This window comes from Marinomonas vulgaris (genome assembly GCF_018145875.1).
In the GTDB taxonomy this organism is placed as follows: domain Bacteria; phylum Pseudomonadota; class Gammaproteobacteria; order Pseudomonadales; family Marinomonadaceae; genus Marinomonas; species Marinomonas vulgaris.
On record NZ_JAGSSV010000014.1, the window covers coordinates 1 to 57,671 of the forward strand.

Genomic DNA, 57,671 nt, shown 5'->3' on the forward strand with positions numbered 1-57,671 from the left:
TAGCTCAGTTGGGAGAGCGTCGCCCTTACAAGGCGAATGTCGGGGGTTCGAACCCCTCCACACCCACCAACTTTTTGTCAGTATTTCAAGCAATTCATAAAGCCTCGAAACTCAGTAATACCAAGCCTTTCAGAGTTATCCAAATCTTTCTGTTACAATAAAACCTGTTTTCTAAAAGTCAATAGTCAGTCATTATCTAGTCTATTTTACTCAATGTGACCCCCATGTGACCAACTTGTGACCAAAGTGAAAATTTGCCCCCTAAAAAAACCTGTTATTGAGTACATTTTTTAGGGTGTTTTAGCTAAAAAATGAGCGTCGCCTGATTTTTTTATCAATTTTTCATGCAGGTTTTCAGGCGACTTACCTACTGGTGTCTAAAGGGGCTAGGGTGGTTATGCTAAATCGAAACCCAAAAAAGTCAGAAGAAGCAATAACACGTATTAAAAGCGAGTTTGGTGACCAATCTCTAGTGAGCTGTATGATTATTGATCTTGGCGATCTAGCCTCTGTATGAAAGGCTGAAAAACACATGCATGCAAATGATATCAAGAATTTAGAGCCATTTTTATTGTCGAGATTTCATTAATGACTGTGTGTCGAAAAGGCATTAAGCCATATGTTTTAATTTTTCAAGCGCCTGTGCTGTGAGTTGCTGACTGAAAAGTGTGTTTTTAGGATGAGTTGGCGACCAGCCCAGAATAAAACGATGGAAGTCAGCCCATGCAATGGTGAACAAGCATTGCCACTCTTCCACAACCGCATGTGCTAAGGCTTGAGACTCTCCTTGTGCCATTAACTCACTACTTAATTCTGCAAAATAATGAGATAGCAGATAGTCACTATGCTGAATCAGCTCTTTCTCTGAAAGAGCACTACCTAGAAAGTACACCAGGTCTTGTACGCCAACGCCGCCGCCAACATATTGAAAGTCAACGGCGGCTACTTTGTTGGTAAGAGGTGAAATACAAAAATTAGCGACTTTGGCATCACCGTGCACAAGAGTCTTGTAACGAGCATTATCAAGGAAATGGGTTAATTTTGACGCGTTTTTTTTAAGTTCGCCTTCGGCCATTGCGGCCCATTCATCTGGTCTTGTATCAAGATGCCAATAGGTTCCTTTTTTCCACAATCCTTGTGGCCAACTGGCATTAGGAGATAAGTGAATAAAGCCAGCATGGAAGTTAGCTAACCACTGAATGCAGGCAAGAATCTGGTCAATATTAAAACCTGTATATCGATCGGAATACCCAGCCGCGTCTAAGTCTTCAAGCAGTGTTAGCCTTTGTCCTGTGTGTTCATCGTGAAAACTCCCATAGCAGTGAGGAATACGCGCCAATGGGTTGCAACGGGACGACCAGTGTTGATACCAATTTTGTTCCACTTCGTATGAGCGGACTTTTCGAGCATGGCCGACGTTTGAATGCCAGCCTCTAGGGTGCTTAATGTCCGAAGGAAATGTGCAGTGTTTGGCAATGACAAAAGAGGGCGCATTAAGACCAGTCAGTGAATAGCGCGCGACTTCTCCGTACCCGCTCCATAATGACTGGATTAAAGACGCTCGTTGCACTGTCTTGGCTTTGCATTGTCGTTTTATAAAGATTTCTGGTGTCATGATTTAGACCCTGTTAAGGCTGGTTTTGCTAACCCATTATAAGAGATTACGTAGTGATGTTCTTAGGTCTCTAAAGACCTCAAGGCTGCTGTGTTTTTGATGTTGAAGCACGTCAATATTGGCCATCCACCCCATTTCTTTAAATTCAATAGGAAGTTTTATTAAGCTGCCTTTGTTTACTTCATCAAAAGCGACATGGCTGGGAAGCAAGCACCACCCATAACCTTGGATAGCCAATTCGAGTAACACAAAATAATTGTCTGAATACCAAATATCAGGGCTTATTTTAAATTGAAAGCTGCTTGTCTGAGTAGTTCGAGAGCGCAGCAGAAGCTGACGGTGCAAGCGTAGGTTGTCAATGTTTTTACAGACCTGATTGGCTAATGGGTGAGACTTGGCAATGTACAAATCAAATTTAATTGCCCCAAGACACTCATAATCAAGGTAACTGGGGATGTCTAATTCACTGAAAATAATACCCGTGATGGCACGTTCGTTTTTTAACATATCGATGATGTCTAGGCTTGATGCACTCAAAAACTCCAGGGATAAATTTGGGTACTTTGTTTCAAGGTTGGTAATCGCTTTTGCAATGGTTTTAAGTGGAATACCTTCGTCAAGCGCGATCGTAATGTCATCAGGTATAGGCTGATGCAAACCTAAAGCAGAATTGGTGAAGCGTTGATGTTGCTGTAGTAAGGCAATGGATTGCGGCAGCAAGGTTTTACCTTCTGCCGTTAGAGTAGGGTAGCGGCCAGTACGTTCAAATAAGGGGGTGTTACAGTCTATCTCCAAGTTAATGATATGTTGACTCACAACCGACTGGGCTTTGCCTAATTGCCTTGCTGCTGCTGAGAAAGACCCTGTCTCGACCGTGGTAACAAAGGCTTGTAACTGTTCAACACTAAACATATCGTTTTTCCAGATACTATCTGATTATTTAATACCTTAATAATGGATGAAAATACACGTCTAGTCACTAATATGCAGGTGTGAATCCAATATGAAAACAGTAGAAAGAGTTTTTCAGGCCATTCTTTTTGAGGTATTAGCGCTGATGCTGGCCATTCCCTTAATGGTAATAATAGGTGGCGTTGATGCGGCGAAAATGACAGTAGTGGGTATTGGTTTATCGCTTTTTGCAATGCTTTGGAACTACATCTACAACATAGTCTTCGACAAGGTTATAGGTTACAACCGTCTTGAAAGGGGCTTAGTGACTCGTATATTGCACGCCTTTGGCTTCGAATTTGGCATGTTGTTTGTCACCTTACCGTTCATGGCTTGGTATTTAGGCATCACTTGGTTAGCGGCCATTGCATTAGAAGCTGGTTTTTTGATTTTTATTTTTGTTTATACCATTGTGTTTAATTGGGCATACGATCGTTATCAACCCTATCAAAGGTGGTTCATAAGGGCAAAACTCAGCAGACATTGATGAAATGTGGTCAAAAGAAAACACCTGCTTTTGAGGTGTGCAAGTGTTTTCTCCAGTGAAGACTCGAATGGTGTTGTTAAATTAAACGTTTGCGAATGGCCACCACAACAATTTCAGCTAGGATGACAATGGCGAAAATGGCAAGAAGTGATATGGCAACACGATCCCATTGAAATAAATTCATAGAATCATCCAAGACAACCCCAATGCCACCAGCACCTACTAACCCTAATACGGCCGACTCACGGACATTAATGTCCCAACGAAAGAGAACAATACTAAAGAAGGCCGGTAATATTTGTGGCCAGTAGCCTTTGATCAGAATCGACATCCAAGAGGCGCCTGTCGCTTTTAGCGCTTCAATGGAGCCCATGTTGACCTCCTCGATAGCTTCTCCCAGCAATTTACCAACGAAGCCGATGGATCGAAAAGCAATGGCCAACACCCCTGCGATAACACCAGGTCCAAAGATAGACACAAAAAGTAACGCCCAAACCAGCGAGTTTACCGAACGCGAAGACACAAGAAAGAAGCGTGCGATCCAATGACTCCAAGCAGAACTAATGATGTTACTAGCATTCATTAAAGCCAGAGGAATGGCAAATATTAAGGTAATTAAGGTGCCTAATGTGGCAATGTTTAGCGTTTCTATCATGGCGTCATGCACGGCAACAGGGTAGTACGCGAAGTCAATCGGCCACATTCTTGAAAACATGTCCGCCATTTGTTCTGGCGCATCGAGTAAAAACTCGGGAATGACTTCTACAGATTGTATGGATTGAAAAAAAGCCACAACGAGCACGAGATAGACCGCATAGCGAGACAGTTTTTGTTTAAGGGTAAAGCGTTCCCAGTGATGATCAATAGTGTTCATAAAGTAGACTCCTAGGTCAGTCTAGCGAAAAATACTGCGCACAATATTGGAAAGGAATTCGCCAAACATGATTAAAGCAATAATCACGATAAGGATCGCGGCGACAAAATCGTAGTCAAATCGTTGAAAGGCTGAAAAGAGTGTTCCGCCTAAACCGCCGGCACCGACAATCCCAACCATGGTAGAGTTGCGTAAGTTTGAATCCAATTGATACGTTGAGAAACCAATAAAGCGAGCAAATACTTGTGGCATCACAGAAAACAAAATAATGCTGGTAAAACCTGCTCCTGTTGCACGAATCGCTTCGACTTGTTTTAAGGATATCTCTTCAATAGCCTCGGCAAACAGTTTGGCAATGAAGCCGATAGACGCGACGATCAGCGTTAAAATACCAGCGAGCGCACCAAAGCCGACACTTTTTACAAACAAAATAGCGATGATCACAGGATGGAAAGTACGGCACAGGGCAATTAAGGTTCTCACCGGCGTACTGATCCAGTTTGGCATCATGTTTCTGGCGGCAAATAACCCCATAAATAACGAAATAAAAATACCGCAAATACTGGCAATGATGGCTATTTCAAGACTTTCGATTAAGCCACTCAACAATAATGACCAGCGGCTAAAATTTGGCGGTACCATACGACCGAGCAAGTTACCGGCGTGGCCTAGGCCTTCATTGATACGCCCCCAGCTAAGGTCCATCGCATTAAACATGTAAACCACATAACACACGACGATGAGCCAGATGGCACTGGCAAGCCAATTGTGTTTAAACGGGTTTCCTCTGTGTTGGTTTGGGTTTATACCAGCCATGATTCACCTCCATAAATCTGTTTTAAATGCTCATCTGTAATACCTTCTGGTGGGCCGTCGTAGACAACAACCCCATTACTCATGCCTATCATACGTTTGGCAAAGCGGCTGGCGAGTTTGACATCGTGGATGTTAACCAAAGCCGGAATATTTTTTTCCTCGGCGAAGCGCTCTAATAACTCCATGATTTCCACCGCTGTTTTGGGGTCAAGAGAAGAAGTGGGTTCGTCTGCTAGTAAAATGCGAGGGTTTTGCATGACGGCACGAGCGATGCCCACTCGCTGACGTTGGCCACCGGATAAACTGTCGGCACGTTTGCTGGCGTGCTCGGTTAAACCAACTGCGTCTAATAAGTCGAAAGCCGTATTGATATCATCTTGGCTGAAGTTTCTGCGCCAGGCTTTCCAGGCAGACATATAACCAAGGCGTCCAGTTAACACGTTTTCAATCACCGTGAGGCGCTCGACAAGGTTGTATTCTTGAAACACCATACCGACTTGGCGACGAAGCATGCGAAGTTGTGCACCTTTGGCTGAACATAAGTCAGCACCATCAAATATAATCTCTCCGGCCGTCGGATCGATGAGTCGATTGATACAACGCAGTAGGGTACTTTTCCCGGTTCCGGATGGGCCTATAATGGCGACGATGCCCGGCTCGGTGATGCTAATATCGATCCCTTTTAAAATAGGGTTGCCAGCGGTGTATTCTTTTTTTAAATGTCTAATTTCTAGAAAATTAGCGCGTTCAGCGGTGTTTTGAGTAACAGGCATGGTGGTTTCCTACAGGCGAACAGATCCAACAACCTGATGGCTCAGGTTGTTGGTGTATGGGTTAAGGTAAAGTGCTTAGGCGTGTTGTACTAGGCGAATTGTACTAGGCGCGTTATTGGCTGTTGGATGCAGCTTCTTTTGCTCGCTTAGCCGCCGCTTTGGCTGCTTTCGCAGCATCGGCCTCAGCCAATTGTTTCAGTCCTGTTTTCGTGTAAGCCGTGCCAGACGAATGGGCAATGTCACGAATAACTTGCCAATCTTCTTTGTAAGTCACAGGAAAGAAACGGTCAGCGCCGCCAAATGTTTTCTGCATTTCAGCTGGGAAGCGGAAAGTGAAAAAAGCCTCTTTGATCTTAGCAACCAGCTCAGGGTTTAAGTCATGGGCATAGCCAAAAGAGGAGGTAGGAAATCGTGGACTGGTATAGATAATGCGGAAGTCTTCTTTGTCGATTCGTTCGGCGTCGACCATGCGTTTAAACACGTCGGATGCTACAGGTGCTGCATCGTAGTCACCAGACAATACGCCCATAACAGATTGGTCATGTTTGCCAGAATACTTTACTTCGTAATCCTGATCTGGGGTGATGCCTAAAGCAGGGAAAAGTGATCGAGGCGCAAGGTTGCCTGAGTTAGAGGAGGCTGATGTGTGGGCAACGACTTTTCCTTTCAGGTCAGTCATTTTGGTTATCTTGCTGTCATTGCGGACAACAGTGATCAGGTTATAACCTTGGAAAGATTCTTCTGTGCCTTTTACGGCGATGGGAACCAAGCCACCAAGATTAACCGCATAACCAGTTGGACCGGTTGAGAAACCGGCAATGTGGAGTCGGCCAGAACGAAGTGCTTCTACTTCGGCCGCGTTGGAGTGAACCGTGTAGTAAACCACTCTTTTTCCTGTAACGTCGCTCAGATACTTTTGGAAATCACTGAAGGCGTCTTTATACACCGCAGGGTCTTCTACTGGCGTGTAGGTAAAAACCAGCGTGCTTGGGTCGCGCCATTCGTTTGAGTCTTTCGGAAGGTCGGCCACAAGATCGTAATCTTCATCGCAGAACTTGTCATCTAATACGCCCCTATGAGAGCAGTCATTTGCGATGGCAGCGGTTGCACCCATTAGCAACGAGCTTGAGAGCATTAAACCTGTCAGTAATTTAATAGACATTATTGTTTCCTCATGATGTATTTTTTATTGTTATCACCGGTCGGGAGGTTCCGTTGTCGGAGATGAGTCTGCCCTGTATGTCTGAAGGACTGGTTTCTTATAGCAAAGCCAATGCCAAAAAATTAATACTAACTAAATCAACGGTTTACGTTAGAATTATTGAAGTTAAATACTGGTTTGGGTCGCTTTAGTCTCATCGAAAAACAACAAATGGGACATTAATGTCCTTGTTCATCCGTTGCTTTGAATTGCTGCTTATCAAGATGATGCTTTTTCATTTTTCGATATAAGGTTTTACGCGACATGTCTAACAATTCAGCCGCATCATTTAAAATACCATTTGTTGCCTTTAAGCCTTCCTCTAAAATATGACGTTCAAATTGATCCATACGCTCTTCGTAACTGCCATTGATGTCCTCTTCTTGCTTAATAGAAGCAAGAGACGTCTCACTGATGCCCAGCACAAAACGGTCTGCGGCGTTTTTTAATTCTCGAACATTACCAGGCCAAGGGTGTTGAATCAGGTAGTCCAAATAGGAAGCGGTAATACTGGGTAATTCTCGAGAAAAATGTTCACTGGCTTTGCGTGCGTAGTGATGAAACAGCGGTAAAATATCGTCAGGTCGATCTCTAAGGGGGGGAATAGTCAAACTTGCGACATTGAGGCGGTAAAATAAGTCTTTGCGAAAAGTACCCTGTTCGCCGAGCAAGGCAAGATTGTCTTTACTTGCTGCGATGACGGTTAGCTCTACAGGTATAGGGGTGGTACTTCCCACACGTTCAATGGTTCGTTCTTGTAAAACACGAAGCAGCTTTATTTGTACCGGAAGGGGCATGGTCTCGATTTCATCTAAAAAGAGTGTCCCACCGTTGGCGGCTTCAATTTTGCCAATATGTCGTTTATTGGCGCCAGTGAATGACCCCGCTTCGTGGCCAAACAGTTCACTTTCAATGAGACTTTCACTGATGCCACCGCAATTAATGGCGATAAAACGACCTTTGTTGCGCAAACTAAATTGATGCAATGCGCGTGCAACCACGTCTTTACCGCAGCCTGTTTCACCGTAAATAATGGTGTCTACGTTGGTCTGTGCCAATGACGCTATATGCTGGCGAATATTCTTGATAGCAGCCGATTCACCTATGATGGAGGAGGTCAGTTCAGATTGTTGCGCAATATTGTGTTTTAGGTTGCGGTTTTCCAATACCAGCCGTCTTTTTTCGACAGCGCGTTGTAATTTATTAATAAGCTGCTCTGGTTGTAGAGGCTTTTCCAGAAAATCATAGGCGCCTTCTTTCATGGCGTCGATGGCCATGGGAATATCACCATGGCCACTCATCAGCAAAACAGGAAGCTCATGGTCTAGTGCCTGTAGCTTGGCCAATAGGCTGAGCCCGTCCATTTTTGGCATCCTAACGTCACTCAGTACCACCGCTCTGCTGTGTGGGCTTAGTTGGGATAACGCCTTGTCTGGGAGACTGAACCCAGCGACTTGAAAGCCTTCCAATTCCAGCATTTCAGTCAACGCTTCGATAATGGTTGGATCGTCATCAACAATGATTATTTTTATTTTGTTCGCCATTTATTTTTCTGCCTTGTTTAATTCTAAGGTAAAGCGGCTGCCTTTATCTGGTGTTGAGAGCACCTTTATTTGACCACCAAAGTCTTGGACAATGTTGTAGCTAATGGATAAGCCGAGTCCTAGCCCTTGTCCTACCTCTTTTTGGGTCACAAAAGGATCAAAGATGTGTTCTAGGTTTTTTTCCTCAATGCCGATTCCAGTGTCTGTTACGTCGATTGTTACTAAGTTTTTTTGCTGATGTACTTCAATCGTTAAATGTTTTGTAGGAGCGCTCGACAGAGCGTCAATTGCGTTACTGATCAGGTTCACCATGACCTGTTCTAGTCGAATCGGCTCAGCCAGTACGAAAAGGGTAGGGTGATTCGCTTGATAATAAAGGATGCACCCCTGTTCGATGATCTGGTTCGACATCAATTCGATGGCCTCTTTGATCACTGTATCTAAGCACACGGGGGTGAGTTCTGTTCCTGCTACCCGGGCAAAGGCTTTTAAATGCTTGGTAATCCGGGAGATTTTAGTGACCAACAAACGCACCTTATCCAGACTGTTTTGGGCGTTTTCCAGGTGACCTTTTTCCATGTGCCTGCCGGCCGTGTGTAAATGGCTCGAAATGGCCGTAAGTGGCTGGTTTATTTCGTGAGTAATGCCCACGCCAAGCTGCCCTAAGGCGGCCAGTTTACCGGCTTGTATGAGTTCATTTTGGGCGGCTTTTAGCTGAGCTTCTGCTGCGATGCGTTCTTCTATCTATGAGGCAAGAACTTGATTTGTGCGTTCTACTTCCTTGGCGGTTTGTTGAAAATACTGCAGATCTCTTGCCATGCTGGTGACTTCATCGTGACCCACAATGCGTATGTTGGTATCAAGCTGTGAGCTGGCAATAGCACGCATGTTTTGTTGTAACTCTTTGATACGCTGCAGCACATTACGACGAACATAAAACCAAGAAATAGCGCAAGCAACACTTAAACTGACAAGGGAAAGTAACAGGGTATTAAGGATGCTACTCTTGATGGTTTTGATGGCATTATCCAAAGAGGCACGAATGCTGGTGTTAGTGTAATTGGTGTATTGATTGATTTGCGCAGCCAACTGTTGAATATGCCCTTGGCTGTTTTCAAGTAAAAAACTTTGTTGATAATGTAAATCAAGTTCTTCATTTTTTAGCTTGAACAAATCCCCTTGTCTAGAACTCATGGTCAATACATTATGCAATGCGTTTCGTGTTGGTGTGGGAACTTGAGGCAACAAGGTAAGGTATTGCGCAATGTCTTCTCCCAACTTTTCAAGACGCAAAAAAGTGTAATCTAATTCGTTAAAGGAGACATCGTTGCTGACTTTCTCAATCAAACCTGCAAAGTAATAAAGCCGACTTATGACTTGCTCAAGCTCTGCAGTACGCGGTAATTGATCCATCTGAAAAATAATTTGCTGAAATTGCGGGAAAATAACGGTGGACTGTTTTCTGAGTTCGCGTCTGATCACTTCGCGGCGTTCCACACTCTGATTTAACAGGGTTAAGCTGTTTTCGATCTGCGTAATAAGCTCCAAAAAGTAGCGATTATAGTCGGGGAGGTTGCGCATCAGAATATCCATCTCACCAATGGCAACGCTGAGTTCATTCATGGCTTTTTCTCTCGAAATAGCGGCATCACTGGTAACCAGAAGGGGAGCTGTTGCCACTATGAGTCGGCTTTTATCGTTAAGGCGTGCAGCGGCGTCTAGGCCTGGAATATCCTGACTCTTCAACAAGAGTAGTCTGTCACTTAATTTGAGATAGGTGTTTGTCGCTAATCCACTCGCCACTATAGTAATCGAAGATATCAACACGAAAGCTAGGAAAAGCCGGCCACCAATGCCGATATGGCGGAGCCAATAAAGGGCGGAAATGTTCATTTGGATCTATCCTGTAATTTTTATAATTAGATGCCCTAATGAAAAAACAATGCCAACTATGGGGATACGGTTTTATTAGGCTGAGCTCTATACTGAGGACAAAAATGTCCCATCACAAGAGTTAAGCCAACTAAGAGTTCAACTTTTTAAGCTGTGTTATGCAGATTTTTCCTTGTTGTATAGCTTGTACTTTTTAATATATGCTTTGCACATTAATTTTCTTAATTAGTCATCAACAAGAGTATATTCATGAAAAAATTATTGACCATCGCCGCCATCTCCATAGCGTCAACGGCGCCCGCCTTTGCTGATCCAATTCTGGACGATATTAAGAATACTGGAGAACTAAAGGTGTGTTTTGATTCTGGTTACATGCCTTTTGAAATGACGGCGAAGAATGGCCAGTACATAGGCTTTGATATCGATTTGGGTAAGCAAATGGCCCGCGCTATGGACGTAGACTTCGTTCCGGTAAACACCGCTTGGGATGGCATTATCCCAACGCTTCTAACCGGAAAATGTCACATCATTATGGGTGGCATGACGATTACCCCTCAGCGTAATACACAAGTTAACTTCGCTGATCCATATGTCATCATTGGTCAATCTATCCTGATGTCGCCAGAACTAAAAGGTAAAGTGACCAGCTACCGTGATTTGAATAGCGAAGAATACACAGTCGCGACAAAGCTTGGCACAACAGGTGAGCAAGCGACTAAACGTTACTTACCTAAAGCTAAAATTAACTTGTATGAGACACAGTCAGAAGCAGTGCTTGAAGTGGCAAATGGTAAGGTTGATGCCTTTATTTATGACTTACCTTACAACGCCATTTACAATGCGGAAAATAAAGGACAGTTGGCGCATCTTGCTGAACCCTTCACCTATGAGCCTCTAGGCTGGGCGGTGCCACAAGGTAACCATGACACACTGAATTTCTTAAACTCCTATTTACGTCAAATTAAAGGCGATGGAACTTACGATCGCATTTATGACAAGTGGTTCAATGATGATAAATGGCTTAAACAAATTCAGTAAATCTGACGATAGCCGTTTAATTTCACATACTCAAAATCAGCGTTGCACAATGTGACGCTGATTTTCTGATTATGTATCTGTAACTTATCCATTCTCAACTAGTGTCAAAGCTAGCTCTCAATAAAACCTTGGTACATCATGCAATTAAATCTTAAATCTCTGTTCTGGAACGGTATTTTTGTTCTGGTATTACTGTCAATCTGCTGGCTTATTTACGCATCTGGTAAGCGTATTGATTATAATTGGAATTGGGAACGTGTTGTTCCTTACATTGCCACCAATGCCGAATCATCGATCAATGCCCCCGAAGACGGTGAAATCGTCTTGGCGGCCAACAATCAACTAGTGCTCGAAAACCTCAGCGGCGATGTTATTGTTGAACTTGGTAACTACTCGTCTCTTAATGTTTACGAAGGCGATCTTATTTTTGAAGGTGATACCCTTGCCTCTATCGAAGAGTGGCGTATGGGCCCGATTCTTCATGGTGTCATTACAACGGTTAAAATCTCAGCCTGGTCATTGGTATTTGCCCTTGTTCTAGGTCTTTTCATTGGCTTGATGCGGATTTCAAGTAACCCTGCTTTAAAAAAGCTATCCATTGTCTATATTGAGCTGATTCGTGGTACGCCGCTCTTGGTGCAAATCTTTATCGTTTACTTCTTCATTGGTACGGTACTGGATTTAGAGCGCTTTACTGCTGGGGTTATTTCCCTCTCGGTATTTACCTCTGCGTACGTGGCCGAAATTGTTCGCTCTGGTATTCAATCCATTCCCAAAGGGCAAATGGAGGCCGCACGTTCCCTCGGCATGAATTACCCTAAGGCGATGATGTACGTCATTTTGCCGCAGGCTTTTAAACAAACTTTACCGCCATTAGCAGGGCAGTTTATCAACTTGATCAAAGACTCTTCGTTGGTGTCTGTTATCTCCATCACAGACCTTACTAAAGCAGGGCGTGAAGTGGTCAGTGGTAGCTTTGCACCCTTTGAAGTGTGGTTCACCGTTGCCGCGTTATACCTTATTCTGACCAGTGGTTTGTCTTGGGCTATTCAAGCTCTTGAGAAAAAACTGTCTGCAAGCGATTAATGAAAGAGTTCAAAATGAAAAATATCATTCGTGCCGAAAAAGTAAATAAAATCTATCCCAATGGCTGTCACGCACTGAAAGATGTGTCTGTGAATGTAGACAAAGGCGAAGTGATTGTTATCGTGGGGCCTTCTGGCTCTGGAAAGTCGACTTTTCTTCGTACCCTTAATCAACTTGAAACGATCAGTAGTGGTGCGATTGAAATTGATGGCATTGATATGTATGCCAGGTCTACTGACATTAACAAGTTACGCCAAGACGTGGGTATGGTGTTTCAGGGGTTTAACCTGTTTCCCCATAAAACGGCCTTGGGTAACGTCATGCTTGCGCCACTGAAAGTGGCCAATCGTCCACACAGCGAAGTAAAAAAAGACGCTGAAAACCTACTCAATAAAGTTGGGCTTGCCGACAGGCAAACTAACTACCCTAATCACTTGTCGGGTGGTCAGCAGCAACGTGTTGCGATTGCAAGAGCATTGGCAATGACGCCTAATATTATGTTGTTTGACGAACCAACCTCAGCACTGGACCCTGAAATGGTGGGGGAAGTATTAGATGTCATGAAAGATCTGGCAAAAGAGGGCATGACAATGGTGGTTGTTACCCACGAAATGGGCTTCGCTAAAGAGGTTGCTGATAGGGTGATGTTTATGGAAGACGGTGAACTTATTGTCTCGGACACACCTGAGAATTTCTTTGATGCGCCATCTAATCCTAGACTGCAAAAATTTCTATCGAAAGTACTTTAGCTGTGTTTGTTTGTAGTGGTATTGCTTAATACACGGGTAAAAAGCGTATTCTGGTGTACAAGCCATGGTTCCTATGTCTATTGTTTTAAAAGTGATCTTGTTTTAACCATAGGCATTAGGAACCGCTTTAATACTCTTTAAACGTTATAGGCTTCAAACTGCTCAAGGGCTTGGCAAAATAATAACCTTGAAAAATTTCAACGTTGAACGATTTCAAAGCATCCAGCTCTTCTGTTCTTTTCACATCCTCAGCGACGACTCTTAAATGGAAGTCAGCAAGTTGCAGTAAATAACTGGTGTTAACATCGTTGGATCTGAAAGCAATGCTCCCGATAAGGGAAATACCATAATCAATTTTTATGCTATATGGAAACTGTCAACAGCTGATGTTTAAAGGTGAGGGGAGTGAGATTTTGCCCGATGCAAGTTGTGTACTTGCGAGTATGTATTTGTCGCCTCTAAATCAGCATTAGCTTATGCGTAAAGGGTATTAAGCATATCTTGTAGTCACAGTCCGATACTCTAAAATTGCCGACTTTTCAGGCTCAATGCTGTAAAGCGCTTTTCTATTGGATGTAATGCATGAATGTTAAAGAATACATAAGCGGTTTTGTACTGCTCATTTTAGTGGTTTTATTCGGAAGCTTGGCGTTGGAGTCAGGTATTTTCTTTCGGTTGATGATTGGTCTTGGGCTTGGCTACGCACTAACACGTTCTGCGTTGGGTTTTGCTGGCAGTGTTAACCGCGCGGTTCGTTCAGGGTCAACACGTTTAATGCGCGCTCTGATGTTGATGTTTACCGCATCGGCAATCGCATCAACGGCGTTCTTGTACAATCAAAACCCATTAGACATGAATTTATGGGTGAACCCCATTAACGCCGGTTTGATTTTAGGCGGTCTGATGTTTGGTTTTGGTATGTCGTTCGCTAGCTGTTGTGCGTCTGGCGTTTTGACGTATTTTTCCAGCAGTTTGATGCGTCCAGCCTTGGTGTTATTGAGTTTTGGTTTGGGCGTATTTCTTGGCTTCCCGATGCAAGCGCAAGAGAGTTGGATTCGTGAAAGTGTTATCTCCTCGTCAACTTACGAAGGTAAAGGCGTTTACCTCCCAGATCTATTTGCTAACACACCAATGGATGGCTACCTCGGCGCCATTTTAATGACGGTGTTGTTTGCCGGTATCGTTAGTTGGTTGGCACACCGTTATGAGCGTAGTCGTCGCGTAAATGACACTTATATTGGTGCCGCGTCCGAAAAAGAACAGTTAGAAAATACCCCCTATGATTTTGCGGCGCACCCTTTCTTTAGTTTCAAAACCTATGAAGCTTTGTTTGTAAAACGTTGGTCTATGGGTATGGGGGTCGCGGTAATCGTGATTTTGTTTACTCTCTTGATGGGTGTGACAGGATCAGGTTGGGGGGCATCTACGCCGTTTGGGGCATGGATTGGTCGCATTCTTATTGCATTCGGTGTGGATCCAATGGCGATTGCGAATTTTACGCATCGTCCAGTAGGCCTTTTCACCATGCCATTTTTTGAGCATCCAGTGAATGTGCAGAACATTGGTATTATGCTTGGCTCCGTTGTGTCACTTCTGCTTGGTGGTCGATTTGTCAGCGGTATGTCTCGTTTGAGATTAAGTGGCCGTGAAGCGGGAATGCTGATTGTGGCCGGTTTGGCCATGGGCTTAGGTACTCGTTTTGCTAATGGTTGTAATGTAGGGGCCTTGTTCACACCAATCGCAAACTTCTCTCTGTCTGGCTGGATTTTTCTAGTGGTGATGGTAGTGGGTGGTGTTGGCGGAAATTGGTTAGGAAAACGTTTTAAATTGGCTTAAGCCGATATGAAAAAGCATCGCACCAGATTGTGGTTGCGATGCTTTTAATGAAACAGCGATTACTTTACTGTTTTGTACACCGCAGCGATGTCTTCATCGCCAAAGCCTGCTTTTAAGGCTTGTTTAAACGCTTCATTGGCAATGGCCGCTGTCGGCATCGGCTGATCAAGCTTGTCCCCTAATGCAACCGCAAGACGCATGTCTTTTTGCATGTGTTTGAGCGGAAAGCTGGTGGTGTAGTTTTCTTCTAAGAACATGGCCCCTTTGCCTTTAAACATAGGGTTGGCCATGGCGCCAGCATTCACCACGTCGAGAATTTGCTCACCCGTTAAGCCAGCTTTTAGTCCCAGTGATATGCCTTCACTGAAAATGCTAAGCATGCCGCCCATCATCATGTTGACGACTAGCTTCATGTTCGCGCCTTGACCGACTTCGCCAAGGTAAGGTGACATTTTGCCCATCACGTCAAACGCGGGCAGGGCATCTTGGTATAAAGATTCATCGCCTGCCGCTAAGATAATCAGGGTGCCATCCTCGGCGGGCTTTTTAGTGCCGGACACCGGCGCTTCTAAAAAGCGACCACCGGCTTGCGTGATGGCGTTTGAAATTAAACTGGAGGTGTCATCGTCTACTGTGGACATATCGATGTAACCACGACCTTCACCGATGCCAGCGACGACGCCTTCTGGGCCGTTGCATATGTCTAGGGCGGCGGCAGGATCTGACACCATCGCAATGGTAATGTCACAACGTTCAGCCACGCTTTTTGGTGATGTTCCTAGCTTGGCGCCAATGGCAACAAGATCCTCGCATTTGGCTGGGTTTCTGTTCCAAACCGTGACGTCGAATCCAGCGTTGACCAAATTGATCGCCATGGCTTTTCCCATGATGCCCAAACCTAAAAAACCAATAGTACTCATAATATTTTCTCTTCTCTTCCTAAGTATGAATAGATCACCAAAATCGTTTACTCTTTTGGTGGTGCGCACGATTTTCGCACAATGATTTCTATGCCTAAAGGGCTGGGCAGCAAGGTATCTTCTTTATTGAGTTTGGATACCAAGTATTTTGCTGCCAGCATGCCCATATCTTGTTGTGGGGTTCGCACCGTGGTTAATCCTGGGGTGATGTTTGAAGCGAGCCACATGTCGTCAAACCCTGTAATAGAAACGTCCCCGGGTATGTCTATGCCTAGGGCTTTTGCTTCGAAAATCGCCCCATAAGCGAAAGGCTCTGAACCACAAATAATAGCCGTTGGTCTGTCATTGCGAGACATGAGCAAGCGAAAGGCGTCGCGACCTGAATCGACACCAAACGGACGCTCGATAACGCAGTCGTCTGATAGGCTTAGGCCACGTTTTGCCAAGGCGGAGCGTACACCAGCGAGACGATTAGAAGCACGGTCGTTGTATTGAGTCGCACCGGAAATAACGGCGAACTTCTTGTGACCCAAGTCCATGAGGTAATCAGTGATGCTGGCCGCTGCATCGTGATTACTAAAGCCGATGCAGGGGTGGTCTTCTTTTGCGTCTACCGTCCAGGTCAAAATGTAAGGAATTTTCTTATCGTTTAATAACTGATAAACGCTTTCGTCTCTAGAGCTACCAATCAGCAGTAGAGCATCAACACCATGGGAAATCATTTGGTGAATATGCTCGCGCTCTTTATCGTGGTCATAATTATTGGAAGCAAGGATAAGGTTGTAGCCTGCGGTAGAAATATGGTTCTGAAAGACTTCTAATGCACGACCAAACAAGCTGCTGTCTAATGAAGGCACGATGCAGCCAATCATTCGAGACCGTTTGGAAGCAAGGGTTCGCGCTGCAGCATGAGGCACGTAATTTAACGCTTTAATCGCATCGCCGATTTTTTGTTTGCTGCGATCACTGACTAAGGAAGGATCGTTAAGGTAACGAGACACGGTGACCGGCGCAACGCCAGCGGCTTGCGCGACATCTCCCATAGTGGGACTTCCTGTTTTAATGCTGTTCAAGTTTCATACCTATTCATTCTAATTCGCTAATTAATAGCCATAAAAACATAGCCGGCGTGGCGAGGCAATCTTAATCCTGCTGTTCATTCTAACACGCTATTGCTGAGTGAGCGTGTGTCCTAAAGTATTCCGGTGCATGCTGATGGAGCTTGTCATTAAAATTTGCACTGTTAGTGCGCGACAATGCTTTGTGAATGGTTCTGAGTTATATAAAGCAGTGTGAAAAACGCACTTTCAAGATCTACTGTAATCTTTTTGACATTTTCTTATGAGTTTTTTGCAAGATTGGTGATGAGCGTCTACAGTGAATTAAGCGAGTATGGCATCAAGTGCAGCTCAAAACATGTAAGTGTTTGGTTTTTATAGTAATAAGTCGAAAATTAAGTGAAATAATAGTCATGCACGGCATGAAAGCGCTTCCATTTAAGTTCTGGTTTAGAACGAATTGACAGTCGATAGAGCCGAAGAGTATGAGGTTAAAATAGCGAAGAAAGATTTTTTATTCATTGTTTTCATCATTTTTCATAAATAGGCACAGTGATTGCTTAGTAGAAATAAAGGCAATAAAATCGAGTAAGAAGACAGTTTTTGATCTTTTAATGCGCTAAACACTCAAAATATGATGTTATGTTGATGGTTTATTGGTCAATACACAGCATTCTTGAGTAATGAGAAAAATCTCAGGGCGATTGAATTTTGTTCTTGTGAAAATGTATTTAATTGTGTACTTTTTAAAACACTAGATGGAAGCGCTTCCATTTTTACTTAAGATTTTCTTGCTAAGTAAAGAGTTATTGTTGAACTGGTTAACTGTGTTTGTTATCGCTTTATCGATTCTCATGGAGTGGCTGTAATAAGCACATTATTTTTATCGTATTATGAAAGCGCTTTCATGAAGCAATAACGAGCGTCAGTTCAAAAATTTATAGCCAACATTATTGTTGATAGTAATCAGGAGATGGAAATGAAGTCGCATTATAAAGTCGTTGTGATCGGCGGTGGTATCGGTGGTTGTAGTACTCTGTATCATCTTACAAAGGAAGGTTGGACAGATGTTGTTTTAATCGAACGTGATGAATTGACTTCGGGTACAACTTGGCATTCCGCCGCACAGGTGACTAACTTTGGTGCTGTACAAACCATGGTTGGTCTTAAAAGCCACAGTATTAAGCTTTATAAAGAGCTGTCAGAAGATCTAGAACACCCAATCAATTACCACCATGCTTCAGGTGGTATTCGTCTAGCCTCTACTCAAGATCACCTTGATGGTTACAACCACTTCATTTCTTTAGCAAAAGGCATGGGGGTTGATTTCGAATTGATCGATGCGGCCGAGTGTGCGAAACGTCACCCTCTTATCGAAACACACGAATTACTAGGCGGTCTTTGGGATCCACTTGATGGCGACATCGACCCTGCGCAATTGACTCAAGCTTTGGCTCGTGCCGCTCGTAAAGCGGGTGCAGAAATTTACCGTCATAACCCAGTTGAAAACGTTTACCAAAAGCCAAACGGCGAATGGGTTGTACAAACTAAGAACGGCGACATCACTTGTGAAAAAGTGGTAAACGCTGGTGGTTACCGAGTTAACGAAATCGGCGACATGATTGGCGTGAAATACCCGGTTATCTCAATGGAACACATGTACTTCTTAACAGATGCTATCCCTGAGATTGCAGACTTTGGCAAACGCGTACCTTTATTGCGTGACCCACTAGACGATTTCTACAGCCGTCAAGAAAAAGATGGTTTGTTGGTCGGTATTTACGAGCAGCGCTGTAAAACGTGGGGGATGGATGGTATCGATCCAAACTTCGTCAACGCACTTTGCCCAGACGATCTAGACCGTTGTTTAGACAACATGGAACGAGTCTTTAAACGTATGCCATGCCTTGAAAGAACTGGCATCCGTAGCATTATCAATGGGCCAATCACTTACTCTGCCGATGGCAATCCATTGGTCGGTAAAACTCCAGGTTTTGATAACCTTTACTCTATCATCGGTCTTCGTGCTGGTTTAGGCGAAGGTGGCGGTCACGGTAAGATCTTGGCTGAAATCATGGTTCACGGTGAGTCTGAATGGGATACCTGGGCACTTGATCCAGCACGTTTTACTCGTCATGCCAATACAGAATTTACGGCTCGTAAAGCCGTTGAAGATTACCAAAATGAATTCCGCTTCCATATGCCGCATGAGTTCCGTCCTGCTGGTCGTTTGGCGAAAACAACACCAATTTACCCAGTGCTTAAACAGCAAGATGCGGAATTTGGTGTGGTAAACGGTTGGGAACGTGCCTTGTTCTTCAAACCTTCTGCTGACTTCGACTTCAAACATAGCTTCCGTTTCACAGACACTGAAAAAGTCGTAGCGGCCGAAGTAAAAGCTGTGACTGAAGGTGTTGGCATGATGGAAGTAAGTGGTTTCAACCGCTACGAAATCAAAGGGCCAAAAGCTGCTGAATGGCTAGACAGCCTCATGTGTTCTAACGTGCCTAAGAAAGTAGGCCGTGTGGGCCTGTGTTATTTCTTGACCGATAAAGGCAATGTGGCGGGTGAAGCAACCTTGGCTAAATTGTCTGAAGATACCTTCTGGTACGGTTCTGCTGCGGCCTCTGAATACCACGACATGGATTGGTTACGTACGCGCCTACCTAAAGAGGGCGGTGTGGAAATCAAACCAATGACAAATTCCCATACTATCTTGGTGGTATCTGGACCTAAGTCTCGTGATTTGTTGGCAAGCCTTTCTCCACGTACTGATTGGTCAAATGCTGCCTTCCCTTGGTTGACATCTAAGCCTGTTTTCATCGGTCATGCCGAAGTCTTGGCAATGCGAGTGAGCTTCAGTGGTGAGCTAGGTTGGGAATTGCATGTTCCTAATGAGCAACTTTACTTAACACATTCGCTGTTAACCGAGGCGGGTAAAGACTTCGGGTTAGTGCCGTTCGGTCTGATGGCAACAGAATCTATGCGTCTTGAGAAGAGCTACCGTCACTGGAAAGCTGACTTGATCACAGAATTCGACCCTTTCGAAAGCTCTCTAGATCGTTTCGTGAAAATGGATAAGCCAAGCTTTCCAGGTAAAGAAGCGCTACTGGCAAAACAAGGTCAACCATTTCGTAAGAAATTCGTCACTATGACGGTTGATTGCGATATCGCAGCCGCTCATCCAGGTGATTCCATCTGCATTGATGGAAAAGTAATCGGTACTGTTACCTCTGCGGGTTACGGTCATCGAGTGAACAAAAACATCGTTATGGGCTTTATCGATCCTGCCTATGCCGCTGAAGGTTCGCAAATGTCGGTAGAAATCATAGGGAAACCTTATTCTGCCATCGTCGTATCTGACTCGATTTTTGATCCAGAAAATGTATGCGTTAGGTCTTAAGGCCTAACGTAATAACGAAAACTAGAGAAAGGAAGAGCAATATGAATACCGTTAAGAAGATAAGTGCTACTGCGATATTGGGGCTAACTAGTGTGATGACTCAAGCGGCTGACGTCGTTTTGGGCGCACCCGCTTGGCCTTCTGCAACAGTGACTTCCAGTATTTTGAAAATTGTACTAGAAGAAAACTTAGGTTTAGACGTTGCCTTACAAAGTGGTTCTAACTCCGTTATTTTTGAAGCGATGGATCGCGGAACAATGCAAGTTCACCCTGAAGTTTGGTTGCCAAACCAGCAGAACTTGCATGATAAATACGTGAACGATCGAGGCACTGTGGTTCAAAACCAAAATGGGATTGAAGCAAAGCAAGGTGTTTGTATCACTCGCGCTGCGTCAGAAAAATACAATATCACATCCATTTACGACTTAACGGACCCTGCTAAAGCGGCTTTATTTGATAGCAACGGTGATGGCAAGGGCGAAATTTGGGTAGGCCAGCCAGGCGCTGCTTCTACATCAGTGGAAATCATCAAAGCAAAAAGTTATGGCTACGATGAGACACTGGATTTAGTGGAAATGGACACGCCAGTAAACTGGGCGTCACTTGATGTGGCTGCGGCGGCTGGTCGTCCTTATGCCTTTTTCTGTTACACCCCACACTATGTGTTTGCTGTTCATGACTTAGTTTTCCTAGAAGAGCCTAAGCATAATGCCGACACCTGGAGTGTACTGCAGCCATCAGAAGACCCTGATTGGTTGGAAAAATCCAATGCAGACTCGGCTTGGCCAACCGCGTACTTGTACTTGCATTATGCTAAATCATTGGAAAAAGAGCACCCGGAGGCCGCGATATTACTAAAGAACTTCAAAGTTAATGCGGACATCTTGAGTGCATTGAGTTACTCCATGGTCGTCGATAAGAAAGACCCAGGGACGGTTGCTGAGGAATGGGTCGCCAACAACAGCGACATTGTTGAATCTTGGTTGGGCCAATAACCCCAGAAAGTTCCGTACACAGGGCGTCGTTTCAAGCTGGTCTTTCAGTCCCCAAAATCTGAAAGGCTAGGTTGTAACGGCATCGATAGATCAACCAGAGGAGAGCTCAGCATGGCCAAAAATGTCATACGCTTAGATAATGTTTGGAAAATATTTGGAGAGAACGCTGACCAGGCCATGGAAGCGATCAATAATGAAGGGTTAGACAAAGCGGCCGTATTAGAGCGCTTTGGCTGTGTCGTTGGGATTGCAGACGTGTCTTTCACCGTACCACGTGGTGAGATATTTTGTATTATGGGGTTATCAGGCAGCGGTAAATCAACGCTCATTCGCCATTTGAACCGCTTGATTGAACCCACGGCTGGTAAGGTAGAAGTACTTGAACAGTCCATGCCAGACTTATCGGATAAAGATTTACGCAGCATGCGCGCCAAGCACATCGGCATGGTGTTCCAGCATATGGCGTTGTTGCCACACAGAACCGTTATCGATAATGTTGCCTTCCCATTGGAAGTGCAAAATGTACCAAAATTAAAACGCTGGGAAATTTCACAGCACGCCTTATCTTTGGTGAATTTAGGCGGATTTGAATACCGCTTACCTCATCAATTGTCTGGTGGTATGCAGCAGCGTGTCGGCTTAGCGCGTGCCTTAGCCAGCGATCCAGAAGTTTTGCTGATGGATGAGCCTTTCAGTGCGCTCGATCCACTCATTCGTCGAGAACTGCAAAATCAGTTCGTGACACTGACGAAAACACTGCAAAAAACCACCGTATTTATTACCCACGACTTAGACGAAGCCATTCGTATTGGTGACCGTATTGCCATCATGAAAGACGGCCGCCTTATCCAAATTGGTACACCTGAAGACATTGTGATGAACCCGATTGACGAATACGTCACTGAGTTCGTGCAGGGTATCTCGAATCTAAAATTAATCAGTGCTGCGTCCATCATGCTAGACATCAATGAAGAGACACTGCCTGCCAGTATGGACATATCAGTCGCAACACGCGCTGCTTCCGACACCAGCTTAGACAACCTGATTGATTTGTCCATTGCATCTGAACTGCCCATTATTATTACGGACAGTGACGGTAAAGACATTGGCGTTGTGAATAAAGGTACCTTGCTTAAAGGCATTAAGGGAGATGAATAAGATGAATGCGAATGAAGAAGTGTTGTCGTTACAAAAAGACCAACAGCAGTCTGTAACGCGATTTGCTGAACGCCGTGGTGAATATTACAGCAAGCAATTTCAAGCCATTCAATCCGTCAATGGCATTACTTATTCGTTTAATGTTTTTGCGGCTTTATTAGGGCCAATGTGGGCCGCGACCCGCAACCTCTGGAGCTTTTTCTGGCTAAGTGCCATTGCCTTGTTGTTTTCTTTTGTCCAGCTTGGTATCGGTTTATCCGGTAACCTAGGTTCGGACAAACTTGCGCAAGCGGATCGCTTGATGGCCAAATCTCAAGAAATGGCCGTAAAAGCTCAAGTCGCTTTAGAAGCCGGCGCATCCAGTGCAACGGCTTTATTACGCAATTCAACCAATTTAAAAACCGCAGCAGAAAACGCCATCAAAGAAGCCAATTTAGAGGCGTCGGGTGCGACAAGTTACGTTATTTTCGGCTTTTTCTTGTTATTACTAACCGTGTTGGTGCAGGGGTTCTCTGCCAATGCATTATATGAAAAGAAATACTGCCGCTGGCGCAAAGATTACAGTGAAAACAGTGGCTTTAGTTACCCTAATATGTTGTTAGGTGGCGTGATGCTAGCGATTATCTTCCCAATTGTTATCTACCGATTCATCGCCGCCGCTCCGGTTGAATGGATCATGACGTTTCCAGCCAACAAAGCTATTTTTAATGGTGCAGCAAGCTGGTTAGATGGCGGTTTTGATAGCCTTGCAACGAGTGGCGCCGGTTTCTTTGATGGCATCAGCTACGGTGTTCGTATCTTTATCGAAGCGTTAGAAGTCATCCTGGTAGACACGCCTTGGCCCGTTACTGCCATTGTAATCTTGTTCATGGCATGGCGTTTAGCAGGTGTACGAGTGGCTATTTTTACCGCCGCTGCGCTTTCTTACCTGGCTTTCTTAGGCTACTGGGAAAAAAGCATGTCAACGGTCGCGTTGCTTGGTGCTTCAGCTACCTTGTGTATCTTGTTTGGTATTCCGTTGGGTATCATGTGTGCGAAAAATCGTACCATGGACTCCTTTGCTCGCCCGGTACTGGACTTTATGCAGACCATGCCAGCCTTTGTGTACTTGATTCCTATCATTGCCTTCTTCGGTACCGGTAAGCCGCCAGGTGTGTTAGCGACCTTGATTTTCGGTATGCCACCTGTTGTTCGTCTTACTTCTTTGGGTATTCAACAAGTCCCTGCATCGATTGTAGAAGGGGCGTTGGCGTTCGGTTGTTCACGTCGTAAATTGTTGCTTGATGTGGAAATCCCATTAGCGATGTCCAGTATCCTAGCGGGTGTGAACCAAACTATTTTAATGTGTCTTTCTATGGTGGTTATCGCTTCCTTGATCGGTGCAGAAGGATTAGGAACGGATGTGTTAATGGCGTTGCAGTTTGCTGCAAAAGGCCAAGGTTTGTTAGCGGGTCTGGCCATCTTAGCCTGTGCCATGATCATAGATCGAATTGTACAAGGCAGCTTCAAGCCTGTTGGAAAACCAGGCCATTAAGTGCTTTGCGCTTAATGGGTTTCCAGAAATAGTAAGCATGTGTTTAAACAATATTAATGCCGTAATGAAAATGGAGAGTAAACAACAATGAAAATTCTAGTGATGGTTAAGCGAGTTACAGACCCAAACGTCATTATTCGGGTGAATGCGGAAAACACGAGCGTTGATCTTAACAACGTAAAAATGGCGATTAACCCTTTCTGTGAAATCGCTATGGAAGAAGCAGTACGCCTTAAAGAAGCCGGCATTGCGACAGAAATTATTGCTATGTCTATTGGCCCTGCTCAAGCACAAGATCAGTTGCGTACTGCATTGGCGATGGGCGCTGACCGTGGATTATTAGTGGAATCTGAAGAAAGTCTAGAGCCATTAACCGTTGCCAAATTGACGGCTAAAGTCGTTGAAGAAGAGCAAATTGGTTTGGTTCTATTGGGTAAACAGTCTATCGACACAGACAATAGCCAAACTGGCCAGATGCTGTCTGCTATCTTGGGTTGGTCTCAAGGCACGTTCGCTTCTAAAGTGGACATTGTAGACAACACCTTGAACTTGACTCGTGAAGTTGACAGCGGCTTGCAATCACTCACACTGACATTGCCTTCTGTTGTCACTTGTGATTTGCGCTTGAACGAGCCTCGTTTTGCGTCTTTGCCAAACATCATGAAAGCAAAACGTAAGCCATTGGTGATCAAGCCAGCGGCTGATTACGGTGTGGATCTCACATCTAAAATCAAAACATTGAAAGTTGAATCACCAAACACTCGTCAAAGTGGTGAAATTGTCGGCTCTGTTGCCGCCTTGCTTGATAAGTTAAAAACAGAAAAAGGAGTCATCTAAATGAGCATCTTAGTCCTTGCAGAACACGACAACACTGGCTTGAAAGAAGCTACTCTAACGACCATTACGGCGGCTAGCCAAATTGGCGGTGACATTGATGTTTTAATCGCTGGCGATCAGTGTGCTGGTGCAGCAGAAGCCGCGGCTAAAATCTCTGGCGTATCTCGTGTACGTGTTGCTGATAACGCTTGTTACAAAGGTTTGTTGGCAGAAAACACCGCCGCTTTGGTTGTGTCTTTGTCTTCGGAATACAGCCACATCATGGCGCCTGCAACCACAAACGGTAAAAACATTTTACCTCGCGTAGCGGCTTCGTTAGATGTTTCTGCTTTTTCTGACATCATTGGTGTTGTTAGTGCCGACACGTTTAAACGTACTATTTATGCCGGTAACGCGATTGCAACCGTTCAATCTGAAGACACTATTAAAGTGATCACAGTACGTGGCACTGCCTTCTCTCTTGCTGAACAAAATGGAAGCGCTTCCATCGGAGCTGTCACAGAAGCACACGATCTTGGTCTTTCAACGTTCGCTGGCGAAAGCGTCGCTAAGTCTGATCGCGTTGAATTGACATCAGCGGGCATCGTGATCTCCGGTGGTCGTGGTATGCAAAATAGCGAAAACTTCTCCATGCTTGAAAAAGTAGCGAGCAAGCTAGGCGCGGCTGTGGGTGCTTCTCGAGCGGCCGTTGATGCGGGCTTTGTACCGAACGACATGCAGGTCGGTCAGACAGGTAAAATCGTTGCACCAGATCTTTACATCGCGGTGGGTATTTCAGGGGCGATCCAGCATCTTGCCGGTATGAAAGACTCTAAAGTGATCGTTGCGATCAACAAAGACCCAGATGCGCCTATCTTCCAAGTGGCAGATTACGGTTTGGTTGACGACTTGTTTGATGCGGTACCGCAACTAGAACAAGCGCTTTAATGACACCCACGCAGATTGAAATACGGTAGATAAGAAGGAAACACAGAATGCGCGAGTCTATGGAATTTGATGTTGTTATTGTTGGAGCTGGGCCTGCTGGCTTATCAATGGCATGCCGATTAATGCAGCAAGCACAACAAGCGGAGCGAGAAGTTACCATTTGCGTCGTAGAAAAAGGTTCTGAGGTAGGCGCGCATATTTTCTCTGGTGCGGTATTTGAACCACGTGCCTTGGAAGAGTTGTTTCCGAATTGGAAAGAGCGCGGTGCGCCGTTGAACACACCGGTTGTCCGCGACGACATTTATTTATTTCAAGATGCTAACAAAGCGAAAAAAATCCCCAATAGTTTGGTTCCGCAAACCATGCACAACGAAGGCAACTACATTATCAGTCTTGGTAATATGTGCCGTTGGTTGGCGGAACAAGCGGAGGCGTTGGGCGTGGAAATTTTTCCAGGTTTCGCCGCGGCTGAAATCCTTTTCAACGAAGATGGTTCCGTTAAAGGCATAGCGACAGGTGACATGGGGGTTGGCGCAGATGGTCAACAAAAAGGCGGATACATGGAAGGCATGGAACTCCATGCCAAGTACACTGTTTTCTCCGAAGGTTGTCGCGGTCATTTAGGTAAACAGTTAATGGAAAAGTTTGACCTAAACAAAGACGCCGATGTGCAGCATTACGGCATCGGCATCAAAGAGCTTTGGACGATTGATCCAGCGAAACATCAGCCAGGTTTGGTTGTTCATGGTGCGGGTTGGCCATTGGACAAAGACACCAACGGCGGGTCTTTCTTGTATCACGGCGAAAACAATCAAGTAGTGGTTGGTCTTGTGGTTGATTTGAGTTATTCGAACCCTTACTTGGGGCCGTTTGACGAGTTTCAGCGCATGAAACATCACCCTGTTTTCAAAGAGACTCTAGAAGGCGGCACACGCATTTCTTATGGCGCTCGCGCTATTACGAAAGGCGGGTTTAACTCCTTGCCTAAAATGTACTTCCCAGGCGGTTTGTTGATCGGTTGTGACGCGGGGACGTTGAATTTTGCCAAAATCAAAGGCTCTCATACGGCAATGAAGAGTGGCATGTTGGCGGCGGAATCTGTTTTTGCGGCGTTAGTTGAAGACGATCAAGGCGGAAAAGAGCTAACAAGCTACACAGAAGCCTTGAAAAACTCTTGGGTGTACGACGAGTTGCACCGCACCCGTAACTTTGGCCCTGCGATGCACAAATTCGGTACTTTTTGGGGTGGTGCGTTCAATTATCTCGATCAAAACTGGTTTAAAGGTAAGTTGCCTTTCACCTTGCGAGACAACACGCCAGACCATGCTCAGCTAAAAGAAGCGTCTAAATGCCAACCGATTTCATACCCGAAAGCCGATGGCAAAATCAGCTTTGATAAATTGTCCTCTGTGTTCCTGTCCAGTACAAACCACGAGGAAGATCAGCCTTGTCACTTAACGCTAAAAGACGCTGCTGTACCGGTTGAAAAAAACTGGCGCCTCTTTAACGGACCGGAAGCACGCTTTTGTCCGGCGGGTGTGTATGAATACATTGATGATACCAGAGATGCAGATGAGAAACGCCTACAGATCAATGCGCAAAACTGTTTGCACTGTAAAACCTGCGACATCAAAGATCCATCGCAAAACATTACTTGGGTTGTGCCAGAAGGAACCGGCGGCCCAAATTATCCGAACATGTAGCTTTTAAGCTGTTGTAGTAAACCTATTTACACAAACCGAAGATACCAGCTTATTTTAAGCAGGCATCACGACAATATAGATCCAGGATTGGTGGAAATAATGACTAAGAAAAACGTGGAATTGCAAGATTTTGTCTTCAACATTACCTGTAAAGCGAGCAGCGGCATTGTTTCTGCTGTGACTTCTTTTTTATCAGAGCGCGGCTGCTACATCAGCGAGTTGTCACAGTTTGATGACCCTGACACCGATCATTTTTTCATGCGTGCGGTTGGCTATATCGAAACGGGCGACAAAACCTTAGCGGATCTGAACCTTGAGTTCCCTGCGATTGCAGAAAAATTCAACATGACTTGGAAGCTTGTTCCTGCTTCAGAGCCTTGCAAAGCGCTAATCATGGTCAGTAAGTTTGATCATTGTCTTGATGATTTGTTATACCGCTTACGTAAAGGCGAGTTGAACATGGAAGTGACGGCTATTGTGTCTAACCATTTGGATTTGCGTCCTATGGCTGAGCGCGAAGGTATTCGCTTTATTTACCTTCCAGTTAACAAAGAAAACAAGCGTGAACAAGAACAAGCCTTGTTGGATATTGTTGAAGAGACAGGTACAGAATTGGTTATTTTGGCGCGTTACATGCAAATTTTGTCTGACAACTTGTGTACTGAGTTGAAGGGCCGCGCCATCAATATTCACCACTCATTCTTGCCAGGCTTCAAAGGTGCTAAACCTTACCACCAAGCACACACACGCGGTGTGAAATTGATCGGTGCAACGGCTCACTACATCACATCTGATTTGGACGAAGGTCCAATCATTGAGCAATCTGTCCAAGTGGTAAACCATACCTTTACGCCTGACGCGCTTGTTGCCGCTGGCCGTGATACAGAAACGGTTGCTTTGGCTCGTGCTGTTAAATTACACATTGAGAACCGTGTTTTCCTTGATGACAACAAAACCGTTGTCTTTCGATAAGGAGAGAAGTCGTGGCTCAATTAATTGATGGTAAAAAAATATCGGCTGAGTTGTTGGATAATGTGGCTCTTGAAGTGGCTGATTTCAAAAAAATGCACGGCATAGCGCCAAGCTTAGCCGTGGTGTTAGTAGGGGATGATCCTGCTAGTCAAGTCTATGTTCGTAATAAGATTCAGCGTGCGAATCAAGTTGGTATCCGTTCTATCGAACACAGATTAGCCGCGGATGTGACTCAGTCAGAATTGAACGATCTAGTCGATGAATTGAACTGGAACCCAGAAGTTCACGGTATTTTAGTGCAACTTCCACTACCGGCTCATTTGAACGAAGAAGACATCGTTAACGCGATTGATCCATGCAAAGATGTGGATGGATTTCATCCACTTAACGTTGCGGCATTGGCCTTGGGCAACCCTAAGTTGGTGCCTTGTACACCACAGGGCAGCATGATGATGCTAACGCAAACACTGGGCGATTTGACAGGTAAACACGCGGTGGTTATCGGTCGTTCCGACATCGTTGGTAAGCCCATGGCTGCTTTGTTGCTTCAAAGCAACTGTACTGTGACTATGGTGCATTCGCGCACCAGGGATATTGAAGCTTTATGTCGTCAAGCTGACATTCTTGTTGCCGCAGTGGGTAAGCCTGAGCTGGTAAAAGCCAGCTGGGTAAAACCTGGTGCGACGGTTATCGATGTAGGCATTAACGTCACACTTATCGACGGAGTACGTAAGTTGGTCGGTGACGTGGACTTTGCTGACGTTGAAAAGGTGGCGGGTGCCATCACTCCTGTACCTGGTGGCGTCGGCCCTATGACCATTGCCAATTTGTTGCAGAACACCCTGAAAGCTGCCCACGTGCAGATGTTTAAGTAACCCTTTTGGTAGGGCTATTGAGTTAGATTTATTGTGTCTTCCGCTACTTTGCCTCTTCCTCGGAAGGGGCTTTTTTTTGCCTGAGATCTTGCTTAATACACCATACGAAGTGCTTTCGCTTTCGCATGATTTTGGTCAGTCCATTCAGAAAGGGGAGAGGGTTTACCAAAATAGTAGCCCTGCAAAATTTCACATCCAAGAGAGGTCAAAAGGGTAGCTTGCTCCTTGGTCTCAATGCCTTCGGCGATCACCTTCATATTGAGAGATTCGGCTAATTTAATGGTGGATTTTACAATATCAATGTGACGTTGATCGTGTGGCAAGGGGGCGACAAATCGACGGTCAATTTTTAGAACATCTACAGGAATATCAATGAGCTGCCCAAGCGACGCTTGCCCCGTACCAAAATCGTCTATGGCAATGGAGTAACCATATTGCGATAAACTTCTCAGGCGTTTGTGGATCAGTGGGTGTGTCATCACAGGGCTGGTTTCAGTAATCTCCAGCTCGAGCATCTCGCTCAACCAGGGATGGTCGGAAATGAGTGACATTAAGAGCGCAAAGAAGCCATCGTTCATTAATTCTTGGCCCGCTAAATTGAATGCAATTGGCGTATGAATTTGCTCTTTATGCCATTGGATGAGTGTATTCATCAGCTCGTGGATCAGATTTTCCGCCAGAAGTGGCAGCATACCCAGCTTTTCAGCAATATCAATGAACACGTTAGGCGGTACAAACTGACCATTATTTTGCCAGCGAGCAAGGGCTTCAAAAGAACGAATTTGACCATTCCCAGACACTTGAGGCTGCAACCAGACGCGTATTTCTTTGTTCTTAATAGCTTGATTTAACGATAAACCAAGAGAGTGTTCTTCAAGTAATTTGCTTTCAAGCCCTTGATTGTAATAAGAGAAGCGGCCTGAGCTGTTAGAGTATTCCAGTGCTAATTCACAGTGTTCTAATAGCTCTTCCGCCGATTTTCCATCTGAGTCGTAATATGCAATGCCGACTTGGTAATCCATATTTAACGCACTGCCATGTACCATAATTTGGCTGGGTAATACCGAATGAATCAGAGTCGACAAATGTCGAGGAAGCAAATACGCCTGACCCAAGGGGATAAAGCAAGAGAACTTCACACCACGTAAGCGCCCAACAATCGCTTGATCAGACAGTTTGGCTTGCAGCGCATTGGAAAAATCTAAGATCACCTTGTTGGCGCTGTCTCTGCCATATTGCTTATTAAGCAATTTAAACTGACTAATACGAATAATGAACATGGCACCTGTTAGGTGTTGAGCTTTGTCATTTATCCTTTGATTCACTTGTTGACAGAAGTGTCTGTGATTTGGGAGCTGTGTAAGCAGGTCAAAATGAGTTAGTCGGGTATTGGTTTGCAAAGTGTTAGCCAGCTCTTGCTGTATAGCGCGTAACGGGGTGGTGTTTTGAAGATGCAGAACCACATGACCGTATTGAGTGAGAGGGGCTTTTTTGACCTCGATATAAACGATGCCTTTATCATCGGTTTTGTTTTTGTTCGTTTTAAGGGTGCATTCGGCTAGGTTATTCTTCCAGGCTAATTTATTGAGTGACTTTTTGTTGCCCGAATTTATGGGAGACAGCCAATCGATTAAGAGCGTACCTGCGAAAACGGCCTTAGGATTCTCTGATAATAAACGTCTTGCCAATTGATTGGCCTTAAGTAGTTTACCGCGCTTATCACATAACAGAGTTGGCGTGCCAGTATTCTCAAAAAACTCCTCGTACATGGCGTAATTATCATTCATTTTACGATATAAAAAACTCATGTGAGTGGCATTGTTTTCAAGGTTCTTAATGATGCGAGAAACGGCAAATGGCAAACCTATATTTAGCGTTACAAAGGTTAATAATTGGAAATAAAAGGCCGATACGCCGCCATTTTGACTGTTGCTGAGGCTTTGGGAAGCGATCAAATAGAAGGGGCAGAAGTTCAGTGCAATGGCAAAAATCGAGGCTTTAAAACTAAACAAAACACGAGTAATGAGGGGGAGCGAATATAATGAAACAAGCGCATATATCTTAGCGTAAAATTCGCCACTCAACATTAGCAACAAGATGTTCGCGGTTACAATGCTAGATAGAAAAAGCGCTGCGCTGATTTTTGTGTATTTATTACTGTAAAATAATAGGCCGCATAAGAGCGCAATGTAAGCAGTATTGATACTAATAAGTGTCCAGTCGGCAGAGGTTAATAATGAATGAACTTCCGATAGAGAAAAAATTCCTAGGGTTAAAACGAGTAAAATTCGCAGCGCACTTTGCTGAAAGTGGTTGTTTTTACCTTTAGTTGACGATTCAGTGTCAAGAAAGAAAAATTGCTTAATAGAGTCAATTAGCACTATGAGTTACTTTTATAAAATGAAAAAAACGGTAGAACAAGATGTTGTCCCACCGTTCAACATTACCTAAAAACATGGAGGTTGACTACGCCATGGTCGGCATTTAACTATAAATTCATGCTTTTATAGATCGTAAATGATTATCCCAGTGCATATTGGCGTGATTTTGTACCATAACCGTTTGATTTTGAACTGGATTGTTCAAGAGCTGCTTACCGTTGCCGCTGGTGAGTAAGAACTCATGAGCGTTATTCGTTGCCACTAATCCACAGACATCACGGCAGTTTTCCACACCCAAAAAGGTTTTGGAGTTGACGTGCCAGTAGGCTACAAAACCGCCTCTTGGTGTGCTGATTGCCAGCACTTCACCGGATTGATCAAAACAGACGCTGCCGCAATACTGTTTGAAGCGCACGCGAATGTTCTCAGGAATGGGTAAATATTCCATTTTAGGCTGGTTAATACGCGACAAGCCTACTAAAGGCACTTGATCCCATAATTCGCCCTGATACTGAAACCCTAGAGCCACTACACCGTTTGAGTTGACATCTAGGTGACGAATACTCAGCTGATGAAGGTCTTGCTCGTGAGCGGTATGATGAATGACCTGTCCATCTTTAAGTGACAAATAAGTCACGTTGGGCTGCATGGTGTCGAGATTGAGAATCTCTCGATCGTTGTCTGGGTGAGTTTGCAGGCCGCCATTGGCGATAACCAAGACATCCTCATTCAAAAACACCGACTCATGAGGGCCAACCCCGTTGCTTTTAAACACGTTAACAATATTGCCGCTGGGCCATTCACGAATGAATATCTTGCCTTGGCCACTTGGGTAATGATTTTCTTGTGTGATCAGTTTGCTTCCATCATGGGTAAAGAGCGCATGACCGTAAAAGTGATGGTCTTGAGTGGGCTCAATTCGCTGAATACGCTGATTGTTTGACACATCAAAAAAGTCGATAAAAAAGCCGGGGCGGCGTGCCACGATACCTACAATGCTTTGGTTGGGGTGAATCACGGGAGCATGGGCTCTATCGGTTAAGGGAGATGACCAAATGACGTCGCCCTTTTTATCAAATAAGCCAAAAAAATGTTCCGTTTTACTCAAAGAATACGCCGACGCATACAGTGTCGCGCCAGTATTTTGTTGTGTAATAGCCGCCCATGACGGCGCAGAGAGCACTGCGCCGCTCAAGGCGAGAAATGATCGCCTAGATAGCATGATTAGTCTCCGTCACGACTGTTAAAGCCAATTTGAAAACCCAGTGTTGTGACCAAGTTAGCTAAGTAGGTTTGACTATTAGAAATGGATTTTACTAAAGGTATTGCAAGTTCAACGCGCTCTTCTTGTGTGCGACCAGATTGGAAGTAGTCATCAGGTAACTGCAAAGCAATTTTAATGTTTTTAGTCAGCTGTTCCTCAAGTTGTTGCGCCAGTTCTGGGCTTTTTTGCAGAGCCATGTCATATAAAGAAGGTGAACCTACATGGTAAATTTCACGATAAGACTGCAAATTTCGTTGAATAGCTTTTAACGACAAATCACTACGATAAAACTCGGCCAATTTTAAATTTTCACGGCTGTTGTAGCCAATGGGCGTTTCTAATTTAGCGTCTTTTACAGCGGACATATGTTCAATCCACTGTTGTAAAAATTGTTCTAACGCAACGGACTCAGCATCAAAACCACTGCCTTCTTCATCGAACACCCAATCTTGCGCTTTGGCTTCTTGCCATTGCTTGGCAACCGCGTTGGCGCTATCAAAGTGATGTGCCGTAACTTTTTGTAACAACTGACATTGAGTGGCTGATTCCGATGGTGTGAAGTCTGGGTGATACAATAAGCTTTCGACGGCGGTTAAGCCACGTACTGCAATACTGGCCGATGTCCAGAATTTTGGCGCATCCATCACAGCAGGATCACCCTGTGCCAAAGCTCTAAGTTGACGTTGAGTAACGCCTTTTTTGTCTGGCCAGTATTCAAATGCGTAATAACGCATAAAGTAGGTGACAGGGCCAAAATTTAACCATTGTACCTGTTGCCAATCTAGCGCATTGGTTTGAAACGCTGTTTGAGCTTGCAACAAGCTTTGATCGGAAGGAGCGGCACAAAATGCTTGCGTCGCTTGCTGCAATTGCTGAGATGAATCTGAAAATACGCTGTAGCCCTGTTTAATCACTTGATTGGTGATGCCACCAAGAGGGCCTTGCCATTCACCTGCAGACACCATAAAAGACGTGGTGCTGATGGCCAAAGCTAACAATTTAGGAAAATAATTCATTAAAGCGACTCCAAAAAGTAAATGAGTTTTTCTCTGTGTTCTTTCTTTAAATTCTTGTACGCCATTTGACTCTGTTTGGCTTCTCCGCCATGCCAAAGTATGGCTTCTTCTATGGTTCTAGCACGACCGTCGTGTAAAAATCCCACACGACCTGAAACGGATTCAGATAAGCCAATACCCCATAGAGGTGCGGTTCTCCATTCACTAGGAGAAGCCGAAAAGCTTGGGAATTCACTGGCTAGTCCAGGCCCCATATCGTGAAGTAAAAGATCGGTAAAGGGATAAAAGGTGCGTTGGTTTAACTCGGAGAACGGCGAATTTGTTCCCGTTTGCATTTTTGGGGTATGGCAGCTAGCGCATCCGGTGTTTTCAAATAGCGTTTTGCCTTCTAAAAATGTGCTTGAACTGAGGTTACGCATGGCTGGTGGTGCCGATAGAGACACAAATAAATCCACCAAGTGCATTTGTTTTTTATCTACTTCCAAGTTGTCTAAGTGGGCGCTGTTTCCATTTGGACTGGTCAAACAATGGACTTGGTATCCAGTGCAATCTCCAGAGGCATAGGGCATGAGCGGGGTAGAAAGCCCCATATCAATGTTAAATGCCTGTTGATTTTGCGCGCTTACGGTGGGGCTGGAAGCTTTGTAGCCAAACCGCCCTACCACTGGTGGGGTATTAGTCCCCGTTCGCACCCAGCTGACTCGTCCGCTGATACCATCATTGTTTGCATCTTTTGGATCTGCATTAGCAGCAATGGTGTCATCCGTCACTGCATCTAATAATCCCATGCCTACCAATGATGGTGCAACCAGCATGCTGATACCAGTACGTTTATCAAGATCTCCATAATAAAGTTGATCCCAATGCAGGTTTGGTGTGCGTAGATTGACTTGGGAGCCATCGGCAAGCACTTCAACTTTTTCTGTATAGCTAAGGTGATAGTCACCTTCTGGCTGAATCCCTGCAGAGCTCTGCCCTTGCAATTGATGACCATATTTCGGATCACCAAGATGTGGGTAGATTCTGCTAGTAAAGTCCGTATCAGCTGGATAGGTTCGCCCAAACCTAACAAAAAAAGAGGGCACGCTAGAGCCACTTATACCCGCGTTTGGAGGGTGACCTCGACCATTATTGATATGGCAGCTGTGACAAGAGCGGGCATTGTACAAAGGACCTAAGCCATCACTGGCGGTGGTCGAAGAAGGCGAGGCTACCCAGAATTTTTGAAAAATGGCTTCACCCACCTTGAAGTTTAGTTTGTCTTCTAGGGTGATGTTAGACACAGGCTTAGAATAGTCGCTGGCAAAACTAAGTGGCTGAAAACAAAAAAAGCCGACCAAAATGCCAGCGAATGGACGAACCCATAAAAAGGGTATGTGGGTCATAAACACATATAAACCATTCAAAATTGAAAGAAAAACAGTGCTATTAGTAGCAATATATTAGCACTGTTTTTCAATGGGGTTATAACAAAGACAATAGGCGATTATTCAAAAACAGCGCCTGGGTTGTCTAGGCTATCAGAGCCTTCGAGCGCGATGCCTTGAAGATCTAGGTGATGGATGACATCTTCTGTTACACGAGTTTCATCTACTAAAGAATCAACAAAGGTTTGCACCAACTGATTGCCTTGGGTGTTGTTCATGGCAATAAGAACATCAAATGTTTGACCTTGTTTTGCCGCATCAACCATAGCTTGAGCTGCCATTTCTGTTGCGTTCAACTTCTGCTTCATTTCGGTATCAAGTGCTAGGTTGTCTTGAGCAATCAAAGCAGACAAAGATGCGCCTTTTACCCAGCTGCCGTCGACTCGTTCGTATTCGCCAAGGTAAGCATTTTTGATGCCTTTGGCATCGTAGTAATGTGACCAATGGGTGTTATCAGAGAAACAATCGTGCTCTTCTTCTGGATCATGAAGCATCAGGCCAAGCTTGGTTCTTTCGCCACCAAGTTCACCATAGGCCAAACTGCCCATACCCGTTAGGATAGTAGATAGACCTTGCTCCGGTGTTTGTTCTAGTAACGCAACACGAGCGGCACCACCTTGTTTCCAGTTGTCTGCCATTTCTTCTAGATCAGTAATCAGCAAATCTGTCGCTGCGCTTAGGTAAGCACGACGGCGATCACAGTGACCGTTGGTGCAGTTTTCTAGATCGAAATCACTGGCTGGACGTTCACCCGCGCCTGGGTTAGTACCATTAAGATCTTGCCCCCACAATAAGAACTCGATTGCGTGGTAACCACTGGCCACGTTCGCTTCGATGCCATCGGCTTCTTGCAGTGATTCAGCAATGAGTTCAGGCGTGATGTTCGTCGCATCAACTTTCTTACCGCCAATCATCAAATTTTTAGATGCAATAACGTTGGCAGAGTAGAGCGGGTTAATGTCAGATTCTGACCCATAGCTATCAACAGAAACGTAATCGATCAAACCTTCGTCTAATGGCCAAGCGTTAACCTTACCTTCCCAGTCGTCCACAATGGCATTACCAAAGCGGTATACTTCACTTTGCTGATAAGGAACACGAGCAGCAATCCACGCGGTACGAGCGGCTTGTAAGTTAGCTTCTGTTGGCTCTGCAAGGAAGGCATCGATGGACGTACGCAAGGTTTGAGCAGTGGTTAACGAGTCAGAGTAAATAGCTTCTGCCATATCGGCATAATGCACAACAACCGATTCAGCGTTAACAGCAGAGGTTTCATTTTTGACAACAGCTGTACCACATGCAGTAAGCATGACACTTGATACGCAGACGGCGATTGGGGTTAGAAAACGTTTCATGTTGTGTGGCTCCAATAGAATTTGTGAAGTTATAATATTAGAAATGAAAACGATTATCAATGACTCTTTATTGGATGGTATTTACTTATTTTTTGTGAACTTTACCAATTGTTGTAATTATTTTACTGCCCGCACTGGTGATGAAATGTGTTTTCAGCACCATTTGCTAGATTATAGTCGCAAGCACTTTCTCTTAATGAATTGGATTTTTCCCAAGAGACATTCATGGTAATAGGTGTGGTGTTTTTGTAGCTTGGGATAAAACGATACGCCGCCATAACGGTTGTTGAGCTATTCGGGCCCAATTCTATAGATTTGCCAATTAAACGCTGGCGCGTTTCTACGTTATAAAGGACATAATCGGTTGTGTACTCTTGATCGCCATTTTCATGTAGAAAGTTCAGCCATATCTTACGATAACTTTGTGGCTCAGAAGTAGGGTTAGTAAATTGCAGCTTGGTATAAATCACTTGCGCAGTCGATAGGCTCGATTGAGCATTCTGATTAACCGTTAAATACGAAGATCGAGATGTTTGCCAAGGCAGTGTGTTACCAAACGAAGCGTCCACAATATGAATACTCTCAGAAGCCATTTGACTGCTCAAATAGCGCAAGACGTCTTTTGTTGGGGCATATAGCGCCAGCACGAGAATGGTTAAGAATATGATATTTCGAGTGCGGTAAGTGAATTTCATCGTCATAACGAGTCCTAATGCTTTGAGCTGTTTATTTATACAGTACTGTATATATAAACAGTTTATTTGTATAGACTGAGATCAATTTAATTGAATTTTTTTTGCAAACAAGAGGTGTATAGGCTTGAAAATTAATATTTTCATTATTTGTGAAATAAAGTTTGATTTTGTTTAGTTAATTGAAAAATAAGAGTTTTTTTATGATTCCCACAGCCTTCTTAACGGTTTCTGTGGACAACATTTGACGCTTTACTGAAGTTGTATGAAATATAGAGTCTGAGGAAGATACCCAGTGATCACTGGGTATTGTTTTTAACAAGCGAGTTGATGAAAAAGAGTGAAAAGATTAAACATACTGCCCAGCGCAGTACCCGCTAGACCAGGCCCAGCTGAAATTGTACCCCCCCAACCAGCCTGTTACGTCTAGCACTTCACCAATGAAATAAAGGTTTTTTTGCTTTTGAGATTCGAATGTTTTTGATGATATTTCATTGGTGTTGATGCCGCCTAGGGTCACTTCTGCGGTGCGGTAGCCTTCGGTGCCATTGGGTTGTACATCGAAGTGGGTTAAGTAGGCAAATAAGTCTGAAATTTGTTCATTGGAGGTTTGTGCACTGCGTTCGTTTAGCCAGTTGAATTCTTCTTTAATCAGTTCTACTAGGCGTTTTGGCAATAGCTGAGACAATAAACTTTCGAAGCTTTTCTTTGGTGTGTTTTGGCGAACCGCAATCAGATCATCCAATGAAAGCGTTGGGGTGATGTTGATCTGAAGGTCGTCGCCAGGTTGCCAAAAGTTAGTGATTTGCAAAATAGCGGGGCCACTGATGCCGCGATGTGTAAACAGCATGGGTTCCTGAAAAGTCATGCCCTGTGAGGTTGTGCTGATGTCGCAGGCGATACCGGATAAAGCCGCGAACTGGTTTTTTCGATCGGGCTGAACCGTTATCGGCACCAAGCTGGCTCGAGTCGGTAACACTTGATGACCGACTTGTTTGGCGATCTCGTAACCAAATCCGCTGGCGCCCATGGTTGGAATCGACAAGCCGCCTGTGGCCACCACCAAAGAGCGACATTGAAAGTCACCCTGATTGGTTTTGACCACAGTGAAATCTTCTTTGAAATCAATGTTCTTGACTGTGGTATTGAGGGAAAGCTGCGCACCAGACCATTCTAATTCGGTTAATAAAATGTCTAATAAATCTTTTGCAGAATGCTCGCAGAACAGCTGGCCGGGGGCTTTTTCAACGTAATCCAGTCCATGTCGATCCACCAGATCGACAAAATCTTGCGTGGTGAAGCGGCGTAGCGCCGAAATGCAAAAGTGCGGGTTGTCTGATAAAAAATGCTTGGGAGCCGTATCCATGTTGGTAAAATTACAGCGCCCGCCGCCAGACATGAGGATTTTTTTCCCCGCTTTGTTGGCGTGGTCCAAAACAAGTACGCTTTTGCCACGATAACCCGCAGTAGCAGCACACATTAAGCCAGATGCACCGGCCCCGATTACAATCACATCAACCTTGTTCACAATTCACCTCATCATCTTTATGTGGCAGCATTATAGAGTGTCGCTTCTATATTGCTACCAACAAAAAAAGACAACAAGCGTTTACAGCAAGCCACCGAAACGCTGGGAAAAGGCCTCGTTGGAGTTGGGAAGTGGGCCAACGGCCGATTCCATGTTGTGCTCGATCCAGGTTTCCGCTGCGGCGGTAATCTTGCGATAGATGTTCCGACACAGTTGTCGTGCGGCACGGCCTTCCCAATCCAGTGGCAATAACTCATCTGGCAATTGCGGGTCACGAAGTTGAAGCTTACGGTATTCATGAATGAGTAAGGTACGGGTTAAAAAGCACGATTTTGGGTCAAGACGTTCTTTTTCACCCACTTCTTGCCAAACAGGGTGAAAGAGCGCGATGAATGCTTGATATTGCGCTGCCAATGCCTCTAAACCCCAGCAGTCTTCGACCAGAGCCGGCAAGGGCTGATTCGAAAATTGGCTAGAAGAAGACGCATCAAGCACCACGACCTTATCTTCTAATTGATGTAAACGTAACACGTCCTTTAGAGCAAATTTATCGGCGCAGGGGCTGGCGATCAGATGAGTAGACACCACGGCGAAGCCTTGCCACCTTAACTCATCACTGAGTGTTTTCTTTTCTTCAGGACTGAGTTGGTGTACCAGAATCAGCGTCCAGGTATTGTCCCACGGCGGTCGATTAGGGTTGTAAATGCGTTGAAATGCCTGCTCGAACTTTCTGTGCCCTTGGTGAGTGAGGCTGTAATAGCTTCTGCGTCCAACCTTGTCACTGTCGATCCAGCCATCCTGAGAAAGCCTAAAAATTGACGTGCGCATAAGGCGCTCGTTGATGCCAATGGGCTCTAAGGCGTTAATAAGGCTACCAAGCCACACTGTACCGCCGTGAGGCTCAATGGTGTCGCCATAGAGGGTGATAATAAGCGAAGACGCTCGAATGGGTTTTTGCTGCTGAAAGCGTTGGATTAACGCATCTAGTGTGTGTAATTCGTGCATGAAAACCGAGTATCCAGTAATGAAAAAATGAACCCTGATCTGGTTAAGATTTGGTTTTGTGTTGACCAGACTGCAATTGTGGGCGGTCGGCTTCTATGGCGTTTAATGGCGGGCATTCTACCAAAGAGGTTAAGCAGCGGTTGGCGAGCTGAATGTATTCACCCGTTCCCACTTGCTTCCACGCCAGTTCGTCGTCGGTGACTTTTCGTACGACTTTCGCTGGGCTGCCAATCAACAGGGATCGAGTGTCGCAGCTAAATCTGTTTTTTACAAACGCGGCGGCGGCGACGATGGATTCAGCGCCAATCACGGCATTGTCCATCACCACGGCATTCATACCAACTAGGGCATCTTCACCTATGTCGCAACCGTGCAAAATAGCCCCATGACCAATGTGACCACGGCGACGAATCACTGTATGGCTGTCGGCAAAACCGTGTACCACGCAGTTGTCTTGAATATTGGACTCTTCTTCCATGGTGATGCGACCAAAATCGCCGCGTAAACAAGCACCAGGGCCAACATAGCAACGGGCGTGAATGATGACATCACCAATTAACACCGCCGTTGGGTGTACATAAGCGCTAGGGTCAACAACGGGCGTGACACCTTCGATTTTATAGCAAGGCATAGTGGTTTCTCTTCAGTAATCCTACTAGGAATATGACGTTTATGTGAGAGTTTAAAACATCATGTATTAGCGACATGGTAGCGTTATTCCGTGTCTAAAAGGAAGAATTTCTCCCGCTAACCGCTTTAATTTAACGCTATTAAACAATTTACCGGTTATAAAAAAAATTATCTTATTGTTTTTATTATATTTTTTAAATAATCGTTTTTTTTAACGCAAAGTGATACACAAATTTAATAAAAAGTTCTTGTTTTGTATCTTTATGTCAGGCATCTTTGTCACAGGTTACATGACGCAGATCAACAAACTGTGTGTCACAACAAAAAATAGTGTTTATAAAAACAACAAAGAGAACCTAGTCAAATGTTAGAAAGTACCTACGAGCTGCTGCATGTGTATCCGCCGGTGAAGGGCGTTCAACACATTCAATTACACCGACCAGACGCCTTAAATGCGCTCAACACTCAATTGCTTGGCGAGCTTGCCACGGTTCTAGGGTTAGCAGAAACAGACGACAGCATTCGAGCGGTCGTGTTGTCCGGTTCGAAAAGAGCCTTTGCGGCTGGTGCCGACATCAAAGAAATGGCCGATCGTGATTTAGTCGGCATCCTCAAAGACCCACGTCAACAAAGCTGGCTCGCGATTACTCAATTCAGTAAACCCCTCATTGCAGCGGTTAATGGCTACTGTTTGGGCGGTGGCTGTGAACTGGCCATGCACGCCGACATTTTGATCGCAGGCAAAGACGCTCAATTTGGTCAGCCAGAAATCAATTTAGGTATCATGCCAGGCGCTGGTGGCACACAACGTTTGGTTCGTGCCGTCGGCAAATCACTAGCCATGCAAATGGTGCTAACCGGACAAGCGATTTCTGCTCAACAAGCAAAAGAAGCGGGGCTGATCAGCGAGATTACCCAACCAGAATTAACCCTCCAACGTGCGACCGACATCGCGACCACCATTGCGCAAAAAAGCCCCCTTGCTGTTCGATTGGCCAAAGAAGCCATTTTGAAAGGCATGGACACTGACCTTGCGACCGGACTGCGCTTTGAGCGACACGCCTTTACGGTATTGGCCGGCACGGAAGACCGTAACGAAGGCATCAAGGCGTTTTTAGAAAAGCGTCCGCCGGTGTTTTCAGGTCGCTAAGTCGTTCAAACACACACATTTATTAAACCAGCCTAGGAGGGATTCATTCATGAGTTTCGAGCATATTGTGTATTCTGTTGAGTCGGGCGTGGCCTTATTGAGCCTCAACCGTCCCCAATCATTAAACAGTTTTAATGAAGCCATGCATTTAGAAGTGCGTGAGGCGTTTAAGCGCATCAAAAAAGACAAACAGGTTCGTGTCTTGGTGTTAACAGGAGAAGGCCGCGGGTTTTGCGCGGGGCAAGACTTGTCCGACCGCAATGTAGACCCAACGGCAGAGTCGCCTGATTTGGGTTTGTCTATTGATAAATTTTATAACCCACTGATTAAGGCGATTCAAGATCTTCCTATGCCGGTTATCTGTGCGGTGAACGGTGTGGCGGCAGGCGCAGGAGCGAATATCCCACTTGCGTGCGATCTGATTCTAGCGGCGCGCTCCGCTAAGTTCATTCAAGCCTTCTGCAAAATTGGCTTGGTACCCGATTCGGGTGGTACCTGGTTTTTACCTCGTTTAGTCGGCATGGCCAAAGCCAAAGAAATGGCGCTACTAGGCGGTGCGGTAACGGCCGAATCTGCCCTAGAAATGGGTTTGATCAACCGGGTCGAAGAAGACGATGAGTTAAGAGAAAAAGCGCTGGAATTAGCGCGCTCTTTGGCCACCCAGCCAACCCAAGGTCTTGCCTACATAAAGCGCGCATTGAATCAATCGTTTGATCACGGGTTGGATGAGCACCTTGAATTAGAACGAGATTTACAGCGTTTGGCCGGCCAAACCAAAGATTACCGAGAAGGGGTCGCGGCCTTTATGGCGAAGCGCGCGCCTGAGTTCATAGGGGAATAATCATGACCAGTTTAACGAATTCCATCAATATTGGCGTCATTGGTGCAGGTGCCATGGGGGCAGGGATTGCGCAAGTCGCCGCCCAGTCAGGTCATCAAGTGACATTGTATGACAACCGCGAGGGCGCAGCACAAGAAGCGATCGAGAAGATTGCCAAGCAATTAAGCCGTTTGGTTGAGCGTCAAAAAATGACGGCTGACGCAGTTGATCGCACCCTTGCACATCTTCATCCTGCCAACACCTTGGATGACTTTGCTGATGCAGGCTTGGTGATTGAAGCCATTGTGGAGAACATCGACGTCAAACAGGCGGTGTTTTCGTCACTGGAAACCATCTGTTCGGCAGACTGCATTTTGGCGAGTAATACCTCGTCGATTTCCATCACTCGATTGGCCGCTGGCATGGCTCATCCAGAGCGTTTTGTTGGCATGCACTTTTTTAATCCTGCGCCCATTATGAAGCTGGTTGAAGTGGTGTCTGGCTTAATGACGGCGGGGCACGTAGCTGAGACCGTTTATCACACCGCTCATCAGTGGGGCAAAAAGCCTGTCTACGCGGCTTCGACGCCAGGTTTTATTGTTAACCGTGTGGCTCGTCCTTTTTATGCCGAGAGCTTGCGTCTAAAACAAGAAGGTGTGGCCGATTGCGCTACGTTAGACGCACTGATTCGAGGCGCCGGTGGCTTTCGGATGGGAGCGTTTGAACTGACCGATTTGATCGGCCACGACGTGAACTACGCAGTAACCTGTTCGGTGTTCGATGCCTATTACGGCGATTTTCGCTTTCAACCTTCCTTGATCCAAAAAGAGCTGGTGGAAGCGGGCATGTTGGGGCGCAAAAGCGGACAAGGTTTCTATTCTTACGGTGAAGACGCAACGCTACCTGCGGTGCAATATTGCCCCGTGTCAGACTCGCAAATCGATCCGGCTTCCTTAGCATCTGACTGTGTTGTGTCCGGTGACTTGGGTGTTCTCGCCCCTCTGACTGACCGTTTAAGCGCTTCTTTAGGGCAAGCGTTATCTGTGTCGTCCACGAAGAGCAAGGTCGGTGTTTTGCGCATCGGTGACGCTAACCTGGTATTGACCGATGGGCGAATGGCCTGCGAGCGCGCTCAAGCCGAGCAGCTTGACAATCTGATCTTGGTGGATTTGGCGCTGAATTACGACACCACCACGCACTTGGCCTTGAGTCGTGCTTTTGGCGTGTCTGACCATGTGTTTCAGCAAGCCGTAGATGGTTTTGCACTGATGGGCGTTCAGGTGTCGGAAGTGACCGATTCCCCTGGTCTGGTGGTGATGAGAACCGTTGCTATGTTGGCAAACGAAGCGGCTGATGCAGCATTGAATGGCGTCGCCAGTGTGTCTGACATTGATACGGCAATGACTTTTGGCGTGAACTACCCAATAGGGCCATTGGCTTGGGGCGATCGCTTGGGCGTATCCAGCATATTAACCACGTTAAATCATTTGCAACAAGCCTACGGCGAAGACCGTTATCGCGCTTCTTTATTGATCAAAAAGCTTGCCACAGAAGGGAGAGGTTTTCATGAGTGATGCACAACAAAAAGACGACTTAGCCGTTGCTTGCGCTAAGGCACTTTACCAAAGAGATGTGGCGACTCAGCATTTGGGTATCCAAATATTGGCGACCAAAGCGGGTTTTTCTGAAGCCAAAATGACGGTGCAGGATTTCATGCTACAAGGCCATAACACCTGTCACGGTGGTTATATGTTTACCTTGGCGGATTCTGCGTTTGCCTTTGCTTGTAATACTTATAACAAGCCTACGGTGGCGTTAGGCTGCTCTATTGATTACATCGCGCCGGCGTTTGCCGGCGATGAACTCATCGCCCGCTGTACAGAAAAAAGTCGTGGTGGCCGTACGGGCAATTACGACGTGGAAATTCACAATCAAGAGGGTCAGTTGATCGCGATTTTTCACGGAAAGTCTTATCAGGTAAAAGGCGAGATTTTGCCCTTAAAAACAGGAGAAGAATCATGATGAATGCATTAATAATTGATGCGATTCGTACCCCTATTGGTCGTTACGGCGGTGCTTTGTCTTCCGTTCGAGCGGACGATTTAGGCGCCATCCCTATGACTGCCTTAATGGCCCGTAACCCCAGTGTCGATTGGTCTTTAATAGACGATGTGCTATACGGCTGCGCCAACCAAGCGGGCGAAGACAACCGCAACGTAGCGCGCATGTCGTCATTATTGGCCGGTTTGCCAGAGACGGTGCCGGGTTCGACGATCAACCGCTTGTGTGGTTCGGGAATGGACGCCATTGGCTTGGCGGCTCGAACAATAAAATCAGGTGAAGCAAGTTTAATGATCGCCGGTGGCGTAGAGTCCATGTCTCGTGCGCCTTTTGTTTCGGCGAAAGCAACCAGTGCCTTTTCCCGTCAAGCCGAAATGTACGACACCACAATAGGTTGGCGTTTTGTGAATCGCCTTATGTCGTCCCAATACGGTGTGCACTCTATGCCGGAAACGGCTGAAAACGTGGCTGAAGATTTTGCGATTTCCAGAGCCGATCAAGACTTGTTCGCATTGCGTAGTCAACAGAAAACCGCGATCGCACAACAAAACGGGCGCTTGGCGAAAGAAATCACACCCGTATCCATAGCTCAGCGCAAAGGCGATCCTATTATTGTGGATCAAGACGAGCACCCTCGTGCGAATACCACCCTAGATGCCTTGTCAAAGTTGGGCACACCGTTTCGTAAAGATGGCCTTGGCAGCGTCACCGCTGGTAATGCATCAGGTGTGAACGACGGCGCGTGTGCGCTTTTGTTAGCCAGCGATGCGGCGGCACAAAAATACGGTTTAACCGCTCGTGGTCGAGTGCTTGGTATGGCCACCGCCGGTGTTGCGCCACGTATCATGGGCATCGGGCCCGCGCCAGCAGCGCAAAAAGTACTTGAACAAGTTGGCTTGACCTTGGCCGATATGGACGTGATCGAATTAAACGAAGCTTTTGCCTCCCAAGGCTTGGCGGTATTGCGCCAGTTGGGGTTGAGCGACGATGATGCACGAGTGAACCCCAATGGCGGCGCTATTGCGCTGGGTCATCCGCTGGGCATGAGTGGCGCTCGACTGGTCACTACGGCGTTAAATGAATTAGAAGTTAAACAAAAACGCTACGCTCTGTGTACCATGTGCATTGGTGTCGGACAGGGCATTGCTATGGTCATTGAGCGCCTATAGCAAGCAAAAATACAGTTCAAAACATTTCACAAAAATAAAAATAGAGAGAGCTTTATCGTGGATATTCGTAGTCAGTTTAATCCAGACGTATTAGATCCAATGGAAACCGCCAGCATTGATGAGTTAAGAGCTCATCAGTTAGATCGTCTTAAATGGACGGTACAACACGCTTATCACAATGTGCCCATGTACAAGGCTCGATTCGACCAGCTCGGACTGCATCCGGACGACATCACTTCTTTGGATGATCTAGCCAAATTGCCTTTCACGACCAAAACCGATTTGCGCGATAACTATCCGTACGGCATGTTTGCCACGCCCGTTGAACAGGTGGTTCGCCTTCATGCGTCAAGCGGCACAACAGGCAAGCCAACGGTGGTGGGTTACACCCAAAACGACATAGACACCTGGGCTAATATCGTTGCGCGTTCTATTCGTGCCGCCGGTGGCCGTCGTGGCGATAAGCTGCATAACGCCTACGGTTATGGCTTGTTCACGGGAGGATTGGGTGCGCATTACGGGGCAGAGCGACTAGGTTGTACGGTCATTCCTATGTCCGGTGGACAAACCGAAAAACAGGTGCGCCTGATTACCGATTTTCAGCCAGACATCATCATGGTGACGCCATCGTACATGCTCAATATTGCCGATGAAATGGAGCGCCAAGGGGTCGATCCGCACAAATTAAAATTGCGCTTAGGGATTTTTGGTGCCGAGCCATGGACCGACGAATTACGTAAAAAAGTGGAAGAGCGTATGGGCATGCGAGCCATGGATATTTATGGCTTGTCTGAAATTATGGGGCCAGGTGTGGCGATGGAATGCGCTGAAACCCAAGATGGCCCTACTGTCTGGGAAGACCATTTTTACCCAGAAATCATTGACCCAAATACAGGCGAAGTTCTGCCTGATGGCGAAATGGGGGAGTTGGTGTTCACTAGTCTGAGCAAAGAAGCCTTGCCGATGATCCGTTATCGAACACGAGATCTGACGCGCCTTTTGCCTGGCACCGCCAGACGCATGCGCCGCATTGATAAAATTACCGGACGCAGTGACGACATGATGATCATTCGTGGCGTTAATGTCTTTCCCACGCAAATCGAAGAAGAAGTGCTGAAAATACCGCACTTTTCTGAAAGCTATGAAATTCATTTGTATCGTAAAGGCAATATGGATGGCATGGAAGTGCACGTTGAACTGCGTCCTGAGCATCAGGCTTTGGTCGATTCAGAAGTTCATAACTTGGTGAAAAAACTGTGTCATCACATTAAGAGTTCCATCGGTATCTCAGTGGCGGTAAATGTCCGAGACATTGGCTCTATTTCACGCTCTGAGGGCAAAGCGAAACGAGTTTTTGACCAACGTTAAGCGCTTTTTACCACACATTTAAGATTCTAATACGCTATTTGGGGATTCCCTAGGCCGTTGATTGATTTGTATTCAAGGGCTTAGAAAAATAACATCTAATTATGATACAAAATATAGTTGAAATTAATTTATTCTGTGTCATTATGTTTTTATGGTCTTGCTGAAAAGACGTTTTTATCACTTTTAGAGGTTGTTAATTATGTATGCTCAACTTGTTGAAACTGGAAGTAAAAAACTAAAAACCCTAGAGGAAATGAGCCCTGAAGAACGCGCTTTTCAAGAGCGTATTGATGCTGAAATTAAAATCGAAGCCAAAAACTGGATGCCAGACAGCTACCGCAAAACGCTGATCCGTCAGATTTCGCAGCATGCTCACTCAGAAATCGTTGGCATGTTGCCAGAGGGCAATTGGGTGACACGCGCACCGACGCTAAAACGCAAATTGCAACTAATGGCGAAAATTCAGGATGAAGCCGGGCACGGTTTGTACCTTTACAGCGCGATGGAAACCCTAGGGGCGGATCGCGATGAAGAGATCGAAAAACTGCATTCTGGTCGTGCGAAATACTCGAGTATTTTTAACTACCCAACCTTAAATTGGGCCGACATGGGCGCAGTAGGCTGGCTGGTGGATGGCGCGGCCATCGTTAACCAGGTGCCATTACAGCGTACTTCTTACGGCCCGTATGCCCGCGCCATGGTGCGAGTGTGTAAAGAAGAAAGTTTCCACCAGCGTCAAGGTTACGAAATTCTGCTGCACATGATGCGCCACGGCACAGAAGCACAAAAGGAAATGGTGCAAGACGCCATTAACCGCCTGTGGTGGCCTGCTCTGATGATGTTTGGTCCGAGTGACGAGCATTCGCCAAACAGTGCGCAATCTATGGCGTGGAAAATTAAGCGTCATACCAACGATGAGTTGCGTCAGCGCTTCATCGATCAAACTATTCCACAGCTCAATGTGTTGGGTTGTACCGTGCCTGACCCTGACCTTAAGTGGAATGAAGAAACTGGCCATTATGAGTTTGGCGACATTCAATGGGAAGAATTTAATCGTGTCATTCAAGGTCACGGCCCTTGTAACACAGAGCGCTTAGAAACCCGTCGCAATGCCATTGAAATTGGCGCATGGGTTCGAGAAGCGGCTGTGGCACATGCCCATAAAAAACAACAAAAACAAGCCGTCGCATAAATTTAGAAAGGTATTCGTTATGTCACAATGGACATTATTTGAAGTATTTATCCGCAGTAAACACGGGTTAAACCACAAACACGTCGGCAGCGTTCACGCTGTTGACGCTGAAATGGCAATTGAAAACGCCCGCGAACTTTACACCCGTCGCAACGAAGGCGTGAGCATTTGGGTGACACCGTCAGCCAGCATCACCGCGACCGCCAGCGATGAGAAAGAAGCCCTGTTTGATCCTTCCGAAGATAAGGTGTATCGCCACGCGAGCTTTTACGAGTTACCAGACGAAGTCGGCCATATGTGAGGTGTGAAATGCAGAAGTACGACGAGTTAACCGAATTTTTATTGCGCATGGGTGACAGCGCCTTGGTTCAAGCGCAGCGTTTGTGTGAATGGACAGGCAAAGCGCCTGCCCTGGAAGAAGAATTGGCACTGATGAACGTCGGTTTGGATTTGGTCGGTCAAGCCCGTAACTGGCTGGATTACGCCGCCGAGCGTATTGGTGATGGCCATGATGCTGATTCATTAGCCTACCGTCGCGATGAGCGCCATTTTCGTAACCTATTGATGGTAGAGCAGCCCAACGGCGACTTCGCGGTCACCATGTTGAAGCAGTTTTTCTTTGATGCGTGGCAATACCCCATGCTGACTCAGTTGAGCAAAGCAAAAGACGAGCGCGTGGCGGCCATTGCGACCAAGTCATTAAAAGAGGTGACTTATCATCTTCGTCGTTCATCCGAATGGGTTGAGCGTCTTGGCGATGGCACAGAAGAAAGCCACCAGCGCATGGTAAAAGCCATCGACGCCTTGTGGCGCTTCAGTTACGAATTTGTTGAATTGTCGACGCAAGAGCAGTCCTTGAGCGAAGCGCACACCATTGGCGACATCAGTAGTGTGGCGACAAAATGGCAAGCCATGGTGAACGACGTGTTTGCTCGCGCCACCTTGACGGTACCCGATGCGGCTCAGCCTTTCTACCTAGCCAGCCGTGATGGCGTGCATTCTGAGCATCTGGGTTTCTTGTTGGCTGAAATGCAATATTTACAAAGAGCGCATCCCAATGCGTCCTGGTGAAATAGGTCAGCTCATCGCCACCGATCAGCAGGCGACGCCCAAAACCGAAGCGGATTTGGCGCTGGCTGAGCAGGTGTTGGCTGAGGTCATGGACCCTGAAGTGCCTGTAGTCAGCGTGGTGGACTTGGGCATAGTGCGCAAGATTACCTGGCGCGATGGTCACTTAAGTGTGTTGATTACGCCCACGTATTCTGGCTGTCCGGCGACGGAAGTGATTGAGTTGTCGATCCGTGAAGCCTTGGTGCAAGCGGGTTTTGTTCAAGCCGAGGTCGTTCAGCGCTTAGACCCGGCTTGGACAACCGATTGGATCACCCAAGCGGGCCGCGAAAAGCTTAAAGCTTACGGCATTTCGCCCCCTGTGGGCAGTGCCAGCAAGCGCAGTTTAACGTCAGTCGCACCGCAGGTGACGTGTCCTATTTGTGGCAGCGAGCATACGCAGTTGGTCAGTGAATTTGGCTCAACGGCGTGTAAAGCCTTGTACCGCTGTTTGGATTGCCTAGAGCCATTTGATTATTTTAAGTGTATTTAGCCGTCTATTTTAAAGCGGCCAGTGCAGACAATTGCCAATATCAACGATAAATGGCAGTGGAGAAATTTATGAATCAGTTTCATTCTTTAACCGTGCGTGAACTGCGTCACGAAACCCGTGATGCCGTGTCCATGGTGTTTGATATCCCCGAGCATTTAGAAGCGGCGTATCGTTTCAAGCAGGGGCAATATTTAACCCTGCGTACGCAACTGAATGGCGAAGAAGTACGTCGTTCTTATTCGATTTGCAGCGGCGTGAACGACGGCGAATTGCGCGTTGCCGTGAAGCAGGTACAGGGCGGATTGTTTTCCACCTACGCCAATCAGCATCTTGCGGTGGGCGATCTTCTCGATGTCATGCCACCCATGGGGCATTTCTATACTGAATTAGACCCAGAGCGCGAAGGCAACTATTTGCTGGTGGCCGCCGGCAGTGGCATTACGCCCATTATGTCCATCGCAAAAACCACTCTTGAAGCCGAACCCAAAAGCCACGTCACCTTGATTTTTGGTAATCGTGCGACTTCGTCCACCATGTTCCGTGAACAGTTAACCGACCTCAAAAATACCTACATGGGACGGTTTAATCTAATTTTTGTTTTTAGCCGTGAGCAGCAAGACATTGATTTATACAACGGCCACATAGACGCTCAAAAATGCCAAGTCTTGTTTGATCGCTGGCTCGATGCGAAACAGCTAGATGCTGCCTTCATTTGTGGCCCACAAACCATGACGGAAACCGTGCGAGACACTTTGGCCGCCGCTGGCATGGCAACCAACAAGATTCATTTCGAGTTGTTCGCCGCCGCCGGTAATGAACGCAAGCAAGAAGCCCGCGCCGCTGCGGCAGAGCACGCCGATGTGTCCGAAGTTACGGTGGTCCGTGACGGCATTTCGCAAACCTTCTCAGTGAAACAAAACACCGCCAATCTATTAGATGCAGGTAACGAGCATGGGGCGGATTTGCCTTTCTCATGCAAGGCCGGCGTGTGCTCAACCTGTAAATGTAAAGTGATTGAAGGCGATGTGGACATGGACATCAGCATAGGTCTGGAAGATTACGAAGTGGAAGCGGGTTACGTGTTGTCCTGCCAATCTTTCCCTATGTCGAAGCGTGTTGTGTTGGATTTCGACGAAGTTTAATAAACGCAGAACACCTTACTGAGCAATTTACAAAATAAGAACGGACGGTCAACGTCGACGGAGAGAAACATGAGTCAGCAGCCAATAGTACAGAGTTTTATCGCTGGGCAGTGGTTTGGTAAACAAGCCGACCAAGCCCTGTTGAGCCCTATCAATGGGAACACCCTTTTTCACACCCATTCTGATGCCATCGACTTTGGTCAATCGATCGATTTTGCCCGAACCAAAGGGCGTCAATCTTTGTTATCGATGGATTTTCAATCTCGCGCCTCTTGTCTTAGAGATTTGGGCAAATACCTGCTCGAACACAAAGAAGCCTTGTACCAATTATCGACACAGACAGGGGCGACTCGTACCGACAGCTGGATCGATATTGAAGGCGGCGCGGGTACCTTGTTTGCTTATGCCAGCATGGGTCGACGAGAGCTGCCATCGGGTAACTTGATCCACGAAGGTGATGCTATGCCATTGGGCAAAGAGGGCGGTTTTTACGGCTCGCACGTGTTGGTACCTCGTCACGGCGTGGTGGTACACATTAATGCCTTCAATTTCCCGATCTGGGGCATGCTCGAAAAATTCGCTGCCAACTTCATCGCTGGCTTGCCTTGCATTGTAAAACCGGCGACGTCTACGTCTTTTTTAACCGAAGCCTGCGTGCGTTTGATGCATCAGTCTGGTTGTTTACCAGAAGGCAGCTTACAGCTGGTGATTGGTCGCACCGGGGATTTACTCGATCGTCTTGATGGCCAAGACATGGTGACCTTTACAGGGTCAGCGGCAACTGCGGCGAAACTGCGCACCACGCCAAATTTGATTACTAATGCAGTGCCGTTTAACGCCGAAGCAGATTCATTGAACTGTGCGATTTTGGCACCAGACGTGGCCGTTGATAGCGTTGAATTCGATTTATTCGTCAGAGAAGTCGCCCGAGAAATGACGGCGAAATCTGGTCAAAAATGCACCGCGATTCGCCGTGTGTTGGTGCCGGAAAATCACATGGAAGCGGTGGCGGAGCGCTTAACCGCGCGCTTGGCAAAAGTTACCGTGGGTGACCCTAACGTAGAAGGCGTTCGCATGGGGCCATTGGCCACGCACGTTCAGCAATACGATGTGTTGAATCAACTCGATCAATTGCTAAAGACCAGCACCTTAATCAGCGGTGGCCGCGATGGCTGTCAGCCAGTGGGTGACGGTGTTGAAAAAGGTGCTTTCTGTCAGCCGACGGTATTAATGAGCAATGACCCAGACGCCGAAGGCGGCGCTCATGATATTGAAGCCTTTGGGCCGATTAGCACACTTATGGCCTACAAGGACACCGATCACGCCATTGCATTAGCAGCCCGTGGTAAAGGGTCTTTGGTGTCGACTTTAGTCACCAATGACCCTGAAGTGGCCGCCCATGTGGTGCCTAACCTTGCGGTATGGCACGGACGGGTGCACATTCTTAACGAAGAAGCGTCGAAAGAATCCACTGGGCATGGTTCGCCTTTGCCTATGTTGAAACACGGCGGCCCAGGTCGTGCGGGCGGTGGTGAAGAACTAGGCGGCATTCGTGGCGTGACGCATTATTTACAGCGTGCGGCCTTGCAAGGTTCACCCACCATGTTGAGTGCGGTTGTTAAAGAATACGTGCGTGGTGGCGACACCATCGAAACCGAAGTGCATCCTTTTAGACGTTATTTTGAAAACCTCCAAGTAGGCGAGTCTTTATTGACCCATCGTCGCACCGTTACTGAAGCCGACATCGTTAACTTTGGCTGCTTATCGGGTGATCATTTCTACATGCACTTTGACGACATTGCCGCCCGCGATACGCAATTTGAGCAGCGTATTGCCCATGGCTACTTTGTGTTGTCGGCGGCGGCGGGTTTGTTTGTATCGCCGGGTGAAGGCCCTGTGTTGGCGAACTACGGTTTGGATAATTTGCGTTTTATCACGCCCGTTCCTATTGGCGACACGATTCGCGCGCGCCTTACTTGCAAGCGCAAAATCGACCAAGGCAAGGTGAGCCCAAAAGGCGAACCTCAAGGTGTGGTGGTTTGGGATGTACAGGTGACCAATCAAAAAGACGAATTGGTGGCCAGCTACGATATTTTAACCCTGGTGAAAAAGCTCAGTGTCGGCTAATTCCCTGATTAAGGTCGTTAGAGCGGGGAGCGTGCTCTAACGACTGGCAATACCTAACGCTTCAACACGAGAACGTCGATATTAAAACAATAATTCTAAAAAGGTTTCTATTATGTTGAATCTAAGACAATCCGTAATCGCACTGCTGATGTTTATGACGGTCAGTTTTTCGGCATCCAGTTATGCACAAACTGTCTTACGGGTGGCAACCTGGTTGCCCCCAACCGATAACCAAAACACCGTGGTATGGCCAACGTGGGCAAAATGGGTGGAAGAAGCGACAGAAGGTCGTGTGGTGGTGAAATTGGAATACGGTTTAGGTCATCCTAAAACCATGTTTCAAATTGTAGAAGATGGTATCTCAGACGCTAGCTTTAGTTTTCATGGTTATGTGCCGGGGCGTTTTACCTTGCCACAAATCATTGAAATGCCGGGCTTAGGGGTAAATTCAGAAGCGACGTCTGTGGCGCTTTGGCGCATGTACGATAAGTACTTCAAAGCTGAAAACGAATTTGAAGAACTAGAAGTACTGGGGTTGTTCTCCCACGGTCAAGGCACCATTCAATCGAACTTTCCTGTTAACTCCCTAGACGATTTAAAAGGCAAAAAAATTCGCGTTGGCGGCGGAGTGCAAACTTATTTAGCTGAAGCGATGGAAGTCACACCAGTCGGTGCGCCTGCGACGAAAGCTTACGAAATGCTGCAGCAAAATGTCATCGACGGAATCTTCATGCCGATGGCTCAGCAAAAAAGCCTGCGCCTAAATGAAGTCACTAAGTACATTACTATTTTCCCAGCTGGCATGTACATGGGCAGTTTTTCTATGTTCATCAATGCAGAATTTATGGACAGTTTGAGCGAGAAAGACCAAGCGGCGATCCGTGCGGTGTCTGGCGAAAAATTGTCTGCCATGGCAGGTAAAGCGTGGGACATGGGCGATTTAGATGGCTACAAAGCCGCGATAGCCGCGGGTGTTGAAATCAATGAAGTGCAAGAAGGCAGTGCTTTATCGGAGCAGTTTAATGCCTTGATGCCCGCCAGCGATCAAGCCTGGTTAGATTCTGTTGCGGACAAGAACATCGACGCGGTAGCGGTATTGAAAGAACTGCGCCACGAAGCGCGTCACTACAACGCAGGAAACTAAACGATGGCGCTATCGCAATTTATTGCAGAGCACTATCCAGACAAGGGGCCAGCCAAGTGGCTGGCCTTTGGTCTTGAATGTGTGACTGCCACCACGCTTTTGGCGCTGATGCTGCTTACCTGTGCGGATGTCGCTGGGCGCTATTTCTTTTCTAATTCGATTAATGGGGCCGTAGAAATTACCGAGGTGATGCTGGCCATTATGGTATTCGCGCAGATGCCGGTGATTACTTGGCGCGGCGGACACGTCATTGTGGATTTATTGGATCGCCTTTATGGGCACTTGTTGGTGAAGTTATTGGCTTTGTTTTCGGCTTTGTTGATTTCAGCGGCGTTTTATTTTGTTGCCGAACGAATGATTTATTTGGCCAGTCGATCGTTACGACGGGGCGTGGTCACTGAGTATTTAGAATTCCCTGTTGGCTATATCGTGCAGTTTATTGCGGTAATGAGTTACCTCTGCGCTGCCACCATGATTACTTACGGCGTGTATCGCGCGATCAAATCACAAAAAGAATAATAGGTTTTACCAGTAGGTTTTAGTATGACAGTTGCTCTTATAGGTTTTGCGATACTTTTGATATTGATTATCGGGGTACGAATACCCATTGCGTTTGCGATGGGGATCGTGGGTTTTTTTGGTTTCTCTTATTTACAAGGTTTGAGTTTTGACAATGTGATGAGTTTTCGCTGGAGTGGTGTCTTGTCACTGGCGTCGAATCGAATTATTGATACCGCTCAGGAATACAGTTTGTCGGTGATCCCCTTGTTTATTTTGATGGGCAACTTGGTGACCAATTCTGGTTTGTCTAATGCGCTTTATCGTGCTTCGAATGCCTTTTTGGGTCATCGTCGCGGGGGATTGTCCATGGCAACGGTAGTGGCATGTGGTGGTTTTTCGGCGATTTGTGGGTCTTCTTTGGCGACATCGGCCACCATGGCCAAAGTAGCTATGCCTGAAATGCGCAAGTATGGCTATTCCGATGGGTTGGCAACGGCGTCCATCGCCGCGGGCGGCACCTTGGGTATCTTGATTCCACCGAGCGTTATTTTGGTGATGTACGGCCTGCTGACCGAAACCAGTATTCGGGAATTGTTTGCGGCCGGCTTTATCCCCGGTATGTTGGGCATTTTGTTGTATTTGTTCGCGGTGAAATACGTGGTTTGGCGCACGCCCGAAGCTGGCCCGTGCGGCGAAAAACTATCCTGGTCGCAACGCTTATCCTCAATGAATGGTGTGTGGGGCGTCTTAGCCTTGTTTATCCTGGTAATGGGCGGCATTTACGCAGGTATTTTTACCCCAACAGAAGCAGCCGGTGTCGGAGCAGGTGGGGCTTTTTTAATCGCGCTTTTTAAAGGCACTTTGAATGTGCGTTCTTTGTTTCTGTCCTTGATTGATACCACCCGTACGACGGCCATGCTGTTCGCTGTGGTGATTGGCGCGCTGATCTTTTCGGACTTTATTAACCGTGCGGGTTTCCCTGACGCATTGTACGAATTTGTTGTGTCATTGGATATCAGCCCATTAGGGGTGATCTTCGTCATATTGGGCATTTACATTGTGTTAGGCATGGTGTTTGAGAGCCTGTCTATGATGCTGCTGACGGTGCCAATTTTTTATCCTTTGGTACAAAGCCTTGGGTTTGATCTGGTGTGGTTCGGGATCATTGTCGTCGTGGTGACTGAAATCAGCTTGATCACACCGCCTGTTGGCATGAATGTTTTTGTGTTGAGCGCGGTGCTCAAAGGGGTAAAGCCGGGCACTATTTTCAAAGGGGTGACGCCTTTTTGGTGCGCTGACATAGTGCGACTTATGCTGATTACGCTTGTGCCCGCTGTCGCGATGATTTTACCGGAGATATTGTACAGATAGGGTGGGTATTTATTCCTATCGATTCAACACTATGTGGTGACTTGTGATACTCACTTTCAGCGTGATTAGATGAGACTCTTTCGCCAAGTAAGGTTCGCTTTATTTGGCTTTTTTCATGGCATACATGCGTTGGTCTGCCAGTGAAATCCATTCTCGATCACTGTGTGCTTCTTCTCTTGTGGCAATGCCATAGCTTGCGTTCATAGTGTGGAAGCCCCCTTTTTGAGTGCCTGTCACGGCTTCGAACATAAAGTCATTAATGCTGTCGATGGTAGTGGTATTATCGATCAATATGGCAAATTCATCACCTCCAGTACGAAACAAGGCCGCATAGCTTGATGTAAAACGGAGCCTTAATTGCTCGCTGTAGGTTTGTATAAGCTCATCGCCTTTTTGATGGCCGTAATTGTCGTTGTAGGGTTTTAAACCATCGATGTCGATAATGAGCAAATAATAGTAATCAGGGCGATCAAACGCTTTTAAAAAGGCATGCCGATTACCAAATCGTGTCAGCTGATCTTCTACAGCCATGGTCTGCAATTGCTGGCTTCGTCGGCGCAACTGCAACCACATGAGAAGAATAGTGGCTGCAATGACAGTAAGCGCAAAAATGGCCCATACGAAAAAAGAAACCTGTAGCTTTGCACGTTTTTCATTGGCTTGGGCAAGTGCCAGCTGAGTCGATATTAGGGCTTTTTGTTGTTCTAAACGTTGATTGCGTTGTTGAAACTCCAAGTTGGCAATGGCGATTCGATTAATGCGTTGATGCTCTTCAATAAAGGCATCATGGTAACGGCGGTAATACGCCAGCGCACTGTCATATTGTCCAAGTTTCATTAGGACATCGACATAGTCTAAATACGCTTCTGGTGGATTGCCTTGACGAATCCCCGACGGCGATTCGATGGCTTCTTTCAGCAAGATTTCTGCTTCGGTTAGATTACCAAAATAAGACTGCATATAGCCAAGCTGGCGAGTGGCGTCTTTTATGTAGTCTTCATTGCCGACCTCTTGTGCGAGGGCAAAGGTGCTCCTTGCCAGTGCAAGCGCTTGATCAAATTGTTTGAGATCACGCAACACGTCAATGTGAACCAACGAAAAATACAGAAAATAGTCACGTCTAGGGTCAACAGGGTTCGCCAAATAATCGGCTATCACCTTCATGGCTTCTTGAGAGCGCTGTTGGCGATTAAGAGCAGAGGCCAAAATCGCGTTTAAATAGCTAATGGCGTCAACACGGCCGTCGGGGATCATGGCGAGGGCTTTTCGAGAAAACGTCTCGGCTTGCTGGTATTCCCGCGCGTGAAGAAACGCTTCTCCGAGCAATATATAAATGACAAAAATGGAAGGGTGCTGCTCATCTATGCTTCGAAACCAAGTTTCTGCCTGATAGAAGTAAGGTAAGGCCTGCGCTACTCGCTGTTGTCGTACCAAGAGTTGCCCGTAAATATGATACAAGTTGGCTTGGGTGGTTTTGCTGTCT

Annotated in this window: 51 protein-coding genes (1 of these 51 running past the window's edge); 29 read left to right on the plus strand and 22 right to left on the minus strand. The window is 46.1% G+C overall.

The window, feature by feature from the left end; translation table 11 throughout:
• Positions 1-610: 610 nt before the first annotated feature.
• Together J9B83_RS11070 and J9B83_RS11075 are read right to left on the minus strand one after the other, a co-directional pair.
• Positions 611-1,615, minus strand: a complete 1,005-nt coding sequence (locus J9B83_RS11070; protein WP_211536809.1) for an oxidoreductase family protein — start codon at positions 1,613-1,615, stop codon at positions 611-613.
• Between the two features lie 36 nt (positions 1,616-1,651).
• A complete protein-coding gene (locus tag J9B83_RS11075) occupies positions 1,652-2,527 on the minus strand; it encodes a LysR family transcriptional regulator (RefSeq protein ID WP_211536810.1) in 876 nt (291 codons plus the stop codon).
• Between the two features lie 91 nt (positions 2,528-2,618).
• Between J9B83_RS11075 and J9B83_RS11080 the strand changes: the two genes are divergently transcribed.
• Positions 2,619-3,053, plus strand: coding sequence for a PACE efflux transporter (locus J9B83_RS11080; RefSeq protein ID WP_211536811.1), 435 nt, complete (start codon positions 2,619-2,621; stop codon positions 3,051-3,053).
• Between the two features lie 76 nt (positions 3,054-3,129).
• On the opposite strand, the gene phnE (J9B83_RS11085) is transcribed toward J9B83_RS11080, so the two are convergent.
• The 7 genes from phnE (J9B83_RS11085) to J9B83_RS15765 all read right to left on the minus strand — a co-directional run bounded on the left by phnE (J9B83_RS11085) (position 3,130) and on the right by J9B83_RS15765 (position 10,154).
• On the minus strand, positions 3,130-3,927 hold the full coding sequence (phnE, locus tag J9B83_RS11085; RefSeq protein WP_211536812.1) for a phosphonate ABC transporter, permease protein PhnE: 798 nt from the start codon (positions 3,925-3,927) through the stop codon (positions 3,130-3,132).
• A 21-nt stretch (positions 3,928-3,948) separates the two neighbouring features.
• Positions 3,949-4,743, minus strand: coding sequence for a phosphonate ABC transporter, permease protein PhnE (gene phnE / locus J9B83_RS11090; protein ID WP_211536813.1), 795 nt, complete (start codon positions 4,741-4,743; stop codon positions 3,949-3,951).
• The gene (gene phnC, locus J9B83_RS11095; protein ID WP_211536814.1) at positions 4,731-5,516 is read right to left on the minus strand and encodes a phosphonate ABC transporter ATP-binding protein; all 786 of its coding nucleotides are present in this window, start codon (positions 5,514-5,516) and stop codon (positions 4,731-4,733) included. Before phnC ends, phnE (J9B83_RS11090) begins: the two co-directional genes overlap by 13 nt.
• Before the next feature lie 112 nt (positions 5,517-5,628).
• On the minus strand, positions 5,629-6,678 hold the full coding sequence (phnD, locus tag J9B83_RS11100; RefSeq protein ID WP_211536815.1) for a phosphate/phosphite/phosphonate ABC transporter substrate-binding protein: 1,050 nt from the start codon (positions 6,676-6,678) through the stop codon (positions 5,629-5,631).
• A 218-nt stretch (positions 6,679-6,896) separates the two neighbouring features.
• Positions 6,897-8,261, minus strand: coding sequence for a sigma-54-dependent transcriptional regulator (locus J9B83_RS11105; RefSeq protein WP_211536816.1), 1,365 nt, complete (start codon positions 8,259-8,261; stop codon positions 6,897-6,899).
• A complete protein-coding gene (locus J9B83_RS15760; RefSeq protein ID WP_328797732.1) occupies positions 8,262-8,840 on the minus strand; it encodes a sensor histidine kinase in 579 nt (192 codons plus the stop codon).
• Between the two features lie 165 nt (positions 8,841-9,005).
• A complete protein-coding gene (locus tag J9B83_RS15765) occupies positions 9,006-10,154 on the minus strand; it encodes a HAMP domain-containing protein (protein WP_236037256.1) in 1,149 nt (382 codons plus the stop codon).
• 249 nt (positions 10,155-10,403) lie between these two features.
• On the opposite strand from J9B83_RS15765, the gene J9B83_RS11115 reads away from it, so the two are divergent.
• From J9B83_RS11115 to J9B83_RS11125, 3 genes are all read left to right on the plus strand, one after another.
• Complete coding sequence (locus J9B83_RS11115) at positions 10,404-11,192, plus strand: transporter substrate-binding domain-containing protein (protein ID WP_211536817.1); 789 nt, start codon at positions 10,404-10,406, stop codon at positions 11,190-11,192.
• Between the two features lie 138 nt (positions 11,193-11,330).
• Complete coding sequence (locus tag J9B83_RS11120; protein ID WP_211536818.1) at positions 11,331-12,278, plus strand: amino acid ABC transporter permease; 948 nt, start codon at positions 11,331-11,333, stop codon at positions 12,276-12,278.
• Between the two features lie 14 nt (positions 12,279-12,292).
• Positions 12,293-13,027 carry an amino acid ABC transporter ATP-binding protein gene (locus J9B83_RS11125; protein WP_211536819.1) on the plus strand — a complete coding sequence of 245 codons (735 nt, stop codon included), beginning with the start codon at positions 12,293-12,295 and terminating at the stop codon, positions 13,025-13,027.
• A gap of 127 nt (positions 13,028-13,154) precedes the next feature.
• Here J9B83_RS11125 and J9B83_RS16095 read toward each other — a convergent pair whose 3' ends face one another.
• On the minus strand, positions 13,155-13,388 hold the full coding sequence (locus J9B83_RS16095) for an EAL domain-containing protein (protein WP_211536865.1): 234 nt from the start codon (positions 13,386-13,388) through the stop codon (positions 13,155-13,157).
• 221 nt (positions 13,389-13,609) lie between these two features.
• On the opposite strand from J9B83_RS16095, the gene J9B83_RS11135 reads away from it, so the two are divergent.
• Complete coding sequence (locus tag J9B83_RS11135; RefSeq protein ID WP_211536820.1) at positions 13,610-14,863, plus strand: YeeE/YedE family protein; 1,254 nt, start codon at positions 13,610-13,612, stop codon at positions 14,861-14,863.
• 59 nt (positions 14,864-14,922) lie between these two features.
• On the opposite strand, the gene J9B83_RS11140 is transcribed toward J9B83_RS11135, so the two are convergent.
• Together J9B83_RS11140 and J9B83_RS11145 are read right to left on the minus strand one after the other, a co-directional pair.
• Positions 14,923-15,783 carry an NAD(P)-dependent oxidoreductase gene (locus J9B83_RS11140; RefSeq protein WP_211536821.1) on the minus strand — a complete coding sequence of 287 codons (861 nt, stop codon included), beginning with the start codon at positions 15,781-15,783 and terminating at the stop codon, positions 14,923-14,925.
• A gap of 47 nt (positions 15,784-15,830) precedes the next feature.
• Complete coding sequence (locus J9B83_RS11145; RefSeq protein ID WP_211536822.1) at positions 15,831-16,826, minus strand: LacI family DNA-binding transcriptional regulator; 996 nt, start codon at positions 16,824-16,826, stop codon at positions 15,831-15,833.
• 994 nt (positions 16,827-17,820) lie between these two features.
• Between J9B83_RS11145 and J9B83_RS11150 the strand changes: the two genes are divergently transcribed.
• From J9B83_RS11150 to folD, 9 genes are all read left to right on the plus strand, one after another.
• Positions 17,821-20,244: a GcvT family protein gene (locus J9B83_RS11150; RefSeq protein ID WP_211536823.1), complete on the plus strand. Its 2,424-nt coding sequence runs from the start codon at positions 17,821-17,823 to the stop codon at positions 20,242-20,244.
• Positions 20,245-20,285: 41 nt separating this feature from the next.
• Positions 20,286-21,239: an ABC transporter substrate-binding protein gene (locus J9B83_RS11155; RefSeq protein WP_211536824.1), complete on the plus strand. Its 954-nt coding sequence runs from the start codon at positions 20,286-20,288 to the stop codon at positions 21,237-21,239.
• 111 nt (positions 21,240-21,350) lie between these two features.
• Positions 21,351-22,397: a quaternary amine ABC transporter ATP-binding protein gene (locus J9B83_RS11160; RefSeq protein WP_211536825.1), complete on the plus strand. Its 1,047-nt coding sequence runs from the start codon at positions 21,351-21,353 to the stop codon at positions 22,395-22,397.
• Position 22,398: 1 nt separating this feature from the next.
• Positions 22,399-23,931: an ABC transporter permease gene (locus J9B83_RS11165; RefSeq protein WP_211536826.1), complete on the plus strand. Its 1,533-nt coding sequence runs from the start codon at positions 22,399-22,401 to the stop codon at positions 23,929-23,931.
• 87 nt (positions 23,932-24,018) lie between these two features.
• Positions 24,019-24,768 (plus strand): electron transfer flavoprotein subunit beta/FixA family protein, encoded by a 750-nt coding sequence (locus J9B83_RS11170; protein ID WP_211536827.1) that lies wholly within the window; start codon positions 24,019-24,021, stop codon positions 24,766-24,768.
• Positions 24,769-25,695: an electron transfer flavoprotein subunit alpha/FixB family protein gene (locus J9B83_RS11175; RefSeq protein WP_211536828.1), complete on the plus strand. Its 927-nt coding sequence runs from the start codon at positions 24,769-24,771 to the stop codon at positions 25,693-25,695.
• 47 nt (positions 25,696-25,742) lie between these two features.
• On the plus strand, positions 25,743-27,398 hold the full coding sequence (locus tag J9B83_RS11180; protein ID WP_211536829.1) for an electron transfer flavoprotein-ubiquinone oxidoreductase: 1,656 nt from the start codon (positions 25,743-25,745) through the stop codon (positions 27,396-27,398).
• A gap of 99 nt (positions 27,399-27,497) precedes the next feature.
• A complete protein-coding gene (purU, locus tag J9B83_RS11185) occupies positions 27,498-28,370 on the plus strand; it encodes a formyltetrahydrofolate deformylase (RefSeq protein ID WP_211536830.1) in 873 nt (290 codons plus the stop codon).
• Between the two features lie 11 nt (positions 28,371-28,381).
• Positions 28,382-29,245 (plus strand): bifunctional methylenetetrahydrofolate dehydrogenase/methenyltetrahydrofolate cyclohydrolase FolD, encoded by an 864-nt coding sequence (folD, locus tag J9B83_RS11190; protein WP_211536831.1) that lies wholly within the window; start codon positions 28,382-28,384, stop codon positions 29,243-29,245.
• A gap of 92 nt (positions 29,246-29,337) precedes the next feature.
• Here the strand turns inward: folD and J9B83_RS11195 are convergent, their stop codons facing one another.
• The 9 genes from J9B83_RS11195 to J9B83_RS11235 all read right to left on the minus strand — a co-directional run bounded on the left by J9B83_RS11195 (position 29,338) and on the right by J9B83_RS11235 (position 40,544).
• Complete coding sequence (locus J9B83_RS11195; protein WP_236037257.1) at positions 29,338-31,257, minus strand: phosphodiesterase; 1,920 nt, start codon at positions 31,255-31,257, stop codon at positions 29,338-29,340.
• Positions 31,258-31,741: 484 nt separating this feature from the next.
• Positions 31,742-32,848: a DUF1513 domain-containing protein gene (locus J9B83_RS11200; protein ID WP_211536833.1), complete on the minus strand. Its 1,107-nt coding sequence runs from the start codon at positions 32,846-32,848 to the stop codon at positions 31,742-31,744.
• Between the two features lie 2 nt (positions 32,849-32,850).
• A complete protein-coding gene (locus J9B83_RS11205; protein WP_211536834.1) occupies positions 32,851-33,906 on the minus strand; it encodes an imelysin family protein in 1,056 nt (351 codons plus the stop codon).
• The gene (locus J9B83_RS11210; protein ID WP_211536835.1) at positions 33,906-35,291 is read right to left on the minus strand and encodes a di-heme oxidoreductase family protein; all 1,386 of its coding nucleotides are present in this window, start codon (positions 35,289-35,291) and stop codon (positions 33,906-33,908) included. The genes J9B83_RS11205 and J9B83_RS11210 overlap by 1 nt, the downstream gene beginning before the upstream one ends.
• A gap of 101 nt (positions 35,292-35,392) precedes the next feature.
• Positions 35,393-36,688 (minus strand): imelysin family protein, encoded by a 1,296-nt coding sequence (locus J9B83_RS11215; RefSeq protein ID WP_211536836.1) that lies wholly within the window; start codon positions 36,686-36,688, stop codon positions 35,393-35,395.
• A gap of 122 nt (positions 36,689-36,810) precedes the next feature.
• Positions 36,811-37,389 (minus strand): hypothetical protein, encoded by a 579-nt coding sequence (locus J9B83_RS11220; RefSeq protein ID WP_211536837.1) that lies wholly within the window; start codon positions 37,387-37,389, stop codon positions 36,811-36,813.
• Between the two features lie 340 nt (positions 37,390-37,729).
• Positions 37,730-38,908: a BaiN/RdsA family NAD(P)/FAD-dependent oxidoreductase gene (locus J9B83_RS11225; protein WP_211536838.1), complete on the minus strand. Its 1,179-nt coding sequence runs from the start codon at positions 38,906-38,908 to the stop codon at positions 37,730-37,732.
• Positions 38,909-38,989: 81 nt separating this feature from the next.
• A complete protein-coding gene (paaX, locus tag J9B83_RS11230) occupies positions 38,990-39,913 on the minus strand; it encodes a phenylacetic acid degradation operon negative regulatory protein PaaX (RefSeq protein WP_211536839.1) in 924 nt (307 codons plus the stop codon).
• 43 nt (positions 39,914-39,956) lie between these two features.
• On the minus strand, positions 39,957-40,544 hold the full coding sequence (locus J9B83_RS11235) for a phenylacetic acid degradation protein PaaY (RefSeq protein ID WP_211536840.1): 588 nt from the start codon (positions 40,542-40,544) through the stop codon (positions 39,957-39,959).
• 363 nt (positions 40,545-40,907) lie between these two features.
• On the opposite strand from J9B83_RS11235, the gene paaF reads away from it, so the two are divergent.
• From paaF to J9B83_RS11310, 15 genes are all read left to right on the plus strand, one after another.
• On the plus strand, positions 40,908-41,693 hold the full coding sequence (paaF, locus tag J9B83_RS11240) for a 2,3-dehydroadipyl-CoA hydratase PaaF (protein ID WP_211536841.1): 786 nt from the start codon (positions 40,908-40,910) through the stop codon (positions 41,691-41,693).
• Positions 41,694-41,742: 49 nt separating this feature from the next.
• Positions 41,743-42,534: a 2-(1,2-epoxy-1,2-dihydrophenyl)acetyl-CoA isomerase PaaG gene (paaG, locus tag J9B83_RS11245; protein ID WP_211536842.1), complete on the plus strand. Its 792-nt coding sequence runs from the start codon at positions 41,743-41,745 to the stop codon at positions 42,532-42,534.
• A gap of 2 nt (positions 42,535-42,536) precedes the next feature.
• Positions 42,537-44,087 (plus strand): 3-hydroxyacyl-CoA dehydrogenase PaaH, encoded by a 1,551-nt coding sequence (gene paaH, locus J9B83_RS11250; protein ID WP_211536843.1) that lies wholly within the window; start codon positions 42,537-42,539, stop codon positions 44,085-44,087.
• Positions 44,080-44,535 carry a hydroxyphenylacetyl-CoA thioesterase PaaI gene (paaI, locus tag J9B83_RS11255; RefSeq protein ID WP_211536844.1) on the plus strand — a complete coding sequence of 152 codons (456 nt, stop codon included), beginning with the start codon at positions 44,080-44,082 and terminating at the stop codon, positions 44,533-44,535. The genes paaH and paaI overlap by 8 nt, the downstream gene beginning before the upstream one ends.
• A complete protein-coding gene (gene pcaF, locus J9B83_RS11260; protein WP_211536845.1) occupies positions 44,532-45,743 on the plus strand; it encodes a 3-oxoadipyl-CoA thiolase in 1,212 nt (403 codons plus the stop codon). Before paaI ends, pcaF begins: the two co-directional genes overlap by 4 nt.
• 99 nt (positions 45,744-45,842) lie before the next feature.
• Positions 45,843-47,111 (plus strand): phenylacetate--CoA ligase PaaK, encoded by a 1,269-nt coding sequence (gene paaK, locus J9B83_RS11265; protein WP_211536866.1) that lies wholly within the window; start codon positions 45,843-45,845, stop codon positions 47,109-47,111.
• Between the two features lie 199 nt (positions 47,112-47,310).
• Positions 47,311-48,303 carry a 1,2-phenylacetyl-CoA epoxidase subunit PaaA gene (gene paaA, locus J9B83_RS11270; protein WP_211536846.1) on the plus strand — a complete coding sequence of 331 codons (993 nt, stop codon included), beginning with the start codon at positions 47,311-47,313 and terminating at the stop codon, positions 48,301-48,303.
• Positions 48,304-48,322: 19 nt separating this feature from the next.
• A complete protein-coding gene (paaB, locus tag J9B83_RS11275; protein WP_211536847.1) occupies positions 48,323-48,604 on the plus strand; it encodes a 1,2-phenylacetyl-CoA epoxidase subunit PaaB in 282 nt (93 codons plus the stop codon).
• A gap of 8 nt (positions 48,605-48,612) precedes the next feature.
• The gene (gene paaC, locus J9B83_RS11280; RefSeq protein WP_211536848.1) at positions 48,613-49,374 is read left to right on the plus strand and encodes a 1,2-phenylacetyl-CoA epoxidase subunit PaaC; all 762 of its coding nucleotides are present in this window, start codon (positions 48,613-48,615) and stop codon (positions 49,372-49,374) included.
• Positions 49,361-49,903, plus strand: a complete 543-nt coding sequence (paaD, locus tag J9B83_RS11285; RefSeq protein WP_211536849.1) for a 1,2-phenylacetyl-CoA epoxidase subunit PaaD — start codon at positions 49,361-49,363, stop codon at positions 49,901-49,903. Before paaC ends, paaD begins: the two co-directional genes overlap by 14 nt.
• Before the next feature lie 68 nt (positions 49,904-49,971).
• On the plus strand, positions 49,972-51,045 hold the full coding sequence (gene paaE, locus J9B83_RS11290; protein WP_211536850.1) for a 1,2-phenylacetyl-CoA epoxidase subunit PaaE: 1,074 nt from the start codon (positions 49,972-49,974) through the stop codon (positions 51,043-51,045).
• A gap of 69 nt (positions 51,046-51,114) precedes the next feature.
• Positions 51,115-53,172, plus strand: a complete 2,058-nt coding sequence (paaZ, locus tag J9B83_RS11295) for a phenylacetic acid degradation bifunctional protein PaaZ (RefSeq protein WP_211536851.1) — start codon at positions 51,115-51,117, stop codon at positions 53,170-53,172.
• 112 nt (positions 53,173-53,284) lie between these two features.
• Positions 53,285-54,316 carry a TRAP transporter substrate-binding protein gene (locus tag J9B83_RS11300; RefSeq protein WP_211536852.1) on the plus strand — a complete coding sequence of 344 codons (1,032 nt, stop codon included), beginning with the start codon at positions 53,285-53,287 and terminating at the stop codon, positions 54,314-54,316.
• Positions 54,317-54,319: 3 nt separating this feature from the next.
• Positions 54,320-54,835, plus strand: a complete 516-nt coding sequence (locus J9B83_RS11305) for a TRAP transporter small permease (protein ID WP_211536853.1) — start codon at positions 54,320-54,322, stop codon at positions 54,833-54,835.
• 24 nt (positions 54,836-54,859) lie between these two features.
• Positions 54,860-56,188 (plus strand): TRAP transporter large permease, encoded by a 1,329-nt coding sequence (locus J9B83_RS11310; RefSeq protein ID WP_211536854.1) that lies wholly within the window; start codon positions 54,860-54,862, stop codon positions 56,186-56,188.
• 99 nt (positions 56,189-56,287) lie between these two features.
• Here the strand turns inward: J9B83_RS11310 and J9B83_RS11315 are convergent, their stop codons facing one another.
• Positions 56,288-57,671, minus strand: partial view of a tetratricopeptide repeat-containing diguanylate cyclase gene (locus tag J9B83_RS11315; protein ID WP_211536855.1) — the 3' portion only. The gene runs 455 nt beyond the window's last position; the window shows 1,384 of its 1,839 coding nt (coding positions 456-1,839); its start codon lies off the right edge, out of view — the gene reads right to left on this strand; the stop codon is at positions 56,288-56,290.

Coding starts and splice junctions, on each gene's coding strand:
- phnD (WP_211536815.1), bottom strand. CDS start 6,678: ATGTCTATTAAATTACTGACAGGTTTAATGCTCTCAAGCTCGTTGCTA.
- phnC (WP_211536814.1), bottom strand. CDS start 5,516: ATGCCTGTTACTCAAAACACCGCTGAACGCGCTAATTTTCTAGAAATT.
- paaI (WP_211536844.1), top strand. CDS start 44,080: ATGAGTGATGCACAACAAAAAGACGACTTAGCCGTTGCTTGCGCTAAG.
- J9B83_RS11145 (WP_211536822.1), bottom strand. CDS start 16,826: ATGGGAGATGTCGCGCAAGCCGCTGGCGTTGCGCCGGTCACCGTGTCT.
- J9B83_RS11160 (WP_211536825.1), top strand. CDS start 21,351: ATGGCCAAAAATGTCATACGCTTAGATAATGTTTGGAAAATATTTGGA.
- paaF (WP_211536841.1), top strand. CDS start 40,908: ATGTTAGAAAGTACCTACGAGCTGCTGCATGTGTATCCGCCGGTGAAG.
- J9B83_RS11220 (WP_211536837.1), bottom strand. CDS start 37,389: ATGACGATGAAATTCACTTACCGCACTCGAAATATCATATTCTTAACC.
- J9B83_RS11070 (WP_211536809.1), bottom strand. CDS start 1,615: ATGACACCAGAAATCTTTATAAAACGACAATGCAAAGCCAAGACAGTG.
- J9B83_RS11235 (WP_211536840.1), bottom strand. CDS start 40,544: ATGCCTTGCTATAAAATCGAAGGTGTCACGCCCGTTGTTGACCCTAGC.
- J9B83_RS11115 (WP_211536817.1), top strand. CDS start 10,404: ATGAAAAAATTATTGACCATCGCCGCCATCTCCATAGCGTCAACGGCG.
- paaH (WP_211536843.1), top strand. CDS start 42,537: ATGACCAGTTTAACGAATTCCATCAATATTGGCGTCATTGGTGCAGGT.
- J9B83_RS11165 (WP_211536826.1), top strand. CDS start 22,399: ATGAATGCGAATGAAGAAGTGTTGTCGTTACAAAAAGACCAACAGCAG.
- J9B83_RS15760 (WP_328797732.1), bottom strand. CDS start 8,840: ATGGAAAAAGGTCACCTGGAAAACGCCCAAAACAGTCTGGATAAGGTG.
- J9B83_RS11140 (WP_211536821.1), bottom strand. CDS start 15,783: ATGAGTACTATTGGTTTTTTAGGTTTGGGCATCATGGGAAAAGCCATG.
- J9B83_RS11080 (WP_211536811.1), top strand. CDS start 2,619: ATGAAAACAGTAGAAAGAGTTTTTCAGGCCATTCTTTTTGAGGTATTA.
- J9B83_RS15765 (WP_236037256.1), bottom strand. CDS start 10,154: ATGAACATTTCCGCCCTTTATTGGCTCCGCCATATCGGCATTGGTGGC.
- J9B83_RS11200 (WP_211536833.1), bottom strand. CDS start 32,848: ATGCTATCTAGGCGATCATTTCTCGCCTTGAGCGGCGCAGTGCTCTCT.
- J9B83_RS11120 (WP_211536818.1), top strand. CDS start 11,331: ATGCAATTAAATCTTAAATCTCTGTTCTGGAACGGTATTTTTGTTCTG.
- J9B83_RS11075 (WP_211536810.1), bottom strand. CDS start 2,527: ATGTTTAGTGTTGAACAGTTACAAGCCTTTGTTACCACGGTCGAGACA.
- J9B83_RS11180 (WP_211536829.1), top strand. CDS start 25,743: ATGCGCGAGTCTATGGAATTTGATGTTGTTATTGTTGGAGCTGGGCCT.
- paaX (WP_211536839.1), bottom strand. CDS start 39,913: ATGCACGAATTACACACACTAGATGCGTTAATCCAACGCTTTCAGCAG.
- paaZ (WP_211536851.1), top strand. CDS start 51,115: ATGAGTCAGCAGCCAATAGTACAGAGTTTTATCGCTGGGCAGTGGTTT.
- J9B83_RS11105 (WP_211536816.1), bottom strand. CDS start 8,261: ATGGCGAACAAAATAAAAATAATCATTGTTGATGACGATCCAACCATT.
- phnE (WP_211536812.1), bottom strand. CDS start 3,927: ATGAACACTATTGATCATCACTGGGAACGCTTTACCCTTAAACAAAAA.
- J9B83_RS11210 (WP_211536835.1), bottom strand. CDS start 35,291: ATGACCCACATACCCTTTTTATGGGTTCGTCCATTCGCTGGCATTTTG.
- J9B83_RS11170 (WP_211536827.1), top strand. CDS start 24,019: ATGAAAATTCTAGTGATGGTTAAGCGAGTTACAGACCCAAACGTCATT.
- paaB (WP_211536847.1), top strand. CDS start 48,323: ATGTCACAATGGACATTATTTGAAGTATTTATCCGCAGTAAACACGGG.
- paaC (WP_211536848.1), top strand. CDS start 48,613: ATGCAGAAGTACGACGAGTTAACCGAATTTTTATTGCGCATGGGTGAC.
- J9B83_RS11150 (WP_211536823.1), top strand. CDS start 17,821: ATGAAGTCGCATTATAAAGTCGTTGTGATCGGCGGTGGTATCGGTGGT.
- J9B83_RS11310 (WP_211536854.1), top strand. CDS start 54,860: ATGACAGTTGCTCTTATAGGTTTTGCGATACTTTTGATATTGATTATC.
- J9B83_RS11300 (WP_211536852.1), top strand. CDS start 53,285: ATGTTGAATCTAAGACAATCCGTAATCGCACTGCTGATGTTTATGACG.
- paaG (WP_211536842.1), top strand. CDS start 41,743: ATGAGTTTCGAGCATATTGTGTATTCTGTTGAGTCGGGCGTGGCCTTA.
- paaK (WP_211536866.1), top strand. CDS start 45,843: ATGGAAACCGCCAGCATTGATGAGTTAAGAGCTCATCAGTTAGATCGT.
- paaA (WP_211536846.1), top strand. CDS start 47,311: ATGTATGCTCAACTTGTTGAAACTGGAAGTAAAAAACTAAAAACCCTA.
- J9B83_RS11305 (WP_211536853.1), top strand. CDS start 54,320: ATGGCGCTATCGCAATTTATTGCAGAGCACTATCCAGACAAGGGGCCA.
- paaE (WP_211536850.1), top strand. CDS start 49,972: ATGAATCAGTTTCATTCTTTAACCGTGCGTGAACTGCGTCACGAAACC.
- pcaF (WP_211536845.1), top strand. CDS start 44,532: ATGATGAATGCATTAATAATTGATGCGATTCGTACCCCTATTGGTCGT.
- J9B83_RS11125 (WP_211536819.1), top strand. CDS start 12,293: ATGAAAAATATCATTCGTGCCGAAAAAGTAAATAAAATCTATCCCAAT.
- J9B83_RS11205 (WP_211536834.1), bottom strand. CDS start 33,906: ATGAATTATTTTCCTAAATTGTTAGCTTTGGCCATCAGCACCACGTCT.
- J9B83_RS11215 (WP_211536836.1), bottom strand. CDS start 36,688: ATGAAACGTTTTCTAACCCCAATCGCCGTCTGCGTATCAAGTGTCATG.
- purU (WP_211536830.1), top strand. CDS start 27,498: ATGACTAAGAAAAACGTGGAATTGCAAGATTTTGTCTTCAACATTACC.
- J9B83_RS11135 (WP_211536820.1), top strand. CDS start 13,610: ATGAATGTTAAAGAATACATAAGCGGTTTTGTACTGCTCATTTTAGTG.
- J9B83_RS11155 (WP_211536824.1), top strand. CDS start 20,286: ATGAATACCGTTAAGAAGATAAGTGCTACTGCGATATTGGGGCTAACT.
- paaD (WP_211536849.1), top strand. CDS start 49,361: ATGCGTCCTGGTGAAATAGGTCAGCTCATCGCCACCGATCAGCAGGCG.
- J9B83_RS11175 (WP_211536828.1), top strand. CDS start 24,769: ATGAGCATCTTAGTCCTTGCAGAACACGACAACACTGGCTTGAAAGAA.
- phnE (WP_211536813.1), bottom strand. CDS start 4,743: ATGGCTGGTATAAACCCAAACCAACACAGAGGAAACCCGTTTAAACAC.